The organism is Desulfovibrio desulfuricans (genome assembly GCF_024460775.1).
GTDB lineage: Bacteria > Desulfobacterota > Desulfovibrionia > Desulfovibrionales > Desulfovibrionaceae > Desulfovibrio > Desulfovibrio desulfuricans_E.
Window position 1 is genome coordinate 1 of the sequence record NZ_JANFYZ010000008.1, and the last position, 56,743, is coordinate 56,743.

At 59.2% G+C, this 56,743-nt stretch carries 54 protein-coding genes (1 of these 54 cut by a window edge); 32 read left to right on the forward strand and 22 right to left on the reverse strand.

Features of this window, described 5'->3' with window-relative positions; genetic code table 11:
* Window positions 1-136: 136 nt before the first annotated feature.
* From NE637_RS10535 to NE637_RS10555, 5 genes are all read right to left on the reverse strand, one after another.
* A complete protein-coding gene (locus NE637_RS10535) occupies window positions 137-907 on the reverse strand; it encodes a 4Fe-4S binding protein (protein WP_227118290.1) in 771 nt (256 codons plus the stop codon).
* A complete protein-coding gene (locus NE637_RS10540; RefSeq protein ID WP_256267731.1) occupies window positions 897-1,751 on the reverse strand; it encodes a substrate-binding domain-containing protein in 855 nt (284 codons plus the stop codon). Before NE637_RS10540 ends, NE637_RS10535 begins: the two co-directional genes overlap by 11 nt.
* Before the next feature lie 206 nt (window positions 1,752-1,957).
* Complete coding sequence (locus NE637_RS10545) at window positions 1,958-2,134, reverse strand: hypothetical protein (RefSeq protein ID WP_227118291.1); 177 nt, start codon at window positions 2,132-2,134, stop codon at window positions 1,958-1,960.
* Between the two features lie 99 nt (window positions 2,135-2,233).
* On the reverse strand, window positions 2,234-3,133 hold the full coding sequence (locus NE637_RS10550; protein WP_022657723.1) for a M23 family metallopeptidase: 900 nt from the start codon (window positions 3,131-3,133) through the stop codon (window positions 2,234-2,236).
* Window positions 3,134-3,168: 35 nt separating this feature from the next.
* Entirely contained in the window at window positions 3,169-3,972 is an 804-nt protein-coding gene (locus NE637_RS10555) for a tRNA lysidine(34) synthetase (protein WP_192112267.1), read from the reverse strand.
* Window positions 3,973-4,230: 258 nt separating this feature from the next.
* Here NE637_RS10555 and rpoZ point away from each other — a divergent pair, with 258 nt between their 5' ends.
* The 4 genes from rpoZ (at window position 4,231) to NE637_RS10575 (ending at window position 7,741) form a co-directional block, all read left to right on the forward strand.
* Window positions 4,231-4,467, forward strand: a complete 237-nt coding sequence (rpoZ, locus tag NE637_RS10560) for a DNA-directed RNA polymerase subunit omega (RefSeq protein ID WP_022657721.1) — start codon at window positions 4,231-4,233, stop codon at window positions 4,465-4,467.
* A gap of 106 nt (window positions 4,468-4,573) precedes the next feature.
* Window positions 4,574-5,680, forward strand: coding sequence for a molecular chaperone DnaJ (gene dnaJ, locus NE637_RS10565; protein WP_192112266.1), 1,107 nt, complete (start codon window positions 4,574-4,576; stop codon window positions 5,678-5,680).
* A gap of 324 nt (window positions 5,681-6,004) precedes the next feature.
* Window positions 6,005-7,381 (forward strand): ammonium transporter, encoded by a 1,377-nt coding sequence (locus NE637_RS10570; protein ID WP_192112265.1) that lies wholly within the window; start codon window positions 6,005-6,007, stop codon window positions 7,379-7,381.
* A gap of 33 nt (window positions 7,382-7,414) precedes the next feature.
* The gene (locus NE637_RS10575; protein WP_227118292.1) at window positions 7,415-7,741 is read left to right on the forward strand and encodes a P-II family nitrogen regulator; all 327 of its coding nucleotides are present in this window, start codon (window positions 7,415-7,417) and stop codon (window positions 7,739-7,741) included.
* A gap of 135 nt (window positions 7,742-7,876) precedes the next feature.
* Here the strand turns inward: NE637_RS10575 and NE637_RS10580 are convergent, their stop codons facing one another.
* The 12 genes from NE637_RS10580 to NE637_RS10635 all read right to left on the reverse strand — a co-directional run bounded on the left by NE637_RS10580 (window position 7,877) and on the right by NE637_RS10635 (window position 20,483).
* Window positions 7,877-8,209, reverse strand: a complete 333-nt coding sequence (locus NE637_RS10580) for a YnfA family protein (RefSeq protein WP_342803938.1) — start codon at window positions 8,207-8,209, stop codon at window positions 7,877-7,879.
* A 731-nt stretch (window positions 8,210-8,940) separates the two neighbouring features.
* Window positions 8,941-9,477 (reverse strand): flagellar assembly protein FliW, encoded by a 537-nt coding sequence (gene fliW, locus NE637_RS10585; protein WP_192112264.1) that lies wholly within the window; start codon window positions 9,475-9,477, stop codon window positions 8,941-8,943.
* Window positions 9,456-9,692, reverse strand: a complete 237-nt coding sequence (gene csrA, locus NE637_RS10590) for a carbon storage regulator CsrA (RefSeq protein WP_022657715.1) — start codon at window positions 9,690-9,692, stop codon at window positions 9,456-9,458. The genes fliW and csrA overlap by 22 nt, the downstream gene beginning before the upstream one ends.
* A gap of 95 nt (window positions 9,693-9,787) precedes the next feature.
* On the reverse strand, window positions 9,788-11,317 hold the full coding sequence (flgL, locus tag NE637_RS10595; RefSeq protein ID WP_192112263.1) for a flagellar hook-associated protein FlgL: 1,530 nt from the start codon (window positions 11,315-11,317) through the stop codon (window positions 9,788-9,790).
* Between the two features lie 9 nt (window positions 11,318-11,326).
* Window positions 11,327-13,441 (reverse strand): flagellar hook-associated protein FlgK, encoded by a 2,115-nt coding sequence (gene flgK / locus NE637_RS10600; protein ID WP_215646645.1) that lies wholly within the window; start codon window positions 13,439-13,441, stop codon window positions 11,327-11,329.
* A gap of 2 nt (window positions 13,442-13,443) precedes the next feature.
* The gene (locus tag NE637_RS10605) at window positions 13,444-13,911 is read right to left on the reverse strand and encodes a flagellar protein FlgN (protein WP_192112261.1); all 468 of its coding nucleotides are present in this window, start codon (window positions 13,909-13,911) and stop codon (window positions 13,444-13,446) included.
* 235 nt (window positions 13,912-14,146) lie between these two features.
* Window positions 14,147-15,724 (reverse strand): rod-binding protein, encoded by a 1,578-nt coding sequence (locus tag NE637_RS10610; protein WP_227118293.1) that lies wholly within the window; start codon window positions 15,722-15,724, stop codon window positions 14,147-14,149.
* On the reverse strand, window positions 15,725-16,837 hold the full coding sequence (locus NE637_RS10615) for a flagellar basal body P-ring protein FlgI (protein ID WP_192112259.1): 1,113 nt from the start codon (window positions 16,835-16,837) through the stop codon (window positions 15,725-15,727).
* Window positions 16,838-17,155: 318 nt separating this feature from the next.
* Window positions 17,156-17,470, reverse strand: a complete 315-nt coding sequence (flgM, locus tag NE637_RS10620; RefSeq protein WP_022657709.1) for a flagellar biosynthesis anti-sigma factor FlgM — start codon at window positions 17,468-17,470, stop codon at window positions 17,156-17,158.
* 32 nt (window positions 17,471-17,502) lie between these two features.
* The gene (locus NE637_RS10625; protein WP_192112258.1) at window positions 17,503-17,937 is read right to left on the reverse strand and encodes a DVU0524 family FlgM-associated protein; all 435 of its coding nucleotides are present in this window, start codon (window positions 17,935-17,937) and stop codon (window positions 17,503-17,505) included.
* A gap of 168 nt (window positions 17,938-18,105) precedes the next feature.
* Window positions 18,106-19,485 carry an MFS transporter gene (locus NE637_RS10630; protein WP_192112257.1) on the reverse strand — a complete coding sequence of 460 codons (1,380 nt, stop codon included), beginning with the start codon at window positions 19,483-19,485 and terminating at the stop codon, window positions 18,106-18,108.
* Window positions 19,486-19,610: 125 nt separating this feature from the next.
* Window positions 19,611-20,483, reverse strand: a complete 873-nt coding sequence (locus tag NE637_RS10635) for a methylenetetrahydrofolate reductase (protein ID WP_192112256.1) — start codon at window positions 20,481-20,483, stop codon at window positions 19,611-19,613.
* 172 nt (window positions 20,484-20,655) lie between these two features.
* Here NE637_RS10635 and NE637_RS10640 point away from each other — a divergent pair, with 172 nt between their 5' ends.
* From NE637_RS10640 to NE637_RS10655, 4 genes are all read left to right on the forward strand, one after another.
* Window positions 20,656-22,107, forward strand: coding sequence for a phosphodiester glycosidase family protein (locus tag NE637_RS10640; RefSeq protein WP_227118294.1), 1,452 nt, complete (start codon window positions 20,656-20,658; stop codon window positions 22,105-22,107).
* 223 nt (window positions 22,108-22,330) lie between these two features.
* Window positions 22,331-22,711, forward strand: coding sequence for a desulfoferrodoxin (locus NE637_RS10645; RefSeq protein ID WP_192112255.1), 381 nt, complete (start codon window positions 22,331-22,333; stop codon window positions 22,709-22,711).
* Window positions 22,712-22,790: 79 nt separating this feature from the next.
* The gene (locus NE637_RS10650) at window positions 22,791-22,928 is read left to right on the forward strand and encodes a rubredoxin (protein WP_022657703.1); all 138 of its coding nucleotides are present in this window, start codon (window positions 22,791-22,793) and stop codon (window positions 22,926-22,928) included.
* 98 nt (window positions 22,929-23,026) lie between these two features.
* A complete protein-coding gene (locus NE637_RS10655; RefSeq protein WP_227118295.1) occupies window positions 23,027-24,232 on the forward strand; it encodes an FprA family A-type flavoprotein in 1,206 nt (401 codons plus the stop codon).
* Between the two features lie 147 nt (window positions 24,233-24,379).
* Here NE637_RS10655 and NE637_RS10660 read toward each other — a convergent pair whose 3' ends face one another.
* The 3 genes from NE637_RS10660 to larC all read right to left on the reverse strand — a co-directional run bounded on the left by NE637_RS10660 (window position 24,380) and on the right by larC (window position 27,210).
* A complete protein-coding gene (locus NE637_RS10660) occupies window positions 24,380-25,186 on the reverse strand; it encodes a DJ-1/PfpI family protein (protein WP_227118296.1) in 807 nt (268 codons plus the stop codon).
* A gap of 275 nt (window positions 25,187-25,461) precedes the next feature.
* Entirely contained in the window at window positions 25,462-25,890 is a 429-nt protein-coding gene (locus NE637_RS10665; RefSeq protein ID WP_227118297.1) for a hypothetical protein, read from the reverse strand.
* 159 nt (window positions 25,891-26,049) lie between these two features.
* A complete protein-coding gene (larC, locus tag NE637_RS10670; protein ID WP_215646654.1) occupies window positions 26,050-27,210 on the reverse strand; it encodes a nickel pincer cofactor biosynthesis protein LarC in 1,161 nt (386 codons plus the stop codon).
* Window positions 27,211-27,352: 142 nt separating this feature from the next.
* Between larC and NE637_RS10675 the strand changes: the two genes are divergently transcribed.
* From NE637_RS10675 to NE637_RS10700, 6 genes are all read left to right on the forward strand, one after another.
* Window positions 27,353-28,003 carry a CBS and ACT domain-containing protein gene (locus NE637_RS10675; protein ID WP_227118298.1) on the forward strand — a complete coding sequence of 217 codons (651 nt, stop codon included), beginning with the start codon at window positions 27,353-27,355 and terminating at the stop codon, window positions 28,001-28,003.
* A 257-nt stretch (window positions 28,004-28,260) separates the two neighbouring features.
* On the forward strand, window positions 28,261-28,578 hold the full coding sequence (locus tag NE637_RS10680; protein ID WP_022657697.1) for a TusE/DsrC/DsvC family sulfur relay protein: 318 nt from the start codon (window positions 28,261-28,263) through the stop codon (window positions 28,576-28,578).
* A gap of 204 nt (window positions 28,579-28,782) precedes the next feature.
* Window positions 28,783-31,221 carry a penicillin-binding protein 1A gene (locus NE637_RS10685; protein ID WP_227118299.1) on the forward strand — a complete coding sequence of 813 codons (2,439 nt, stop codon included), beginning with the start codon at window positions 28,783-28,785 and terminating at the stop codon, window positions 31,219-31,221.
* A 180-nt stretch (window positions 31,222-31,401) separates the two neighbouring features.
* Complete coding sequence (ade, locus tag NE637_RS10690) at window positions 31,402-33,123, forward strand: adenine deaminase (RefSeq protein ID WP_227118300.1); 1,722 nt, start codon at window positions 31,402-31,404, stop codon at window positions 33,121-33,123.
* A 68-nt stretch (window positions 33,124-33,191) separates the two neighbouring features.
* Complete coding sequence (locus NE637_RS10695; protein WP_192112248.1) at window positions 33,192-34,076, forward strand: tRNA (adenine-N1)-methyltransferase; 885 nt, start codon at window positions 33,192-33,194, stop codon at window positions 34,074-34,076.
* On the forward strand, window positions 34,073-34,399 hold the full coding sequence (locus NE637_RS10700; RefSeq protein ID WP_192112247.1) for a DMT family transporter: 327 nt from the start codon (window positions 34,073-34,075) through the stop codon (window positions 34,397-34,399). The genes NE637_RS10695 and NE637_RS10700 overlap by 4 nt, the downstream gene beginning before the upstream one ends.
* Before the next feature lie 52 nt (window positions 34,400-34,451).
* On the opposite strand, the gene NE637_RS10705 is transcribed toward NE637_RS10700, so the two are convergent.
* On the reverse strand, window positions 34,452-35,648 hold the full coding sequence (locus tag NE637_RS10705) for an MFS transporter (RefSeq protein ID WP_215646662.1): 1,197 nt from the start codon (window positions 35,646-35,648) through the stop codon (window positions 34,452-34,454).
* Window positions 35,649-35,814: 166 nt separating this feature from the next.
* Window positions 35,815-38,148, reverse strand: coding sequence for a heavy metal translocating P-type ATPase (locus tag NE637_RS10710; protein WP_227118301.1), 2,334 nt, complete (start codon window positions 38,146-38,148; stop codon window positions 35,815-35,817).
* A gap of 80 nt (window positions 38,149-38,228) precedes the next feature.
* Here NE637_RS10710 and NE637_RS10715 point away from each other — a divergent pair, with 80 nt between their 5' ends.
* The 18 genes from NE637_RS10715 to NE637_RS10800 form a co-directional block, all read left to right on the forward strand.
* Window positions 38,229-38,426, forward strand: a complete 198-nt coding sequence (locus NE637_RS10715) for a heavy-metal-associated domain-containing protein (protein ID WP_227118302.1) — start codon at window positions 38,229-38,231, stop codon at window positions 38,424-38,426.
* Between the two features lie 391 nt (window positions 38,427-38,817).
* Window positions 38,818-40,290: a M99 family carboxypeptidase catalytic domain-containing protein gene (locus NE637_RS10720; RefSeq protein ID WP_227118303.1), complete on the forward strand. Its 1,473-nt coding sequence runs from the start codon at window positions 38,818-38,820 to the stop codon at window positions 40,288-40,290.
* 7 nt (window positions 40,291-40,297) lie between these two features.
* Window positions 40,298-41,293 (forward strand): NAD(P)H-dependent glycerol-3-phosphate dehydrogenase, encoded by a 996-nt coding sequence (locus NE637_RS10725; RefSeq protein WP_227118304.1) that lies wholly within the window; start codon window positions 40,298-40,300, stop codon window positions 41,291-41,293.
* A gap of 770 nt (window positions 41,294-42,063) precedes the next feature.
* Complete coding sequence (locus NE637_RS10730; protein ID WP_227118305.1) at window positions 42,064-45,777, forward strand: complex I subunit 5 family protein; 3,714 nt, start codon at window positions 42,064-42,066, stop codon at window positions 45,775-45,777.
* Window positions 45,777-46,748, forward strand: coding sequence for a respiratory chain complex I subunit 1 family protein (locus NE637_RS10735; protein ID WP_192112241.1), 972 nt, complete (start codon window positions 45,777-45,779; stop codon window positions 46,746-46,748). The genes NE637_RS10730 and NE637_RS10735 overlap by 1 nt, the downstream gene beginning before the upstream one ends.
* Before the next feature lie 25 nt (window positions 46,749-46,773).
* On the forward strand, window positions 46,774-47,208 hold the full coding sequence (locus NE637_RS10740) for an NADH-quinone oxidoreductase subunit B family protein (protein ID WP_034604940.1): 435 nt from the start codon (window positions 46,774-46,776) through the stop codon (window positions 47,206-47,208).
* A gap of 1 nt (window position 47,209) precedes the next feature.
* A complete protein-coding gene (locus NE637_RS10745; RefSeq protein ID WP_192112240.1) occupies window positions 47,210-47,788 on the forward strand; it encodes a 4Fe-4S binding protein in 579 nt (192 codons plus the stop codon).
* Window positions 47,789-47,811: 23 nt separating this feature from the next.
* Complete coding sequence (locus NE637_RS10750; RefSeq protein WP_022657683.1) at window positions 47,812-48,351, forward strand: NADH-quinone oxidoreductase subunit C; 540 nt, start codon at window positions 47,812-47,814, stop codon at window positions 48,349-48,351.
* Window positions 48,344-49,426, forward strand: a complete 1,083-nt coding sequence (locus NE637_RS10755; RefSeq protein ID WP_192112239.1) for a hydrogenase large subunit — start codon at window positions 48,344-48,346, stop codon at window positions 49,424-49,426. The genes NE637_RS10750 and NE637_RS10755 overlap by 8 nt, the downstream gene beginning before the upstream one ends.
* Before the next feature lie 27 nt (window positions 49,427-49,453).
* The gene (locus NE637_RS10760; RefSeq protein WP_022657681.1) at window positions 49,454-49,837 is read left to right on the forward strand and encodes a hydrogenase maturation nickel metallochaperone HypA/HybF; all 384 of its coding nucleotides are present in this window, start codon (window positions 49,454-49,456) and stop codon (window positions 49,835-49,837) included.
* Window positions 49,830-50,837, forward strand: coding sequence for a 4Fe-4S dicluster domain-containing protein (locus NE637_RS10765; RefSeq protein WP_225529887.1), 1,008 nt, complete (start codon window positions 49,830-49,832; stop codon window positions 50,835-50,837). Before NE637_RS10760 ends, NE637_RS10765 begins: the two co-directional genes overlap by 8 nt.
* A gap of 473 nt (window positions 50,838-51,310) precedes the next feature.
* Entirely contained in the window at window positions 51,311-51,997 is a 687-nt protein-coding gene (locus NE637_RS10770) for a Crp/Fnr family transcriptional regulator (protein WP_192112238.1), read from the forward strand.
* A 168-nt stretch (window positions 51,998-52,165) separates the two neighbouring features.
* Complete coding sequence (locus tag NE637_RS10775; RefSeq protein ID WP_227118306.1) at window positions 52,166-52,747, forward strand: flavodoxin family protein; 582 nt, start codon at window positions 52,166-52,168, stop codon at window positions 52,745-52,747.
* Between the two features lie 31 nt (window positions 52,748-52,778).
* Window positions 52,779-53,231, forward strand: coding sequence for a pyridoxamine 5'-phosphate oxidase family protein (locus tag NE637_RS10780; protein WP_227118307.1), 453 nt, complete (start codon window positions 52,779-52,781; stop codon window positions 53,229-53,231).
* Window positions 53,232-53,298: 67 nt separating this feature from the next.
* Window positions 53,299-54,687, forward strand: coding sequence for a 4Fe-4S binding protein (locus tag NE637_RS10785; RefSeq protein WP_227118308.1), 1,389 nt, complete (start codon window positions 53,299-53,301; stop codon window positions 54,685-54,687).
* Window positions 54,688-54,796: 109 nt separating this feature from the next.
* Window positions 54,797-55,336, forward strand: a complete 540-nt coding sequence (locus NE637_RS10790) for an HPP family protein (protein ID WP_022657675.1) — start codon at window positions 54,797-54,799, stop codon at window positions 55,334-55,336.
* 301 nt (window positions 55,337-55,637) lie between these two features.
* Window positions 55,638-56,438: an AzlC family ABC transporter permease gene (locus NE637_RS10795; protein ID WP_215646674.1), complete on the forward strand. Its 801-nt coding sequence runs from the start codon at window positions 55,638-55,640 to the stop codon at window positions 56,436-56,438.
* A protein-coding gene (locus NE637_RS10800; RefSeq protein WP_215646676.1) for an AzlD domain-containing protein crosses the window boundary here: on the forward strand, window positions 56,435-56,743 show its 5' portion. 42 nt of this gene lie beyond the right edge of the window; the window shows 309 of its 351 coding nt (coding positions 1-309); it begins with the start codon at window positions 56,435-56,437; its stop codon lies beyond the right edge, outside the window. Before NE637_RS10795 ends, NE637_RS10800 begins: the two co-directional genes overlap by 4 nt.

Sequence of the window (56,743 nt, forward strand, 5' to 3'; positions counted from 1 at the left end):
CGCCGGGATTTTGAGCGCAACGTACTCATGTACGTGAGCATCAAAATCCCGGCGCTGACGCATTCAGGGTACAAAAGTCGGGTTTGCGTAAATGCGCTCGACAGGCTCTACCCAAACCCCAATCAAAAATTTTTCTCTACTTTCGGCCCTTCAGCCCAAACCGGATGCAATCCGTGGGGCAACTCTCCGCGCAATCACCGCAATTGGTGCAATTCTCCTCGCCCGGCCTCGTCCGCATAACGCAAACCCGCCTGCACTTGTCGCAATCATTGCACTGCTCCGTTCTGTAAAAACGGAGCGGCGCAAACTTGCGCGCAACCTCCAGCGCCGCGCCAAAAGGACAAACAAACCGGCACCAGCACATCAGCACCACCAGCCCCAACGCCAGCCCGCCCAAGGTGATAAGCAGACGCAAATCCCACATGGGGAAAGCATGCTTCCACGTAAGCCATGCAGAAGGCCAAAATTCCCCCACACGGATAGGCACGTCCACGCGCGGCTGCCCCAGAACAAACCAGGCTGTCAGCCCCGTAGCCAGCACCAGATAGCGCGCCCAGCGAAAATTCGCCGCGCCCACAGGGTTGGGGCCAAAACGGAAAGGATTGAGCGCAAGCACCCGGTTCACAAGCTGGCCAGGACACAACCAGCCGCAAAAAGCCTTGCCGAACAGGGCCACCACAGCCAGCCACACGCCCCAGAATCCCCAGAACATGCGCGCCGCCTGACCGGGACAGGTGATGACCGGGCAGTTCTGGCAGCTCACAAAGGGCACAACAAAGGGGCAACGGAACACGCCAAACAAGGCCCACTCGCCCAAAAACAGCGTGGAGGCAAACAGTACCGCGCGGTTACACCACTGAAGTGCCCTCAACCGCAGGCTGGGACGGGCGACAATTTCATGCAACATCCTTTACCCCCAGCTTTTCCACAAGTTCCATGCCCTTGGACGAAATGGCAGGGATGAAGCCCGCCGTTTCAAAAAAAGCCTGCCCCAGCGCACTGGTAATCCAGTCCATATAGGCTGAGGCCTTTGCCGGATCAGTAGCGTTTGCCATTATGCCCACGGTAAAGGTCAACGGCCCGGCGGGGAAAAACCGCTCGGGAATTTCCACCAGATCCAGCCGATCAGCAAAACGCGTCATGCGGGTGATGCGCCGCTCCACGATCATGGCATCAGCCTTGCCATCGGCAACGCTTTCCACAGAACGCTGCACGCAACTGCCCTGTTCGGGCACGTTGGCAAGCACCTTGGGGGTTATGTCCGCAGCTTTGAGGATGCCCATAACGGCCTGCCCGCCGGGGGCAGAGGCATCCCGCGCCATGGAAACCCGCACGCCGGGACGGGTCAGATCTTCAATATCATTGATTTTTGCGGGATTGCCCTTGGGGACTGCAATGACGTAGCTGGTAAAACACAAAGGCCTGAAATTGAGCATCTTGCCAGCCTTGCGCAGATTCTGGGCCAGAGCCAGCACACGCCCGGCAAAAACCTCCGTCTGCCCGCCGCCAGTCAGCAGGGATTTGCCCAAGGCCGCGGCAAAGGCTCCTGTGTAGACAACTTTGACGCCCGATTGCTGCTGATAGGCCTCATGCGCAGGCATCATGGCCTCGGCAAGCCCGCCGCACGACCATACCTGCAAGGTGCCGCCTTCCGCCGCATTGGCGGCTTGCGGCGTCAGCATGGCAGTGCCTGCTGCCCCCAGCGCCAACGATTTGAGAAAATCGCGCCGTCCTTTTCCGGTAGTTTCCATATGCCTCTCCACAAAGAATAGTGATCTCGCAAAAGCGCAAAGCGCGCCATCAAACGCTCAAAAATAAAAAACGGTTCCGCATTCTGGATGCGAAACCTGGATTGTGAGGGGGAGCGCCTGAGCTTAATTGATCGGGAGAGGGGGAATCAGCGGAAAGCCCGACCAGCGGCACGTAGCGAGACAACCTGCCCCACAGAACCCGCACGTCAGGTCATGCCCGCGCCCATGACTGCAAACATGCCAGCAGTCAGCAGCCGCAGCCGCGAAAATGCCGCAAAAATATCAGACAGATTACGGCAGAAACCGCCACGCACCGCATGCCCCGGCGTGCTGGCGTGCGCGGCACTAAAAGGCCTGCCAGAAATTTTGTGATGCTTGCGCATGGTGCCGCATTTTCCCCATTGCTTGCGCCCGCCGCCGCAAACCGTTTATGGATGCGCGCCGGGGCATGATGCAAAAACGAACAATCGGAAATGGCCGGGCTACTCCAGAATATAGCGCATGGGGTCAACCGGCACACCGTTAAGGCGCACTTCGTAGTGCAGGTGCGGCCCTGTGGTGCGGCCACTCATGCCCACATAGCCCACAATTTCGCCGCGCTTGACCCACTGGCCTTCCTGCACGGCGCAACGTTGCATGTGCCCGTATTTGGTCACGATACCGCTGCCGTGGTTGATTTCAACACTGAAACCATACGCGCCATCACGCCCAGAGAGGGTCACCATACCCTGAGCTGGAGCCATAATGGGCGTGCCGATGCGGTTGGTGATGTCCAGGCCCTTGTGGAACTGCCCCCGCCCGCCAAAGGGTGCCGAGCGCCATCCAAAACTGGAAGAAACAAAACCCACCACAGGCCAGATGGTCGGCATGGAAGAAAGGGCATCGCGGTTTTCGCGCAGGGCCAGCAGCAAGTCCTGCTGGCGCACTTCTTCAAGTCGCACGGATTCAGAGAGACGGGTAAGGAATTCAAGCATCTTGCGGGCGGCAAGTTCCTGCCGGTGCAAGGGCAGATAGGTACGCGAAAAATCCCCCGGCCTGTCGCCGATGGAACCGGCCTCCGTGGGATCTTTCTCCATGTTCATCATGATGCGCAGCTTGGAGTCGAAGCTCTGCACCCGCTCCAGATCACGCCCCACAACAGAGATGCGCTCAACCAGATTCACAAGCTGGCGGCGCTGTTCTTCAATGGTTTTGTCTGCATTGCGCAGGTCGTCGCCCAAATGCCGGGTTTCAAGCCAACTGCGCAGCAGCCAGACATTGCAGGCCACAAGGGCCAGCACCAGCACGCAGGCAATAAAGCCAAACCAGCCGCGCATACGCAGGTTGCGGCTGCCGCTACGACCTTCAGTGAAGATGACTATGTGATATTTGCCGAACAGCATTGGGCTAACACTCTAGAGCCGGGATACGGCCCGTGTCAATCCGCAACGCCGTCACGCGCTTCTGCGTCCGGCAGGGGCTGCTCATCGCCCAAGGCCGCAGCCGTGCTGTTCTTTTCAAGCTGCCAGCGAGTCAAACCATTAAAAATGCACCGGCGCGAATCCTTGGATACCCTATACAGGTGTTCCAGCGTTTCCCCCATTGAACTGCGGGCGGTATTACCCGCCGAGGGGCAGGCATTGGCCCAGATGGGCAGTTCCCACTGTTTGGCAGCCTTGAGGATAAACTTTTTCTCCACAAGCAGCAGCGGGCGTATCAATTGCAGCCCGCCGCCAAAAAAGGACTCATTCATGCTCATGCCGTCCACGCGGCCATTGCGGCTCAGATTCATGAAGAACGTCTGCACCAGATCGTCCGCATTGTGTCCAAGGGCGAGGTGGGTCACGCCATACTGGGCGCACAGCTCAAACAGGCGCTTGCGGCGCAGCCAGGAGCAGCGGAAACAGGCCGACCTGCGAAGATTTTTTTCTGAATGCGCGTCTGGGCCGTAAGTTGTCATTTCAATATGGCCGGGTATGCCCCGCTTGGCCAGCCAGGGCAAAAGGGCCGCATGGCTCTGCTCGTCAAAACCAGGGTTGAGGTGAATCGCCATGATTTCAAAGTGAAAAGGTACGATTCCCTGGCGAATTTTAAGGCTTTGCAGCAGTACAAAGCTGTCCACGCCGCCAGAAACGGCAACAGCAACCCTGCAGCCAGGCCACAACATGCCTGTTTTCTGCATGGCCTTGCCCGCACTTTTAACACAGGTTTCCTGTGCGAATGATCTTTTTTCTCTGCTCATAATTTTCCTGTACACCCGTTGACGGCAAACCCGTAAAATTTCGGGATGCCTGTTGTTCCGCGCTGGCTGCCGCTTCAGCAGGCCTATTGACAGCACAGCGGACGACATATATCAATTCTTATTTCAGCAGGAGAATCCTGCGCCAAGGCGTATGCACACGCCCGGCCTTTACAAATGGTCGGGCGGTATTATTTATCAACCGGGTTGCCCGTGGCGGCCCGGAATGCGGCGTTTAAGCCGCGTACTTACGGAGGCAGCATGGCCCGTATTACCGTGGAAGATTGTCAGCAGCGCGTGGACAACCGTTTTCTGCTGGTGCAGATGGCTATCAAGCGTGTGCATCAGTACCGCGAAGGCTATGAACCGCTGGTAGAATCTCGCAACAAAGAGGCCGTGACCGCCCTGCGCGAAATTGCCGCCGGAAAGGTTCTGCCTGATGACGACAGTCTTTACAACCCCCTGCCCGGCCATAACGCGGCCGCCGCAGAGGAGTAGCCTTTTGGGGACAAATTGTCCGCGCGGCGGCTTCCCCAGGGGAGCCGCCGCGTTTATGTACAACCTTTAGCACAGGCGCACAAGCCGCACAGTGACCGGAACTACGATGGAGCTCGATTACTACGAAGTGCTGGGCGTAAGCCGCAGCGCCGAAGATGACGAAATTAAACGGGCCTACCGTAAGCTGGCCTTGAAGTATCACCCCGACCATAACCCCGACAATGCCGAGGCCGAACAGAAGTTCAAGGAAGCCGCCGAAGCGTATGACGTGCTGCGCGACCCTGAAAAACGCGCTCGCTATGATCGTTTTGGGCGCGCTGGCGTCCAGGGCGGCACGGGTGGTTTTGGCAGCAACGATGATATTTTTGCGCATTTCAGCGATATCTTCGGCGATCTTTTTGGCTTTTCTACCGCTACGCGCGGCCCCAGGCCCATGGCCGGGGCTGATCTGCGCTACAACCTGACCATCACCTTTGCTCAGGCCGCCAAGGGCGACGAGATCAGCATCTCCCTGCCCAAGCACGTTACCTGCTCCGAATGCAACGGCAGCGGCGCGGCCCCCGGCAGCAAGGCGGAAACATGCCGCCAGTGCGGCGGCAGCGGTCAGGTGCGCCGCTCGCAAGGATTTTTCCAGATATCCATGCCCTGCCCCTCCTGTCAGGGCACGGGGCGCGTTATCACCAAGCCCTGTCCCAAGTGCAAGGGCGAGGGCATCACCACAGATACCCGCGAACTTGTGGTGCGCGTGCCTGCCGGCGTGGACAGCGGCACCCGCCTGCGCGTGCGCGGCGAGGGTGAACCCGGCGTCCACGGCGGCCCGGCTGGCGATCTCTATGTTGTGCTCACCGTTGAGCAGGACAAGCGCTGGCAGCGTCAGGGACAAGACCTTATTTACTCCCTCGAGATCAGCTTTGTGCAGGCAGCCCTGGGGCACCGGGCGGAAGTTCCCGGCCTTGACGGCAATCTGCCGCTGGAAATCCCCAAGGGTATTCAGAGCGGCACCCTGCTGCGCGTTTCTGGAGAGGGCATGCCCTACCCCGGGCGTCGTTCGCGCGGCGATCTGCTGGTAGAGGTGAAAGTGCTCACGCCTACCCGCCTTTCTGCCAAGCAGGAAGAACTGCTGCGCGAATTTGAGGCCGCGGCGGAAAAAAGCCCGCTGGAAAAGGTCAAAAAGGCCGCAAAAAAAATCAGCAAGGCCATGGGCATCGACTAAACATTCCACGCAGTAGCATGAGCGTAGAAAAGCCGGGTTTACACCCGGCTTTTTGCGTTTTCAGCCATGAAGGCACCAATGAGGCTTCCAGTTGCTTTTTTTACTGGCGGGAGCCTTTCAGGCATCTATGAGTACCAATCAAACACACAAACATTGATACATATTTAACCTGAAAACTTCCGCACGATACGTTTTTGTATCAATAAAGTTTCAATAAAAAAACAACTAGCTGAAATTAAACATATTTTTATTAAAATCCCCTGGCACGCTCCCTGCAACCTCCTTATGCAAACAAGCCATACCTATTTCTTCGGGAGGATTGCTATGAAGGGTTCGCGCGACATTGGGCGGCTATTGGCGCTTTGCAGCATGGCCGGACTGTGCTTCATGCTGCCGGAATCGGCGCATGCAGCAGAGGAAGCAGCGGTCGAGTACATGCCTCAGGCGTATGGAAATACGCTGTGGACACTGCTGGGGGGCATTCTGGTCATGTTCATGCAGGCTGGCTTTGCGCTGGTCGAATGCGGACTCACCAGAGCCAAGAATGCTGGCAACATCATTATGAAGAATGTGCTGGACTTTGCCATGGGGGCGCCGCTGTTTTTTGCGGTGGGTTTTGGGCTCATGTTTGGCAGCTCCAGCGGCGGCCTGATCGGCAGTTCTCTGTTTTTTCTTGGCAGTGGCGATGCATCAACCCCTGACGGCATGTGGAATCTGACATTCTGGTTCTTTCAGGCCATGTTTTGCGCCACTTCTGCCACAATTGTATCCGGTTCCATTGCGGAACGCACAAAATTCAGCTCATATCTGTTGTGCAGCGCCCTTGTCTCGGCGGTTATCTATCCCATCAGCGGGCACTGGGCCTGGAATTCCCTGTTGAGCGGCAATGCCGGGGGCTGGCTGGGCAATATGGGTTTTATTGATTTTGCAGGATCTTCTGTTGTTCACTCTGTGGGCGGCTGGATCGCCCTTGCCGGAGCCATCGTGGTTGGCCCGCGCCTTGGTAAGTACGACAAAAATGGAGTGGCCCGCGCCATACCCGGCCACAACCTGCCGATGGCAGCTACGGGCGTGTTCATTTTGTGGTTCGCTTGGTTTGGTTTCAACTGCGGCTCCACCACTATTGCTGACGGCACCATTGGCTATATCGCGGTAAATACCTGCCTTGCGGCCTGCACCGGCACACTGGGCGCCATGTTCACCATCTGGGCCAAAACAGGCAAGCCTGATCCTTCCATGACGCTTAACGGCTGCCTTGGCGGACTTGTGGCCATCACCGCCGGTTGTTTTGAAGTGTCCCCCGTTGGCTCGCTAGTCATCGGCTTTCTGGCTGGTATCCTTGTAGTCTGCTCTGTGCTGTTTATCGACCAAAAGCTCAAGGTTGACGATCCTGTCGGCGCTGTGTCCGTGCACGGTGTGTGCGGTGCGTTCGGCACGCTCATGGTTGGCTTGTTTGCCGCGCCCGGCTACGGCACAACAACGGGTCTGCTTTATGGCGGCGACGTGAGCGTGCTCCTGGTGCAGGCCCTTGGCGTCGCGGTATTCTTCGCCTGGGCTTTTGGCATGGGATTCATCATGTTCAAGCTCATTTCGGTTGTCTTCGGCATGCGCGTCAGCCCCGAAGAAGAGATGAAAGGTCTTGATATCACAGAGCATAAGGCCGACGCCTATAGCGGCTTCCAGATTTTTTCCAACGAATAGCTCTAGCAAGCCCGCAAGCGGAGGATACCTATTATGAAGCTGATTATCGCATATACCCGCCCTGAAAGCCTCCAGCAGGTAAAACAGGAGCTGTATCAACGTAATATCTACGCCATGTCCATCACCAACATTCTTGGTGCAGGGCGGCAGAAAGGTTATGTAGAGATGTACCGAGGCATTGCTACCGAGGTAAATTTGCTCAAAAAAATTCGACTGGAGCTTGCTGTTCCTGATGAAACAGTAAAAACGGCAATTGAAGCCATTATGACAGGAGCCCGCACTGGCAAAGAAGGTGATGGCGTGGTTTTTGTTCTTGATGTTGCTGAAAATTACCGCATCAGGACAGGAGGAAGCATGTAGGCGTGCATGCGGACACATGGAGGCATCTCCCTGGTTGGAAGGTGCCTCCATGCTTCCAAAACAACACTGCCGCCGCCAATGCAAAAGCCGGGTTTTACACCTGGCTTTTGCATTGGCGGCGGATAGCCCGATCCTTTATGCGACAGTTCCCCATCCTGAGACAATAATACCCATACCCACCAGAGCCACAGCACCGCCCCAAATATCTGTGCTGGCCAGCGGTACACCATCTACAAGGCGCAGCCACAAGAGGGCTGTAACCACGTATACGCAGCCATAGGCGGCGTATACTCTGCCACTGGCTGCGGGGTGCAGGGTCAGCAACCATGCAAACACCGCAAGGCTCAGGCAGGCGGGTACCAGCAGCCAGACAGAACCGCCTTTGCGCAACCACAACCAGGGAAGGTAGCACCCCGTTATCTCCGCCAGAGCCGTTGCCACAAAAAGCGCGAACGTCTTGATCATCATGTACTATTCCTGTGGTGGTCGCGCGGTGGAATGCACCGCAATGCGATTTTGAGTACTTCGCTTAATGCCAATATTCCGGTAATCACTGTAAATCTGGGAAGTATCTTCTGCGAAGCAAAATAGCAAATACCCGCACCAATGTTTGCACAACAACACAACGGGCAGTGCTGCCCCACACGCTCACGCAAGGCTGGGCTTTTGGGGAGAAAGGGATAACTTTGGCTTTTGCGGAAAAAACATTTTGGCCCGGCGGCATCTGTGGTATGCCGCCGGGCCAACATTGTCCTGTTTACCGCTCCGCCAGGCGAGGAGAGAGCGGCACGGACGCAGAGGCAGGCAAAACAGTTCCGTTAAGGGGTACGGATTCGCAGAAGGGGTCTGCGGATTTTGCCGAGGGTTGCCATCTGTAATTTTTACGGCCAGTTATGAGGCAGATCAATTAACGCTTTCAAAACAGACTAGTTCTTTGCTTGACTGTTTGTGCGCTCAATCTAGCACCATGTTAAACCGCATGCAAGTTATTTATTTCACCACCACTGCTTTTTTCCACTAACAATTTCATCGCGATAGCGCAACACCAAACTCTTTAAATACACAATGTTACAAAATTATTTCGCATGGCAGAAGGCAAAGTCTGTGAACAAAGGCCAGCGCGCGCCAACCGAGTTCCACACGAAAAAACCCGGCTGTTTCACAACAGCCGGGTCAACGTGGCATAAAAAAGCAGCGCGTTATTCCGTGGGGGTGGCCTTGGCGCAGCAACATTCCTGCGGGTTGGCACCATCAGCAGGCGTAGTTCCTGCATCCTGTGTTTCTTCCACAGGTTTGAGCGAGTGCAGGTTCACCTGCTGCAATCCTTCGCCGCACTGCGGCACCTGCAAACCCACGCGGGCCTCATAGTTGATGACAATGGGGCCGGTGAGATTAAGCGCGGCCTGCTCGGGCGCGCCCGCAGGAATGGAAACCGTCACCAGCACGGCTGCCTGCTCAAGGCTCTCGATATGGAGCAACTGCCTTTCGGCATCTCCCACCTGGGGTGCGTAGGATTTGTCAAAAAAGCTGTATGGATCGGCCACCAGCAGGCCCACTACCGGGGTATTCACGCTTTGCAAAATAAGCAAGGGCGCTTCAGGTCGGATCTGAAGCAGGATAAAATCCCGTTCGTTTTCAAACCCGGCCAGCCCACGGGGAAAGTGCACAACCTTATCCGTATCGATACAACGGCGTCCAAGACGGGTGTCGATTTCTATTTCTTTGTTTCGTGCCATAGTTCAGCAGCCACCATGAGGTCGTTATTACTGGTTTCAAGGGCGCGCCGGTTTTCCTCAACAACCCGCTTGTACACTTCTTCGCGGTATATCGTGGTGTCATCGGGTACTTCCAGGCCCAGTTTGACCTGTTTACCCTGCATGCCCAGGATAGTTATGCGTATATTCTCGCCCAGATATAGGCTTTCTCCTGGGCGTCGCGTCAATATGAGCATAGGTGCTTCCGTTAATTATATCGTTGCATGAACCGCTCCCGGGCAGCGCTTATTTCTGCCCGGCATCAGGCGGCAAAATCCGCCGCTACTCGGCATCAGAGATAACTGGCCAGGCTCATCTGCATTATCTTTGAAGAAGACTGAAGCACTGTCTGATACGTCAACTGTTGCCGGGTCAGCTTTGTCAGCAACTCGGTCAGGTCTACGTCTTCAGTATAGCTCAATCGTTCCTGCTGGTCTAGCTTTTGAAAGCTGAGCACATCGCTGGCAGTTGACACCCGGTTTTCAAGCCCGCCAATGCGGGCTGTCTGGGTGAGCACATTCTGCTGCACAGTGGCAATTTTTGCGAGCGTCTGCTGGCAGCCTTCCTGATTGTTATTTTCGCAATAACTGATGAATTCGCCCACCATATCAAACAGGTTTGTCGAACCCGGCAGGGCTGGCTTGCCTTCGTAGTATCCGCCAAAGATATCCTTGCCCACGTTGTTTACCGAAATATACGAACCCTTCATTATTTCAAGATTCAGATCGGCGCGGTCAGGGTGCACAAGAATCTGCGTGCCAGCGTTTACTGTGTTGCCAGCTACCGTTGTGGCATCCATATCCACATATCCGCTTGGCACGAGCAGGCGAAGCTTGTTTGAACCATCCGTGGTGGCAGTTGCCGCTACCCAGGTTGATCCGCTGTCCGTGCTGTACGAATAGTTGACCGTGCTGCCCGTCAGGGAAAGGTTGGCGTTGTTGTCCATACGCAACAGCACGTTGCCGCCAAAAGATCCGGCGGCGGATGTCGTCAGATTGGCGGGGCCGCCCATAACAGTCATTGTCGGCGGCGGATCATTGTCGTCACCCTGATAGACGGCCGTAGGACGGATGTACACCAGCGTACCGTTCTTTGATCCAGCCCCAGCGCTTATATCAGCTGCAGTAACTGCCATATCGTTCTTCATGGTGACGGTTACACCGTTGGCAGTCAGTGTTCTGCCAGCCGTGGTGCCCGTGCTCCAGGTGGTGCCGCCATCGTTGGACCAGCGAAAAGTCTGCGGCCCTCCATCAAGCGTCCCGGTGCTGGTAAACTGAATCATCATGGATTTGCTGGACGCGCCCTGAATCGTGTAGTCCCCGGCCTGAATGGCCGTATCCCAGTTGGTGTCGGCACTGGTCAGGGCCAACCCCTCCTCAAAGGCGTTGCGGTCATAGCGCTGACCGGCAAAAATGCTGTTGCCCTCATACTGGGTGTTGGAGAGGTTGAGCATCTCGCCAAAAATCTGCCGGGCCTGATCCGCAATCTGTTTGCGGTTCTCTGCCGAATAGGTACCAGTCGAGGCTTGTTCAGCCAGAGCCTTGAGGCTTGTCAGAGAGTTGCTCAGCTGTGTGCCAAGCACGTTGTCGGCCAGCGACAACCAGCCCTTGGCCGTATCCACATTGCTCTGATACTGGGTAGTGGCGCTGATGTCGTTGCGGGTCACCAGCACGCGGTATGTGCCAGCAGGATCATCCGATGGCCTGTTGATCTTTTTTTGCGAAGAGCCTTGCTCGTTGCTTTCCATGTAGGCAGCCAGACTTTTCTGCATCTGGCTCGTCATTTTGTCATACATGGTGTTTTGCGTAACGCGTATAGCCATGTCAGGCTCCTATTGCTTAAGCCCAAGGAGGGTTTGCAGCATCTGGTCGGCGGTGGTTATCAATTTTGCCGCTGCCGTGTAGGAGTGCTGGTATTTGATCAGGTTGGCCATTTCTTCATCAAGGTTAACGCCAGAAGCAGAGCTTACCTGCTCGGAAAGGTCGCTGGTGAGTGCCTTGTGGTATTCCGAATTTGTTTTGGCAAAGCGGGTATCCGCACCCACTGTCGTAACCAGGCTAGCGTAGTACTGACCGATGGTCTGGTTGCTGGTGGTCTTCCACGCGGTTGAAATGGTCACGTTGGTGCTGGCCAGTTTGCCAATAGCTGTGGCCGTGGCGTTGTCGCCCTTATTTATCTGCTGCTGGCCGTTGACCTGCCCGGCGGCAATGTAGTTCTCATTGTCGTGCAACTGTCTGCTTGTGGCTATGTCGCTGGCAGTGGTGCCGGTAAAAAACGTATTCACGCCAAGGGCGGCCATCATGCCCGTGCTGTCAGTGCCCAGCGCAAACTGCAGGTTACTGCCCGCTGCAGTGTTGAGTACAAGCTTGCCGTCCTGGATGGTGGCTGTAAGCTCGCCGGGGAACGAAGAATTAATGGCGGAAACAACATCATCCAGCGAGTGCTTGCTGGGATCAAAGTTCGGCGTTCCGGGGGTAATGGCGCTGAAGTCAAGCTGACCCGACGAAACATAGTCGCCCGAAGTTTTGTTGTAAAAATAAAAATTGACGTTGCCGGCCTGGAGCCTGCTGGACTCCGGCAGCACGGCCTGGGCTGAGCCCAGAGGCACCGTTGTGTTGGAAACGCCCTGTTGCCCCTGTGCAAAATCGAACAGAGAGGTACCAGCACCCTGGCTGTGGATGCGGTTCACTTCCCAGATAAGCGACTTGGCGGTGGCATCCAGTTCATCCATATACCGGCCGCAGTTGTCGTCTCGAATATTGAAATAGGTGGTCAGCTTGCCGCCAGACACGCGACCGGCGGTGTCCGTTCCGTCAAAGCCCACCTGAGGCGTCACGTTTTGCGGGCCGCGCGTGGGTTCAATCCAGTAAAGCCCGGTCTTGGGTATTATGTCGAACTTGTCGCCAACGGTAAAATTACTGGTAGAATCGAAGGATATCTTCAGATTCTTCACCTGCACGGGATCGGTGGATGTGCCTGTGGAGCTTATTTCGTAGTGCTGTTCATTGCCGTTCTCGTCACGCAGCCAGGTTTTGCCGCCGTCCAGAGAAACGCGGAACGTGGGGTTGCCAGCAGTGCCCGCAGGGCCAGCATTTCCCCCGGAAACGATATCTATCGTATATTCGTGGCTGTCGGAGCCGTCATACTGGATACTGCCAGTATAAGGCGAGCCTACAGAAAGCCGATTTTCCGCGCGCGGTTCACGAATCTCTAAATCATTGGTGTTGACACCCTGCACCAGAGGCTGACCGGTGGTGAGCGCCACCGTAAAATTGCCGCCCCCAGAGTCCATGGTCTTCACATCGACATAGGTTGCCATTTCACGCACCAGCTGGTCGCGCTGGTCAAGCAGATCATTGGGATTGCTTACCCCATCAATGGTCGTGGCATTGATCTGCTTGTTAAGAGAAGCAATGCTCTTGGCAAGCTCATTGACGCGGCTGACGCTCTGATTGATGGAAACATCCATCTGGCTTTGCAGCGCCTTGACCGATGTGGCTGTATTGCCCAACATGTCGCAAAGGTTGTCGGCATATGAAAGCAGATCTTCGCGCGAGGCGGTGTCGCCAGGGCGCTGCGCAAGCTTCTGCCATGCCGTAAAAAATGCGTTCATGGAAGAGCTTATGCCCGCCCGATTGGATTCGTTGAAAAGGCTTTCCAACGTCCCCATGATGTTTTCCTGCTCTTCCCAGCGGGCAGAATTGGTGGACTGGCGCACATAGGAGCTTTCAAGAAAAGAGTTGAAATATCGCAATACCTGCTGCGCATTAACCCCCAGACCTTCACCGCCAGGTTTGGCGACAAGGGTGCCCGCGTCGCGCTGATCCACATAGCGCCGGGTGTAGCCTTCGGTATCGGCATTGGCGATATTGCTGCCAGTGACCGATATCCAGGCTTGGGCGGCGTTGAGGGCAGTTTTGCCCACATTCATAAGACCGCTGAGCATGACTACAGCCTCCCGGAGATCAACGCGGCCTGCGTCTGCCGCTGGGCACTCATGCCCCCACGGCGACCATAGGTTTCCGCCTTTGGCGGCATGGCCTGACTTGTGAGCGCCTGAAGTGCGCGGCTGCTCTGATCAAGCAGAGCCAGGGAAAGGTTGGTGTTGCGCGAGGCCTGGCGAGCAACAGACTGCTCCGTCGTATCTATCCGCTGCAGGATTTCCCGCAGGGCCGCGCCCATGTCGTCTGGCAGCGCCGTGGCGTATTCCATGGCCCGCATGCCGCCCAGACCTCTGATGACAGAAGTTTTTTCCACGGCCAGCTGACGGATCAGCTCCTGTATGGAGAACTCAAGAGACACCACGGCATCAGTATCGCGATCAAGAAGGCAGGTATATTCTTCCTCAAGAAGGTCGCGCAGCAGGCAAAGAGCCTTGTCCTGACGCGAAAGCGATTCGTAAATGGCGTTGTGCATGTGAACCTCCCGAGGGCCATTGATTTCAGCCGTAGTCAGGATATTGCCCGACAGAAAAAGGCAGAAACTGCCGCCCCGGCACAATTAAAGCAAAATCCGTGCCTGAAAATACTTCCGGCGCAGGCATACAGAGCGGTTAAACGAGAGATTGATCATGAGAAGCTGCCAAGCGCCGTAGAAGCGTACGGCATCGTCAGTTCAGCCCCCGCCGGAGCAATCCCACAATAAATATTAGTTAGGGTTTGCCGTACACGTCCGTAGCTGTCAGCGGCGGAATACCCGAGGCTGCCGCCCCCTTGGCTGCTCCGCCCTGACCGCCCTGGCGCACGAATATCTGCCCGCCCGTCAGCGGCACGGGACTGGTCACGCCTTGAGCAGATGCGGGCGAAGCCACTGGGGCAACACCGGGGCTTACAGGCTGATTGGGAGCCTGAACGCCGGGGCTTGCGGGCTGGCTTGCTGCCAGAACTGCGGGCTGACCCGCCGGGCCCATGGGCAGGGTGCTTACCTGGGCTGCGGGCTGTGCGCCCTGGGCAGGAGCCTGTTGCTGCATGCCTGCGCCCTGCGCCTGCTGGGCATGGTAGGCGGCAATACCGGCGCCTGCATTGCTGTTGGGGCCTGCGCCGTCAACATTGAGCGTACGGATCAATCCCTGCTTGCCCCCGCGCCCTGACGGCGGGATATTGGTAGTATAGCGAACTTTTTGCGGCTGCGGAGGCAGCACCTGACCAGCTTGAGCGTTTGAGCCGGGCTGCATATTCTGCCCCTGCATGGCCTGCCCCTGCATAGCCTGCTGATGCATGGCCGCCTGCATGGCTGACTGCATGCCTCCAGCGGAATTCAGGGACTGGGCATCCAGCACATTCCCCGTAAGCGGCGGAATACTCATGCCAGACATATCCATCTGCACACCGCCCTGACCCCAATTCTGCCCGTCCGCCTGGCTGCCCACGGGGCCGCCAGCCTGCGCGGCGCGGCTCTGCGGCTGGGCAAGGCCCAACATCTGCTGCATGGGCGGGCGCACCGCATTGGGCCCCAGCTTGCTGCCCGCTTCAAACTGCGCCTTGCGGGCAAGGTTGAGGCCGGAATTCATGTTGCCGACAACATTGGTGGTATGCACCACCCTGTGCCGCTCCGGCTGGGCCGAGGCCTGCATGGCCTGCTGGGCGAGACGCGCAGCTTCTTCTGGGTCCTGCCCTTCGGCCACGGCCTGTGCTCCGGTCAGCGTACGGGCCGCGGCGGAACCATTTTCCGCATGTCCGGCGTCCTGCATGGGGGCAACACCGCCGTACACGGATGCAGCAGCGCCTGATGTTCTGGACTTGTCCTTTGCAGCGTCCCTGCCGCTATCGTTGTGCGGGCTATCCGCATCCGGCGCAGGTGGAAGCATGGGAGCCGCCGCAGGCGTAAAAGGCCGCTGAATGGCGGAAGCATCCGTTGCCGTGGCGCGGCTTGCAGATGTCAGACTGCGCGAAAGCTGGGCGTACATCATGTCGGCCAGACCAATGCCGCCAGCCGATGTCATTTTTTTGGCCAGTTCCTGATCGTACATGCCCTGCCAGAACTGTTCTTCCTTGCCGTGCAGCAAGGTGGACTTGGGCAGGGTTTTGCGCATCTCTTCCCACATTTTCTGGATAAAGATGGACTCGAAGCCCTCGCAGGATTCGCGCAGCTTCTTTTCCTTTTGCGCAGGGTCAATATTTTTCCCGCCCAGGTTGCCAATGCCCGTCAGGCGCGACTGAACTTCCTTGCGGGCAACTTCGCCCGCTCCGGCTTCAGGAGGAATGAGAGCGGTTGACATGGGCGTGGTCATTTAAATTACCTCCAGATCCGCGTGCAAGGAGCCCGAGGCCTGCATTGTCCGTAAAATGGATATGAGGTCGCGGGGGGTTGCGCCAATGGCGTTGAGGCCGTCCACCAGTTCCTGAAGGGTCGCGCCTTCCACCATCATAAGATGGCGGTTTTCTTCGCGCACGTTGGTTTCCGTCTGCGGCGTCACCACTGTCTGGCCTTGCGAGAAGGGGCCGGGCTGCGAAACCTGTTCGCTTTCCTGCACAGTGATTTGCAGGTTGCCGTGGGCTACGGCAGCGCGAGAGATGCGCACATCGCGCCCAAGCACAACGGTGCCTGTCTTTTCGTCCACCACCACCTTGGCGGAGGTGTCGGGGCTGACATCCAGATTTTCCACCGAGGCCATGAGCGGCACAAGGTTGTTGCGGTACTGGGGCGGCACGTCCATGGTCACGCTGGTGGCGTCCACAGCGCGGGCATAGCGCCCACCCATGGCCCCATTGAGGCGTTCTGCAATCTGCTGCGCTGTAGAGAAATCGCCCACGCGCAGATTGAGCGTGAGTTTGTCCTGCTGGTTGAACTCAAAGGGAATGCCCCGCTCCACAATGCCGCCGCCGGGGATGATGCCCACGGTGGCGATATTCTTTGTGGTGCTGGCAGCTTTGCCCGAGGCCGAAAAACCGCCCACGGTCAACGCGCCCTGAGCCAGGGTGTATATCTTGCCGTCCACGCCCTTGAGGGCCGTTTGCAGCAGCACCCCGCCCATGAGGGAGGTTGCGTCGCCCACGGAAGACACCGTCACGTCCAGCCTGGTGCCGGGCTTGGCCGACACCGGCATGCGCGCCGTTACCATGACCGAGGCCACGTTTTTGATTTTAAGTGCGGAGGCGTCCACGCCCACGCCCATCCTGTCCATCATGTTTTTCATGGAACTGAGCGTAAAGACGGAGTCCTTCTTGTCGCCGGTCCCGGCCAGGCCAACCACCAGCCCGTAACCAATGAGCTGGTTGTCGCGCACGCCCGAAAACGTGGCTATGTCCTTGATGCGCACGGCATGCGCTGGCAAGGCCCAGCACACAAGCAGGGCGGCGGTGGTTATCCAGAAGGCCGGATGGCGCAGTATTGTCAATTTCATGGCGCAGACTCCTTGCCGGAATACCGGCACACAGGGAATTGCAGAAACCATGCCGAACATGCTGACGCACTGCTGACCGCACCGGGCGGCCTGACCCTGAGCGCCTGCCCACACCTTTCCCGCCCCATACCCTGCCGCGAAACAGTTTCCCGCCTGCCCCATTCGCCCAATAAAAAAGAGCGGTCAGGGGTTCTGCTCCCTTACCGCTCTTTTCGAGTATTTATTGGGTGATTACTTGCGACTGCTGCCCAAGCAGGTCAACATTGAAAATGGTTGTCTGCTCTGCGCGGATTCAAAAAAACCGCGTCATGGGCATGCCTACCTGAACAGACCCGGCTCCTCACGCACAAGATTGGCGGCAATAAGCTTGCTGTCAGGCTTGTAGGTGCCGTTGGAGACCTGAGTACGCAATGCTTCCACCTTTTCGGCGCGCACATCGGGCGTATTCTGGGCTGTACGCCGGGCTTCCGTCAGCAACTGGGCTTCCTGCGATACGCTGACAGTATCCCCCTGCGAACCTTCAGAAGGCGTGCCGCTGGCTCTGCCCTTCAGTCTGGCCTCGCCGCTCTTTTCAAGGTTGGCCGTGTTGCTGTAGGGATCGAGAAACGTATTGATCTTTCCCTGAATTTCCATAGTTCTCTCCGCTTGCTTAACCTGCTGCCGACCTAAATGGCAGGCGGTTCGTCAAGCATGCTTTCGTCAACTTTTTTTCGTGTGACGCGCCACAGGGCGTTACGGGTCGCACGCAGTTTTTCATCCGATAAAGGTTCCAGGCCTTCCGGCCCCTGCCCCACTATACGCAGTCTGCCGCCTGGCGGATAGGTAAACTGCACTTCCTGCCCCACTTCACGTCCAAGTTCCTGGCGGATTTCTTCCACCACGGGGTTGTCGCTTCCGGTATAGAGCAGGGTTTCGTAGAGTTCGCGGGCGACCTTCTCAACCATCATGCGACGGCTGGCAGAAGGATCAGGGTCGCTGGGGTCATCGCCTTCGGCAACTCTGCGCCGCATTCTGAGCCTTGCAAGACGCCGGGCTGCCAGCAGCTGCTGTTCATACCCCTGTAGCATCATGCGCAGTTGCGCGGAGGTTGCGTCGGCCATGGCGTTATCCGTCCTTCAACCCTTTTCGGCAGAAGCGATAAAAACTTTAGACTTGCCATGAGGCATTTTTCTCTGCGGCCTGCCGCTTTTTTTGCCAAAAGGCGCGGCATGGCAGCCCGCGAGGGCACAGGCGGTCAGCGGATGTTCCCCGGGAGATATAAAAGGCGGTCAACGGCGGTTGCGGGCCAGTGCGCAGCCCACAGCCAACAGGTTGAGCACGCCAAAGATTATCAGGTCAACGCGCATGGCTCCCATGAAGGCATCAATATTATGCGTTCCGGCTGGCTCGCTGCCAAGAAAAAGCCCAAGGGTCAGCGTTATGAGCGTCATATTGAAGAGTTGGCCGCCAGTGCGCACAGCGCCCGTGAGCCCTGCGGCCTGCCCCACACGATCGCGCCCCGCGCTCTCAAGAATAATGGTGGTATTGGGCAGCGCAAACAGACTGATGCCAACGCCGAGCAGGCATTGGGCCAGAACCAGCACGTACATGGGCGAATCCACCCGCAAAAGCCCGCACACAACAAGGCCCAGCCCGCACAGGGCAATGCCCGCCGCGCTGACCTTGCCCGGTTCAAACCTGCCGCACAACCGCGCGGCAACAGGGGTGGTCATGACCTGCATTACAGACTGGAGCGCAAGAAAAAGCCCGGCCTGCTGCACGGTCATACCGCGTCCGAACTGGAGATACAGGCTGAAAAAAAACACGATGCCAAAAAATGAACTGTAGTTGATGAAGGCCGCCAATGAAGACAGGGCAAATACCCTGTTGCGGGCAAGCAACCGCAGATCAAGCAAGGGATAGTCGCTCCTGAGTTCCTTGATGCAGAAAGCAGCCATCAGCCCCACAAAGGCCACCAGCAGGCCGCCAGCCAGGGCCGGAGCATCGGCCAGCTCGGACGAGCCAAATGTCAGGGCCGTCATGGCTCCCGCATAAATGCAGCACCCCTTCCAGTCAAAGGGCTTGCCCTTGGCCATGCGCCATTCAAGCTTGACGCGGTATTTCATCAGCAGCAGCACGCCCACGGACGCCAGAGCGCTGCCCCAGAACAGCCATTGCCAGCCAAGCCACCCGGCCACAAAGCCCGCAACAGGCGGCCCGCAGGCAATGCCCGCGTATACTGACGATCCGCTGTAACCAAGATAGGAGGCGCGCCGCCCCTCAGGAGCAGCCGAGGCCAGCAAGGCCAGACCGCAGGCGTTGAACATGGCCCCGCCCACCCCCTGCACAAAACGCAGCAGCAGAAACAGCGGCACAGAATTGACAAAACCCAGCAAGGCGCCGGCAAGGGCAAACAGGGCGATACCCCACAAAAATATGCGGCGGTAACCCCAGATGTCGCCCATGCTGCCGCTGGCCAGCTGAAACACAGCCAGTCCCATGGAATAAAAGGCCCCCATGAGGCCCAGCTCGCGCGCGCTGGCATGGAGGCTTTGCCCCAGCGGCGGCAGCACGGCGTTCACTCCGGCCATCATGAACGGCATAAAAAACAGGGAGGTACACACGGCCACAAGCAGCCAGCCGTGTCCTTTTTCAATGGATGAACTCATGGCGGCAGAGTAGCCTCGAGCATGCGGGGTGGTCAATACGCCCCGCATGCCGGTCAATTGCGCGGCTCAGAACCAGCGCGAACGCCCTGAACCTTTGAAAACGCACATCCTCAAAGGCAACAGGTCTAAAGCGTACCTACGGCTTCGGCCAGCCGCAGGCACATATCAGCCTTGTTCAATGTATACAGGTGAATGCCCGGCGCACCGGCATCAAGCAGGCTGCGTATCTGCCGCACCGCGTAGTCAAGGCCCACCTGCCGCACGGCTTCCGCCCCACCATCGTTATTGGCTTTCTCAAGGGCAAGGTAGAGCTTGCCCGGAATATTGGCCCCGCACAGCGAGAGCACCCGCCGCAGCGAGTCAAAACTCTGAATGGGCAGAATACCGGGGATGACCGGCGTAGTAATGCCCTGCCCGCGCAAATGGCTCACCAGGTCTTCATACTCGCGGGCGTCAAAAAACAGCTGGGTCAGGGCAAAATCCGCCCCGGCGCGCATTTTTTCAGCCGTGCAGCGCCTGTCGTCCGCAAAGGTGGGCGATTCGGGATGCGGGGCGGGATAGGCAGCTACGCCTATGCCCAGGTCAGGCTGCTGCTCGCGGGCAAAGGCCACCAGATCAGAGGCGTGGCGAAAGTGGGCTTTGTTCCAGTCCCACGGCTTGTCGGCGGGCGGGTCGCCGCGCAGGGCCAGTACATTGTTGACACCAGAAGCCTGCAAATCGTGCAAAAATGCGGCGATGGACTGAGGCTCCGCACCTACGCATGTGAGATGCGCCATGGCAGTAATGCCCCGCCGCGCCAACTCCGCCGTGACGGCAAGGGTATTCTGCTGCCGCGCGCCGCCCGCACCGTAGGTTACTGACGCAAACAGGGGGTTGAGCGCGCGCAGGCGATCCACCGTGGCATAAAAATCAGGCAACTGGGCCGTGTCAGAAGGAGGAAAAAACTCCAAAGAGTAAAAAGGGGCCGAAAGTTCCCTGATCATTTTGCCGATATGCATGGAAAGACTCCTTGGCGCGATATGCCCGCAGCCTGATAAATTACTGCGGCGTGATTGTTTATGTTTATATCAAGATAAATTGATATGTCAATAAAAATGTGCCATCGCACCTTGCCAAATGGCAAAAGCGGTCGTAATGCAGGTTACGGACAATAAAAATAGACGGCAAGACATGAATACCCGGCAGTTTTTCTTTATAGCAACGGACGCAATCCGGCCCGCTTGGCGGGTAATCCGCAGTCTGCCGACAACATGGCTGGCGGCCCTGATTGTCTGTTGCACCGTAGCCATGCCCCGGCCCGGCCTTGCCGCGCCAGACCAGCAGGGCAATCAGCCCCCCGGCGCTGTATTGCCCGACGAGGGCCACGCGCCTGCGTTGCCTGCCGCTGCCCCCCACGCCATGCAGCCCGCTGACGCCGCAGCCGCCAAAGGCGGCGTGGACGCTCAGGGCCGAGCCGACTGGCGGGAACTTGAACCGGGCCTCCTGTTTGGCGAATTTCAGCTCAACGAAGGCGATGCCCGCCTCACCGTCCTGCGTATTGACCCTGCATCATTTGACTTTACGCTCTGCTCCCGCTCTCAGGATGGCGGCCCCTCCCGCCAACTGAACCAGTGGGGCGAACAGTACAACCTTGTTGCGGCCATCAATGCCAGCATGTACCTGCCCGACGCTTCCACGAGCACAGGCTACATGCGCCAGGGTTCGCATGTGAACAACGGGCGCGTGGTGCAGCGGTTTGGCGCTTTTTTTGTGGCCGGGCCGGATGAACCGACCCTGCCCAAGGCAGCCATTCTTGACCGCGATAACCCCCTGTGGCGGCAACAGATGGATCATTATGATCTTGTGATTCAAAACTACCGCATGATCAATGCCGACAGGCGCATCCTCTGGTCGCCCGGCGGCCCGCACTACTCCATTTCGGCAGTGGCGCAGGACGGAGACGGGCAGATCCTCTTCATGCACTGCCGCCAGCCCGTGGAAGCCTATTCCTTTGCGCAGCAGGTCTTGCACCTGCCCCTCAACGTGCGCACCGTCATGTACGTGGAAGGCGGGGGCCAGGCTGGCCTGCTGGTTCGTTCCGCAGCGCTTACCCGCGAACTTGTGGGCCTGAGCCCCAGCGGCCTGCTGGTGACTGGCGACCTGCGGGCAGTGCTGCCTAATGTGCTTGGCGCGCGCCGCAAAAACGGTGAAGGAAATTCCGATGGCAACCCTGGCGGCGCTCCCGGCGGCGCGGACGCAAGGCCCGCAGCCCCTGTGGAAACACAGGCGCCACCCGTTTCTGCACCTGCACCCGCGGCAAATGCGGATCAAACCCAGCCCGTAACCGACACGCCTGCGCAACCGACACAGACCAATCCCTCCGGACAAGCCCCTTCGGACACTGCGCCCGACATGGTTGTGCCCACCAAGACAGAAGCCACCCCTGACGCTGAGGCTGCTCCGGCAAACGCAACTCCGCCTGCGCAAGCCCCGGGCACCGCAACAAGCGCGCCTGACGCACCCAAGGTTTCCCCGGCAGAATCGGCTCCTGCTGCCTCGCCGCTCACAGAACCGGGAACGTCCCTTGCCCATCCGGCATCCGGCCCGGAAAGCTCCAGTTTGCCCAAGGGTCCAAACAAGTAATTTACGGGCTAGTCTCTGCTTCTGAAAATTGGCTTTTCATGCGCTTCTCGTGGACTCACACCTCTCGCCTCTTTGTTGATAATAATTATCAATGCTAAAAAAAAGACTTTACATCGGGAGCCACTTCTTTCACAATATTTCTTGGTAAGGGGCTGAACGCGCTGATTGCGGCATGCTCAGCCGCCTCCCCCCAAGCTAACCTGTCAAAACAAGTGAGGGACTCATGCCCACGCAACTCGAAGTGTATAAGTGTACCCACTGCGGCAATATCGTTGAAGTTCTCCACGGCGGCGGCGCAGACATCGTCTGCTGTGGCGACCCCATGAAGCTGATGGTCGAAGGCGCAACCGACGGCGCGCTTGAAAAGCACGTGCCTGTTATCGAAAAGGTTGAAGGCGGCTACATGGTCAAGGTCGGCAGCGTTGCCCACCCCATGGAAGAAAAGCACTACATTGAATGGATCGAGCTGCTGGCCGACGGCAGGAGCTACACCAAGTTCCTGAAGCCTGGCGATGCGCCCGAAGCCTTCTTTGCCATTGACGCTGCCAAGGTTACCGCCCGCGAATACTGCAATCTGCACGGTCACTGGAAGGCCGAAAACTAGGTTTTCTGATGCAGGAACCGCACGGTTCCCATTTGTTACACCGGCATCAAGCCACAATTATATATTCAGGAGACATGCCATGCAAAAGTATGTTTGCGGCGTTTGCGGCTACGAATACGACCCCGCTGAAAACGACAACGTGCCTTTTGAAGATCTGCCCGATGACTGGACCTGCCCCGTTTGCGGCGTGGGTAAAGACCAGTTCACCCCTGCCTAATTTTTTTCTTTCCCCGTTCTTTCCCCCGCTTTGCCTTGCCCTAAGGCAGGGCGGGGATTTTTATAGAAGGGGATTCCCCAACACTGCGGAGACACATCATGCAGCCAGTAGAAATAAAAAAAGATATTTTCTGGGTCGGCTTTGTCGACTACGATCACAGGGATTTTCACGGTTATTCCCGTTCACCTGACGGTTCGACCTACAACGCCTACCTGATCAAGGACGAAAAAAACGTCCTGCTTGATACCGTCGCCTCGGGCTGCGAGGGCACCCTGCTGTGCCGCATGGCCCAGGTGCTTGAGCCGGAAAAGATCGACTACATCATCTGCAACCACATGGAACTGGATCACGCTGGCGCGCTGGAAGCCATTATTGAGCGTTGCAAGCCGGAAAAGATCTTTGTGTCGCAGACCGGCCTCAAGTCGATGGCTGGCTATTTTGACTGCAAAGACTGGCCCGTGCAGGCTGTGAAGAGCGGCGACAGCATCAACATCGGCAAACGCACCATCGTGTTTCAGGAAACCCGCATGCTGCATTGGCCCGACAGCATGGTTTCTTACATTCCCGAAGACAAGCTGCTGGTCAGCAACGACATCTTTGGTCAGAACATCGCCAGCTCCGCACGCTTTGTTGACGAATTCGGTGATGACGGCGAATACACTCGCCGCGTCAAGGAATACTACTTCAACATTGTGTTGCCCTACTCCCCCATGGTTCTCAAGACCCTGCCCGTGGTTGAAAAGCTCGATATCGACATGATCGCCCCTGACCACGGCCTCATTCAGAGGGGTGAAAAGGCCGTGCGCGGCATCATCGACTTGTACCGCGCCATGGCCGAGCAGAAGCCCCAGCAGCGCGCGCTCATTTTTTACGACACCATGTGGGAATCTACGGAAACAATGGCCTACGCCATTTGCAGCGGCCTGGAAGAAAACAACGTTCCCACGCGCATCATGAGCGTGAAGCAGAACCACCACAGCGCCGTCATGACCGAACTGGCAGACTGCGGCGCGGTCATTGCCGGTTCGCCCACCCACAACAATACCGTGCTGCCCCTCATGGCCGCCCAGCTTACCTATATGAAAGGTCTGCGCCCCCTGAACCGCATTGGCGGCGCGTTTGGCTCCTACGGCTGGTCGGGAGAAGGTCCCAAGTTCCTGCACGAGCAGCTTGCCTCCATGAATATGGAAATGCCTGCTGAACCCGTAAAGTGCAACTGGCGGCCCGATCACGAGGCCCTCAAGGCCTGCCACCAGATGGGCGTCACCATTGCTGAGGCTCTCAAAAAGAAATGCCAGGGCTAAGCCCGGACTGCCCCTGACTGAAAACAGCAGCGCCCGCATATGCGGGCGCTGCTGTTTTTTTTATGATGTGCGCACCTGTGCGGCGTGCTGTGCAATCAGGCCATGCCGCGCAATTGGCAGGCAGACGTGGCAGGCGGGCAGGCCATGCTACTCCGCCAGCCCGGCCTTTGCGGCAAAAGGATCCCAGGAAGGGTCACGGTGGGGTTCGTATTCCGTCACGAGAGCAAGCCAGTCGCTCATGGTCTGTCCGTACAGACGGGCTATAACCGCCAGGGTCATGTCCATACCGGCAGAAACTCCCGAAGATGTCACAACCGAACCGTCATCCACCCAGCGGGCCTTGGGCACCCAGTTCACCTTCGGGCCAGGGGCTGTGGACGCCTTAAAGGCCATCTTGTTTGTGGTGGCGGGCCTGCCGTCCAGAATGCCCGCAGCGGCAAGCAGTGACGCGCCGTTGCACACAGACATGACAAGCTTGGCGCTCTTGGCTTTTTTCTGCAGCCAGCCCAGAGTTGCCGGATTCTGAAGTTGCTGCGCAACATTGCCGCCTGGCACAAGCAGGTAATCCAGCTCTGGGGCATCCGCGTAGCTATAATCAGCCATGGTTTTGGGCCCCTGGTTGGATGGTACGGCTCCCTTCACAACAGCAACGGTAACCAGCCTCACATCCACACGCTTTGACGCATCCTCCCAAAAACGGGCCGGGGCGTGCCTGATGCTGCCCCACATTTCCATGGGGCCGTAGGCATCCAGCATTTCAAATCCGGGGAACAGCAACACGCCCAATGTTATCTGCCGGGCCCCTGGCGCGGGGTTTACATCGTACATGTTGTCAATCTCCACCTGTGCGGATATTTGCCCGGCTTGCGCCTGTACGCCAGTGGGCCAGAACGCTGCAAGCAGCGCCAGCAAAAGAGCCAGGGGTTGCAGACTGCGCTGAATATTCTGGTGCATACACGTCTCCTTGTTTGCCGGATAATGGAACACCCCGGCGTTGAAGTTATGCACCCATCCTAGGGCATGGCAGAGGCTGGCAACAATGACAATAAATCTGATCTTTCTGCCAATGCTGGCAGCATGCATGCCCATGCGGTAAGGAAGGATATAACGCGCACCAAAAGACGGGAGCGCAGACCAAACAAAAAAGCCCTCCGAAGCGGAAGGCTTTTATCATAATCGGGCGGCGTGCAGAGCGCACGCCCCATCATCAGCGGAGGAGCACCCCGCTGCTAATTGCGCACGTCGTCATCATTGTCGGCAGGACGCGCAGCAGGCCGCTGCCCTTTCTGGGAGTCGCGCTGCTGCATGTCGCGCGGGGGACGGCGGTCATCGCGCGGGCGGCCCATCTCGTCGCCACGGGAGCTGCGGCGGTCGCCCTTTTCGCTGTCGTAGCGGGGCTTGCCCATTTTTTCGCCCTGTTCGCTGCGGTTGTCGTGGCGTCCGTCCATGCGCCCATTGGGGTGGTTCTTGCTGTCCTTGCGGTCATACTGACGTCCGCCACGATCAGCGTCCTGGCGCCCGTTACGGTCGCCCTTCTGTTTGTACCCTTGCGGGGCATCTCCATTCTGGGCCGCCTGCACGGCAGGGGTGCCCACAAAGAGCAGGCCCACGGCAAGGGCGCTCAGCGCCAACGGTTTCAACACATATTTCATACGCATAAAGTTCCTCCTTGGGTGGGCATTTCGCCCATTGCCTCCTTACGCCAGCTCGAGCCTGTGCGCAAGATGGCAGCCATGCTATGGAACTTTATGTTAAAAAGCCGTTAGTGCGCCAACCAGCAGAATACAAGAAGCAGACCTTGTGCCGCAAAAAGGCCATCAGTTTTTGACGCGCGCATTGCGCAGGGCCGGGACGCCCACGCCGTCTCGCAAGGCTGCGGCCTTGAGCGCTTCTGCCTCGGGGCGCACATACGTTTGCCCTTCAATAGAATACTCCTTGGCGGCAAGAGGTTGCCCCGCCATGTCCACTGAAACGGCGCGACGCGGTGCAACCACGCGATCAAGCGTCTGTTCGCGCAGGCCCAGAGTGTGGGTGTGGCGCAGCACGGCATTTTCCACACAATCTCTCTGCCCGGGCAGGCATAGCACACGCAGCAATCCGGCAGGGCGGTTCTTCTTGCCCACACCCGGCAGCCACAGCACGTCAAGAACCTCCGGCATGGCGGAGAGCGCCTCCAGCGCCATACCCAGGTCTTCGCCGTTAAGGTGATCAATATGGCTCTCGAACTGCATGACCTTTTCACGCCCTCCAAGCACATGGTCAGCGCCGCCTGCGCCGTCTTCCACAAGCCACGCCCGCAGGCCAGCGGGCGCGGGACGGGAGCCGTAGCCTGTGCCAAGCGCAACGGCAACGCCCTCCGGGCCGGAAACAAACTGGTCTGTCAGGACATGCACCAGGGCTGCGCCCGTGGGCGTAACAAGCTCCTCGCGCGCATCTGTGGCAAAAACCGGCTTACCGCGCATAAGATACGCCGTTGCGGGCGCTGGCAGCGGGATGCGCCCGTGGGCGCACTCCACGGTTCCGGAAAACCACGGCAACGGCGAGGCGCATATCCGGCTCACGCCCAAGGCCTCCACGGCATATGCCGCGCCCAGAATATCCACGAGGGTATCGATGGCCCCCACCTCGTGAAAGTGCACCTCAGCCGGGGCAATCTGGTGCGCGTGCGCTTCGGCTTCAGTCAATGCATTTAGGGCTGCCAGAGCGCGGCTGCGCACGCCGGGCGAGACTTCAACCCTTTCAAATATGGCGGCGATATCCGCCGGATGCCGCAGGGGCTGCCCCTCGGCATTCCAGCTTACGGCAACCATCTGACCCGGCCCGCCGGGCCGTGTTTCGCCCCTGGCGTCAATGCGGCAATCCACTCCGGCGCGGGCCAGAGCAGCAGCCAGCGGGGCATAATCCACCCCAAGGTGCGCAAGGGCCGCAAGGGTCATATCCCCGCTGATGCCGCCAGAGCAATCAAGATATAAAAACATATCGGCCCCTTCCAAATTTGTCTGCGCGCGCAAACTGAGCACGCGCACTTGTGCAGCCTCGGCACATTGGTGTATAAAAGGATTGTGCGGGTCGCTGCGACCACGCCGTTATAACCTGAAACATATCCCCCCGGAGGGAAGCATGCCTGTACAGAATTGGATGACCACCGATGTTGTCAGCGTTGGCCCCGATACATCGCTGCTCAAAGTGGGCAAGCTCATGAAGGATCACCACATCCGCCGCATCCCGGTTGTTGATGATAACGGTCAGGTCGTTGGCATTATCTCTGACCGCGACGTGCGCGACGCCTCCCCCTCCAAGGCCACCACGCTCGACATGTACGAAATGCACTACCTGCTGGCCGAGCTGAAGGCCAAAAACATTATGACGGCCAAGCCCATCACCGTCAAACCGACCGACACTGTCGAGCAGGCAGCCCTGATCATGCTGGACAACAAGGTTGGCGGCCTGCCTGTAGTGGACGACAACGGCAGGCTTGTGGGCATCATTTCTGACCATGATGTTTTCAAGGCTCTGGTCGACATCACCGGCGCACGCATGGGTGGTTTGCAATTTGCCATAGAATTGCCCGACCAGCCCGGCACGGCGCGCCCCCTGTTTGACCTGCTGCGCGCGCACAATGCCCGTTTGCTCTCGGTGCTGACCGTCTCCAATGCCGATGGCAACCGCCAACTGTTCATCCGTGTGCGAGACCTTGAAAATTCCAAGGCCGAGCAGGAGCTTATGGACGGAGTCGGCAAGCTCGGCAAAGTGCTCTATTGCCAGCACTAAATCCCTACAATTAAATCATATTTATCCTATCGCATCTGAATTACTCAACAAAAGCCGCAACAAAAAAAGTGGGGCAAGAGCAAAAAAGATGCACAGGACTTGCCATCAAAAATTATTTGTGTCATAAGGACTCTCGTTGTGATTGCGGTATGCTTTCGCGCCCAACGGAGGAATTCGGCCGGAAATATCCGGTTGTGCAACGCCTGGGCGTCCGCCCCGGCGAGGTTGAGCAATAGCTGTCCAAGGAGGACACACGCATGGCTGAGATCACCTATAAAGGTAAAAGCTTTGAAGTTGACGAAGACGGTTTCCTTCTGCGTTTTGACGACTGGTGCCCCGAATGGATGGACTATGTGAAGGAATCCGAAGGCATCTCTGAGATCAACGCTGATCACCAGAAGATCCTTGACTTCCTGCAGGACTACTACAAGAAGAACGGCATTGCCCCCATGGTCCGTATTCTTTCCAAGAACACCGGCTACAAGCTGAAGGAAGTGTACGAACTCTTCCCCTCCGGCCCCGGCAAAGGCGCCTGCAAAATGGCCGGCCTGCCTAAGCCCACTGGCTGCGTGTAGTCCAGCCGCAACATTTTGGAAAAAAGCGGAAGGGAAACCTTCCGCTTTTTTTTGCCCATACCGCCCTGCTCGGGCATGCGCCGCCCATACCGTGCGGCGCGCCCGCCGGGGCTTGCCTTTCTGGCAACATTTCATATCTTCTCATCAGCCCGCGCTACGCTCCCCTCCCTTTACGCCGGGCCAAAAAAACGGTATCGCCCTGCCATGAAAATTCGTCTGTCCCTGAAAAAATGCGCCCTCTGGTTTATGGGCATCGTTATAGTCTGCGGCCTGCTGGGCGGCGGCGCGGTGGCCATGCTTTTTTACTGGGCCTCGCGCGACCTGCCCGACCTGAACCGTATCGCCGAATACAAGCAGCCGCAGGCTACTGTCATTCTGGCGCGCGACGGTTCAACCCTTGGCACCCTCTATCACGAAAAGCGCTTTGTCATTGGGCTCAAGGACATGTCGCGCTATCTGCCCATGGCCTTTCTGGCTGCGGAAGACGACGCCTTCTACAGGCACATGGGCATTGACCCCGTGGCCATCGCACGCGCCGCCATCAACAACTTCCGCAAGGGACGCCAGGGCGAGGGCGGCAGCACCATTACCCAGCAGCTCATCAAGCAATTGCTGCTCACATCCGAGCGCAGCTATACCCGCAAGATGAAAGAGGCCATTTTGGCCTATCAACTTGAAAGAAACTTCACCAAGGATCAGATCCTTACCATATATCTGAACCAGATATATCTGGGTGAACACGCCTTTGGCGTGGAATCGGCTGCCCGCACCTATTTTGGCAAGCATGCCGCTGATATCACCCTGGCCGAAAGCGCCGTCATTGCGGGCCTGCCCAAGGCCCCCAGTTCTTACAATCCCTTCCGCAGGCCGGAGGAAGCCAAGAACCGGCAGATGTACGTGCTTGGCCGACTGCGCGACCTCAAGTGGATCACTCAGGCCGAGTATGATCAGGCTGTGGCCGAACCGCTGGTCTACTGGAGCATGCCCGAGGGCATGGGCGGTGCGGCGCAGTGGTATCTTGAAGAAGCCCGTCGCCTGCTGGTGGAATTTTTTACGGAATCAAACCTCCGCGCACTGGGGGTGGAAACCACCAAGTACGGCGCGGATTACGTGTACGAAGCAGGCCTGACAGTGCAAACCGCCATGGATCCTGCACATCAGACTGCGGCTGGCGCGGCCCTGCGCCGTGGGCTGGAAGAACTGGACAAGCGCCAGGGCTGGCGCGGCCCTGTGGAGCAGCTTGACCCGGCAAAACAGAAGGAATTTCTGGCGAAAAACCAGTTTTCTCCCCTTGATCTGGCAGGCGGTGACTGGGTGAAGGCCCTTGTGACCACCGTGGATACCAAGGAAGTCAAAGTGGCGCTGGGCCAGGGATATACGGGCATTGTGCCTGTTTCGGCCATGTCCTGGGCGCGCAAGCCCAACCCCAAGGTTGCGGCTGCCAACGCGCCAGCCATCAAAGACCCCCGCCAGGTGGTGGCGGTTGGCAATGTTATCTGGGTTTCCGCAGAAGAAATCACGGTTACGGAAACCAACGCCAAGGGCCGCAAAGAGCAGAAAACCATTCCTTTTGATCCCACTGCGGTCAAAAAGAATACCCCTATCCATCTGCGCTTGCAGCAGGATCCGCTGGTGCAGGGGGCCATTGCCTCCGTGGAACCGCAGAGCGGCGACGTTGTGGCCCTTATCGGCGGCTACCAGTTTGGCGACAGCCACTTTAACCGCGCAACGCAGGCTCGCCGTCAGCCCGGCTCCAGCTTCAAGCCTGTGGTCTATTCCACGGCCATGGACTTTGGCTTTACGCCCGCCTCCACGGTGCTGGACGCGCCCTTTGTGTATGTGAACCCCTACACCAATGAAGTGTGGAGGCCCTCAAACTACGAACACAACTACAAGGGCGAACTGCCCCTGCACACGGCTCTGGCCCTTTCCCGCAATACCTGCACCGTGCGCGTGGCGCAGCAGGTGGGCATAGCCAATGTGGTGCAGCGCGCCAAGGCTCTGGGGCTTGAACCGCATTTTCCGCAGGAACTGGCTATCAGCCTCGGCGCTGTGGCCGTGTCTCCGCTTAATCTTACGCAGGCCTACGCTGCCTTTGCCAATCAGGGGCTTGGGGTGCGCCCGCGCATCATCACCTCCATCAGCGACCCGCAGGGCCGTGTGCTCTACAGGCAGGAAGTGGAACACTGGCAGGCTGTCAGCCCCCAGAACGCCTACATTATGGACACTTTGCTCAAGGAAGTTGTCAATTCCGGCACTGGCGGGCGCGCCAGGATTGATGGGCGCATCATAGCGGGTAAAACCGGCACCACCAATGATGAACGCGACGCGTGGTTCATGGGCTTTTCGCCCTACCTCGTGACCGGCGTCTACGTGGGTTACGATCAGGTGCAGAGCCTTGGCCGCCTTGAACAGGGCGGGCGTACTGCCGCCCCCATCTTCCGTTACTACCGCAGTGAAGTGGAAGACCGCTACCCCAAGGACGACTTTGTGATGCCCGAGGGCATTGTGATGGCCGATGGCCTGGCTTTCAAGGCCGACCAGCCCATGCAGGGCGCATCTGCGACCTCCCCCACCACTGCCGATGGAACGGCAGTGGATACCTCGGAAGGCGGCGAAGACCTGATGCGCCAGATGTTCTAAGCGCAGGCCCCAGAAGCCAGACGTTTAAAGCCACAGTCACGCACGGAATTGCACCAGCCGAAAGACTATGCAGCTTCCGTGCGTGACGCGGCGTAGACAAGACCGCCCGGCAAAAGCCGAATTTCCCATCCTGCAAGCGCTCCGGCGTGGTGCAGCCTGCCCTGCGGGGCGGAGACCTCCATGAAACATCGCATCAACATGGCCGCCGGAACCGAACCGGCGGATATCCTCATCACAAACGCCAGAGTCGTTGATGTTTTTTCCGGTCTGGTGCGGCAGGATTCCGTGGCCATCGGCGACGGCGTTTTTCTGGGTTTTGGCCAGCGCGAGGCCCGCGAAGTGGTGGACGCACAAGGGGCCTATCTGCTGCCCGGCTTCATCGATGCCCACATCCATCTGGAATCCAGCATGGTCACTCCAGCGCGCTTTGCCGAGATGGCCCTGCCCCACGGCACCACATCCGTTGTGGCAGACCCGCACGAGCTGGCCAACGTATGCGGCACTGCCGCCTTGCGCTTCTTGCTTGCCAGCGCCCAGACCCTGCCCTTGAGCATTTTTCTGGCCCTGCCTTCATGCGTTCCGGCCACGCCATTTGAAGACAGCGGCGCGGTGTTGAAAGCCGAAGACCTGGCTCCCTTCATGGACGACCCGTACGTGGCCTCGCTGGGCGAAATGATGAACTACCCCGGCGTGCTCAGCGGCGATCCTGAAGTGCTGGAAAAGCTTGCCCTGAGCCGTTCACGGCGCAAGCCCGTTGACGGACACGCCCCGGCCCTGCTGGGCAGGGAACTTGACGCCTACCTGTGCACGGGCATTGCCAATACGCACGAGTGCACCACAGCTGAAGAATTTCACCAGAACCTCATGCGCGGCTGCCGCATCTTTTTGCGAGACGGCTCCGCAGCGCGCAACCTGCCCGCGCTGGCCCCGCTGGTCACGCCCGGCAACTGCCACCGCTGCGCCTTTTGCTGCGATGACCGCCACGCCTCCGAACTCCTTACTGCGGGCCATATGGACGAAGTGCTGCGCAAGGCCGTGGCCCTGGGCATGGACCCCGTCACGGCAGTGCGTCTATGTACCCTCAACGCCGCCGAGGCCGAGGGACTGCCAGGCAAGGGGGCCATTGCCCCCGGCTATGACGCCGACTGCGTGCTGGTTGACGATCTGGCATCCTTCAACGTGCGCATGACCTTTGCGGGGGGGAGGCAGATCGCCGCAGAAGGCCGCATGCTCGTCCTGCTGGCGGATCCGCCCCTGAACGACCTGACCAATACGGTGCGGCTTGCGCCCCTGCCGGATGACGTGCTTGCTCTGCCCCTGCCGTCGGGCCGCGCACGGGTTATCCGCCTGCACCCCGGTTCGCTGGTGACGGATGCCGAAGAGCATGACGTCGCCTGCACCAATGGACTTTTTGACGCCCGCCAGAACGACGGTCTGTGCAAGCTGGCAGTTGTGGAGCGCCACAAGGCCACTGGCAAGGTGGGCGTGGGCATTCTGGCAGGATACGGCCTGCGCAACGCGGCTGTGGCAACCTCAGTGAGCCACGACTCGCACAATATTGTGGTCTGCGGGGACAACGATGCAGACATGCTGGCCGCCGTGCGCCGGGTTGCCGCCATGGGCGGCGGCATCGCCGTTGCGGGCGAAGGCCGGATTCTTGAGGAGCTGCCCCTGCCCGTGGCCGGGCTGATGACCCACGAAGCCCCGGAAACCGTGGTGCGTGCGCTGGATGCCATCCACGGCCTGCTGCACGGGCACGGCATTCCGGCCAATGTGGCTCCGCTCATGGCTCTGAGCTTCATGGCCCTGCCCGTGATTCCCTCGCTCAAGCTGACCGCGCGCGGTCTTTTTTCCGTTGCCGACTGGCGCTTTGTTTCGGTAGACGCGGCAGCGCGGCTCTGAGGCATTTTTTCTGACACCTGAGGGTAGCGTCCATTGCGCAGCCCTGAAGCAGCTAATAAAGGAACCTCATGATTCCCTTCGGTACGCTTGTCGTCTATGTAACCCCCAAGGGCCGCCGCTATGTCAAACGCCTCGTTGAAGGCCAGGACTGGCACAGCAATGATGGCACCCTTGTTTCCACCGAGGTGGCGCAGGCTGACCTTGGCTCTGTGGTCTACACCAACCAGAATGTGCCCATTCAGGTGATGGAAGCCACCCTGTATGACCGCCTCAAGGGCCTCAAGCGTCAGACGCAGATCATCTACCCCAAGGATATCGCCTATATCTGCCTGCGCCTCGGCGCTGGCCCGGGGCGTACCATCATCGAGGCGGGCTGCGGTTCCGGCGGCCTGACCACTGGCCTTTCGTGGTTCTGCGGCCCCACCGGGCGCGTGGTGAGCCATGAGGCCCGTGAGGAATTCATGAAGCTGGCGCGCCGCAACCTTGAGTGGGCTGGCGTGGGCGAAAATGTGGAACTGCACAACCGCGATGTGGCCGAAGGCTTTGCCGTGACCGGTGCGGACGCGCTCTTCCTTGATGTGCGCACCCCGTGGGAATACCTCGACCATGCTCTGGCCGCAGTGCGCCCTGGTGCGAGCTTCGGCTTTTTGCTGCCCACCGTTGACCAGGTGAGCAAGCTGCTGCTGGGCCTTGAGCGCGGCCCCTTTGCCGATGTGGAAGTGTGCGAGATTCTCATCCGCCGCTGGAAGCCAGTGGCTGACCGCCTGCGCCCCGAAGACCGCATGACAGCCCACACGGGTTTTCTGGTCTTTGCCCGTCAGCAGGATCGCAGCGCGGATTTTGACTCGCGCAAGCCCATGGGCACGCGTGAACGCAAGCAGGAAGCCGCCCGTCAGGCCCGCCTTGGCCTCACAGACGAAGCCCCAGAAGCTCTCGAAGGTGATATGGAGTGAATCCCTGGGTAGCGCTCATTGCAGCAGGATTATGTGAAATAGGCTGGCCCCTCGGATTCAAGGTGGCGCAAACAGCGCCCGCCTGGCGAATGGCGGCGATCTCGCTTTCCGTTGCCAGCATGGCCCTGAGCGGCTGGCTGCTCTTTCTGGCTCAAAAGCAGATTCCCATGGGCACGGCCTACGCCGTGTGGACGGGGATTGGCGCAGCAGGCACGTTCATTCTTGGCGTTGCCGTGTTTGGCGATGCCCTCAACTGGGGCCGAGCGCTGGGCGTTGCCATGATTATCGGCGGCGTTGTTGTGCTGAAAGCAATGACGCCCTGATCCCGCAAGTATTGCATAAAACGAAGGCCCGCCATTTGGCGGGCCTTCGTTTTTACTCTTCCCGGCATTTCCAGTTGATGGAGCGACCCCACAAAAGCAGGAGCAGCACGCACACGCTGCTAAGCGCCAGCGCCGGAGCAAAGCCGCCCAAGTATTCGCGCACCACGCCCAGCAGCAGAATCAGGCCCACATTCACGCAGTTGGCAAGCATGGACATGAAGCCGATGCCTGTTGCCGTATGGCTGGCCCCAGCGGCCTCAATGGTCAGGGTAAAAACAGAAGCATAGGTGCCGCCGCAGCACACGGCCAAGGCAAAGGCGCAGGCCAGCAACATCCATGTGCTGCCAGCCAGAGCAAGAAGCAGATAAAAAAGCCCGATGCCGAGCACAAGGGCCACAAGAAGTTTCTGCTTGGGCAGGGCGCGGCCAAGTTCGCCGCCTGCAATCCGCGCCATTGTGCCTGCCAGCAGAACAAGACTTGTGGGCAAGGCCCAGGCTTCTGCGTTGCTGCTGCCTGCAACGGCCCCAGAACTGGCGCTGTCCGCCAGCATCACGGAAAGCCAGTTGCCCAGAGCCGTTATGGTGCCGAAAGAAAATCCGTGGCAGCAACCGATAAACCACAGCCGCCTGTTGCGCGCCACCTGCCCCAGCACGCGCAGCACATTGCCCGCAGAGGTCGGTTCTGTTCTGGTTTCCCGGCGCAGCGGCGCAAGGGGCGGGCACAGGAGCGAAGCCAGCAAGGCCACGGACATAAGGCCCCCCAGAATATAGGCTGCCGCCCAGCCGCTTTCGCCAAAATATGGCAGCACGATAAAGGGAACCATTGTTCCCAGGCTGAATGCAGCGCCCTGCAAACCTTGCGCTCGGCTCATGAATGCCGGGGGGCACAGGGTCTTGACGGCGGAAACCATTGAAAGAAACAGCAATCCCGTAGCCAGCCCGATGAGCATGCGCATACACACGGCCAGAACCATGTTGTGCGGCAGGAGCAATGGCACAAAGCCGCCAGCGGCGCACAAAAGAGCCGAGAGCGCCAGTGTGCGCAGCGTACCCAACCTGTCCACCACAAGGCCCGCAGGAACCTGCACCAGCGTGTGCGCCCAAAAGGGCGCGCTGAGAAAAACACCAAGGCCTGCGTAATTGAGGCTGAAAAGACTCCTGAACTGCTCCGCCACGGCGGATACGTTCAGAAACATAAAGCCCATGCCCATACAGCCCAGAGCAGGAAGCCAGTAATAAACGGGAACCATGCAGCGTCCTTGCCGCGAAACAGACGCGGGCGGGTTTGCCCTCGGTCAAACAGCTATTTCAGGCGGTAACAGTTCTAAAAAAAAACGGTTGCGCCCCAATGGAACGCAACCGTGTGGATGTATACCTCTCAACGCTGATCCGCAATGCCTGAAACAGGGGCCTCGCCTAGCGCATGATCTTGAAGAAACGCAGCCGCAGAGCGTTGGTGACTACGGAAACGGAAGAAAGCGCCATGGCCGTGCCCGCCAGCATGGGCGAAAGCATGGGGCCGCCAAAAGCATGCAACAGGCCTGCCGCCACAGGCAGGCCGAGCACGTTGTAGCCGAATGCCCAAAAGAGATTCTGGCGGATGTTGCGCATGGTCGCGCGCGAGAGCGCCAGAGCCGTGAGCACGGCCTCCATGCCGTCCCGCATGAGCACGATATCGCCCGCCTCGGCGCTCACGTCCACGCCCGTGCCCACTGCCATGCCCACATTGGCGGCAGCCAGAGCCGGGGCATCGTTGATGCCGTCGCCCACCATGCCCACCACATGGCCTTCATCCTGCATTCGCCGCACATAGGCGGCCTTGTCTGCGGGCAGCAGGCCAGCGGCAATTTCCTCCACGCCTGCCAGCGCTGCCACGGCTTTTGCCGTGCGCTCGTTGTCGCCTGTCAGCATGACCACGCGCACGCCCATGCCGCGCAGGGCTGCTACCACTGAGGCTGATTCGGGCCGCAGGGCATCCGCAAGGGCCAGAATACCCGCAAGGCTGGTGCTGCCATTCTTTTCAAGAGCCAGCAGCAAGGGAGTCTGCCCCGCCTCGGCCAACAGGGCCAGCTTTTGCTGCGCTTCTTCCGACACGACGAGCCCGCGCTCAGTCATGAATGTTCTGTTGCCCACGGCAAGGCCGTAGTCCACGCCATCCAGCTTCACCCGGCCCGAAATACCCATGCCGGGCGCTACCTGCACATCATCCACGGGCAGTGATGCGAGATTGCGCTCCCTTGCTGCGCCCATAATGGCCAGTGCCAGCGGATGCTCGGAGCGCGCCTCCAGCGAGGCTGCCATGCCCAGCAACGTTTTTTCGTCCATGCCCTCCGGAGCATCCAGCAGTGTCACGCCTGTCAGCACGGGTTTGCCCGTGGTGAGGGTGCCTGTTTTGTCCACGGCCAGCACGCTGATATGCCCGGCCTGCTCCAGGGCAGCGCCGTTCTTGATGAGCACGCCAAGCTGCGCGCCCCGCCCCGTGCCCACCATGATGGACATGGGCGTGGCAAGACCCATGGCGCAAGGGCAGGCCATGACCAGCACAGCCACAAAAATCGTCAGCGGCGTTGTTATGGGTTCAGAGCTGAACACAAGCCATGCAAGGGCCGCCACAAGGGCAATGACCATGACGGCGGGCACAAAATAAAAGCTTACCCTGTCGGCCAGCCGGGCGATGGGGGCCTTGCTGCCCTGAGCCTCGCGCACCAGTCGTATGATGCGGGCAAGACGGGTGTTGCCGCCCACGGCGTCAGCCACAAATGTCAGCGAGCCTTCGCCGTTTACGCTGCCCGCCGCCAGCTTGTCCCCCGGCCCGATGGGTACCGGGATGGATTCACCCGTGAGCAGCGACAGATCAACAGCGCTTTTGCCGGTCAGCACGGTACCGTCAACGGGCACACGCCCGCCAGGACGCAGCAAAAGATGATCTCCCACGCGCACCTGTGCCAGAGGAGTTTCTTCCGGCGCTGCGGCGGCATCGTCAGGGTTGAGCCGCAGGGCCGTTTCCGGCGTCAGGCTCATGAGCGCGCCCATGGCATCGCCAGCGCGACGCTTGGCAACGGCCTCCAGATACTGGCCGAATTCGATCATGGTCAGCAGCACCGCGCAGGATTCATAATAGAGGTTCATGGCGCGGGTCATGGGTTCGCTGCCGGCAAGCCCCAGCAGGGTGTTGCCAAGGCTGAACAAAAAGGCCGCGCCCGTGCCCACGGCCACAAGGCTGTCCATGGCCGGGGCCTTGCGCAGGAGGGCCTTGATGCCGTCCACATAGAAATGGCGGCCCAGCCACACCACGGGCAAGGTGAGTACAAGCTGCGCCAGCATGAAGGCGCGTGGCGAAAGGTGCGGATCAAGCGCCTGCGGCAATGGCAGGCCGAGCATATGCCCCATGGAGATAACAAGCAGAGGTACGGCAAAGGCAACCATGGGCAGCAGACGACGCAAACGGGCCTGAATGTCAGCCGCAGCCCTGGCCTTACCTTCTTCAAACTGGCGCGCGGCGTCATCGTCCGCAGCGGGAGCCGCACTGAACCCAAGGGAGGCCACGCGCTCCATTATCCTTTGCTGCAAGTCGCTGTCCTGCCCGTCGCCGGGCCACACTTCCGCACTGGCGGCAGCAAGGTTCACGCTGATTTTTTCCACCCCTTCCATGCGGCCCACTACCCGCTCAATGCGCGAGGAGCAGGCGGCGCAGTGCATGCCGCTGATGTCAAAACGCAAAGGGCAGGCTTTATCCGTAGTTGTACTCATGGGTTCTCCACTTGTCATTCCGTATGGCGGCGAGTAAGCTGTAGATGAAAATGAAAACTCATTCCTGCATGGAGGATATGATGAAAACCCTGAAAGTCAATGGCATGCGTTGCGACCACTGCAAGGCCGCTGTAGAAGAAGCTGCGGCAAAGATATCTGGCGTTGCCAATCCCCAGGTCAGCCTTGAGGATAAAGAACTGCGCTTTGAAGAAAGCGGGCCGGTGGATTTGCAGGCCTTGAAGACAGCCATCAGCAACATTGGTTTTGACCCGGAATAAGCTCATGAATCTGTGACAACCATCACAGAACTACACCTTCATGGCGCGCTGCCCGATTGCAGGTTTTCAGACCATGCACGGCAGCGCGCCTTTGTTTCATGCTGCCACCAGTGGTGTTTTTTACAGACGCCGTTCAGGCAAGGGCGCACAAGACTTCTCATGACATCACGCTGCCAGGTGACCCTGCCTTGCGCGTCCAGAGTCCGTTCATCTTGCCGTTTTCTGCCGAATAGCGTAGTTCTTGGCAGGTAAATACGGTCACTGATCCACTGCACCTTCAGCGCGAAACACCACAGGCATGCTAATACAAACCACTCGCATCATCGGCATATTTTGCGCGGGCAAGGGCTGTTTTCAAGCCCTTCTGTTCTTTTTCCTGTGCTGTTTTTTCGTGGCTGCTCCCTCAGTGGCGGCACCCGGCAACTTTGCGCTGGACTTTACAACTATCCGGCTGGGCGACGATGCGCAGGGGCTGACGCAGGCCATCCCCGCAATTGTACGCCCTGACAGAAGTGATACTGTAACCGCCAGTGCAGATGCAGCCGCTCAGCTGGCGGCTCCGGCTTCGCCAGTGGTGCTGGTGGTTGGCGGCATTCAGGGTGATGAACCTGGCGGATTTTCTGCCGCGACTCTGCTGACCACACACTACACCATTCGCAAAGGCGTGTTGTGGGTTGTGCCAAACCTCAATTTCCCAAGTATTATCAAAAGGTCACGCGGGCTGCACGGCGACATGAACCGCAAGTTTGCCAAACTTGACGACCACGACCCAGAATTTGGCACCGTGCGCCGCATTCAGGAACTCATAAGCCACCCCCGCGTGGGGCTGGTGCTCAACCTGCACGATGGCAGCGGGTATTACCGCCCCACCTTTGAGGACAAGCTGCGCAATCCCAACCGTTGGGGGCAGTCTGTGATCATTGACCAGGAAGCGCTTGACGGCGTGTTCATGGGGGCACTGGGAAATGAAGCCCGGCAGGCCGCAGAATCGGCCAACAGCAAGCTGCTCTCCCCGCAGCATGCCTTGCACGTGCACAATACCAGAACTGCCGAGGGCGATCACGAGATGGACAGAAGCCTCTCGTACTACGCTGTACGGCAGGGAAAGGCAGCCTTTGGGCTTGAAGCAAGCAAGGAATTTCCTGTTGAAGTGCGGGCATATTACCACCTGCTGATGGTGGAATCGTTTCTTGCGCAGGCTGGGGTGGAATTTACACGCGGCTTTGCGCTTACCCCCGAGGGAGTGCGCGAAGCCCTGCTGGACAAGCTTGACGTCACCTTTGCCGACAACAAGGTTTTTTTGCCGCTGGAAGATGTGCGCCCGGCCATCAACCTGCTGCCGCTTTCCAAGGATGCTCCAGCACAGGCGGTCACATCCAAGCCCATCATGGCAGTGCTGCCCTGCGCCAAGGGCGAGGAAGGCCAGTACTGCGTGCACTATGGCAACCGCATGATCACTCTTATCCGCCCCGACTGGCGCGAAATGGACCATAGCATCACAGGCATGCGGGTATTGGCTGACGGGCGCGAAACCGAGGCCCCCTTCGGGCAGGTGCTGGAAGTGAGCAAGAGCCTGCTCGTGCAGCCAACAGAAGGCTACAGAGTCAACGCCATCGGTTTTGACAGCGGCCGCAAGGACGAAAGCGGCGAGGTCATGGCTCTCAAAGATTTTCAGTCCCGCTTTTCCGTTGACCGCCAGGGCAGGCTGTATCGCGTTGAAGTATACAAAGACCAGCGTTTCAGCGGCATGTTTCTGGTGCGTTTTGGTTCAGGCAGCAACCGCCTGACAAGCAAGGAAACTCCGTCCATTCCCAAGGACAGACTGCCCGACAAACCGGGGCAGGAATCAAATCTGGGGTTCTGAGCCTACCATGTCCAATCCTGAAATCTGCGTTGCTGGCGGCGGGAGCTGGGGCACGGCCCTGGCGCACCTGCTGGCGGGAAACGGCTACAAGACCTGCCTCTGGCTGCGCGATGCCGCAGTGGCCGAGGCTGTGCGCAACCGGCACGAAAACCCGCGCTATCTGCCGGGCTTTGCCCTGCATCCCAGCCTTGACGCTACCACTGACCCTGCCGCCATGGGGCGGGAAATCGTTGTGCTGGCGGTTCCCTGCCAGCAGTTGCGTGGCTGGCTTGCCGCCAACGCTGCCTTCTTTCGCAAAAACGTGGTGCTGGTAAATGCCGCCAAGGGCATTGAAACCACAAATCTCGCCACGTGCGCGGAGGTGACGGAACAGAGCCTTGGGCATCTTGCACCCCGCTACGCGACACTTTCCGGGCCATCTTTTGCTGCGGACGTTCTGCGCGGTCTGCCCACGGCCGTGGTTCTGGCTACGGCGGACGAGGCTCTGGGGCACCTGCTGCGACAGATATTTTCCGGCAGCGCTTTTCGCTGCTACTCCAGCACTGATGTGATGGGCGTTGAAATGGGCGGCGCGGTCAAAAATGTCATGGCCATAGCTGCTGGCGTTTGCGACGGCCTCGGCCTTGGGCACAACAGCCGCGCGGCGCTCATTACCCGTGGCCTTGCCGAAATGAGCCGTCTGGGAGTTGCCCGAGGGGCACAGCCGCATACCTTCATGGGGCTTTCCGGCCTTGGCGACCTTACCCTCACCTGCACGGGCGACCTTTCGCGTAACCGCCAGGTAGGCCTGCGGCTAGGGCGCGGTGAAAAGCTTGAACATATCACGACCAGCCTTGGCATGGTGGCCGAAGGTGTTAAAACCACAGCCGCCATTCACGAGCTTGCCCGCAGGCTTGAAGTTGACGCGCCTCTTACAGACGCTGTGTACAGCATCCTGTATGAAGACAACGATCCTCAAGAGGTGCTACACAATCTTATGTCCCGCCGCCTGCGTGACGAATAGCGCAGTACACTCCACATCAGCATTGCACCATTCCATATAACATGCATTTTGCAGTGCAAAATGCTGTTTTCCTTTTCTCTGATGCAGCAAGTTCTGGAGCTTTTCGGCAGCCGCAAGCCCGGCCCGAAGAGCGCTGCTTTTGCCCGCTCTACCCCCTCTTTTTTCCCCTTCAGAAAATTTTTTTCTTTTTTTTCACGGGTTCAAAATTTTATTTCACATTTCTTGTGCTGCGCACACACTGGTAAAATAAATCACAAAAAAGGTGACTGCGCGCAATGGAATTGTTATCAATTTCGGCGCAATTTTAACACGTTTTTTTAAATTTGTATTACTTCATTTTTTGCGCGATCACCCCCTTTTATCGATAGTTCAAAAAATCACATTTTAACGTGGCGTTGTCATTGAATTTCACAACGTTGCACAATGCATTAGCGCTTTTTTGCACAATTTGTTTGTGTAATCAGTTAAATCAAGACTAACATACCGATTTCACAGCCTCTCAAAATCGCGCAAATAGCAAACCGTTTATTGCTCCCACCCTCACATTACCCATTTTGATACCATTTTTTGCAATCTACCTGTTCTTCTTGGAAGAGTTGTTGCTTGCAACGGTTTGCAAAGTGGGCTAAGCCAAAAAAACTTTTTAAGATCATTTTTTCACGACATGGTATTGTGGTGATACCACGATGCCATTTAGGAAGTGCGGCCCGGACTTGACCGGGTTGATCCGCCGGGTACATCCGAGAGACCCGCAAACCACGGGGCAAACTATGACGGAATCACTGTTTTCGGCAGGCGGCTTTCTTGTGCCGCTTCTCGTGGGCATGGCCCTTATGCTGTATGGCGCGGCGCAGTCCGTGCGACAGCGCAACAATCCCCGCAGCCTGATCCTATGGGGTTCGCTGCATGATGCAGGCATTTTCTGCCTGGGTCTTGGAGCAAGCGGCGGCATCAACAGCACGGGCCTGTGGCTTTTTGTGCTGTTCCAGGCAGCCGCACGGCTGCTGGCCTGGGCCGCTCTTTCACGGCTGACCCCCCCGGCGCTTAATGCACCGGTGCAACTGCAGGATTTGCGCGCCACTGGCAAACGTCAACCCTGGACAGCAGCCTGCTTCGGCCTTGGCATGCTGGCTGCTGTGGGCGGCTCGCCCTTCCTGGTGCCTGAAGCCCGCATGTTCATCAGTTCTGGCATTCTGGGCAGCATGCCCGGCGCCATGGCGGCGCTCATGTGCATGGCCATTGCCACCACAGTTCTTATCTGGCTGCATGTGGAAGCAGTGCGGATTGCCGTGCTGGACACCACAGGCGAAGAAACCCCGGCTTCATGGGCAGCGCCTTCCGGCAATGTTTTTGTGATGCTGGGCCTCGCGGTAGTTGTGGCTCTGTTGGGCCTGTTCAGAGGCCCCATCACCGAACTGTTCGCTTCTTCCTACAATGTGGCTGTACCGCATTCGGCAACGCACCCGGCATACTGGTGTTATTACGCCGGTGCGTTCCTGACCGGCATCGCATTCCTGGCAAAGTTCGACCGCGCGCCCCTGGTGGGCGTGGCCTTCTCCGCTCTGGCGCTGGCGACCACCATCGCCACGCCTGCGGGTCCCACGGCCAAACTCTTCCTGGTTATGATCGCCGTTGTGGGTCTGGTCGTCAGCATATACTCGCTGAGCTACATCCACGAACGTCAGGGCCGCTACTGGTTCTTCCTGCTGCTGACATTCGCATCGCTGGCGGGCATCGTCTCCGCCGCCGACTCGGCGGCCATGTACGGCTACTGGGAACTCATGACCTTCGCCTCCTACTTTCTGGTGGTGCATGAGAACAACCGCAGCGCCTACAATGCTGGCCTCAAATATTATGTAATGTGCGCGGGCGGCGCGCTGTTCATGCTGCCTGGCCTTCTGTTGCTGGGCGATCCTTCGCTTTCGTTCGGGCTGATGCAGGGCGCATTTGTGCTCTGCCTGGCTGGCTTCGGCGTGAAAATGGGTCTTGTGCCCCTGCACTCCTGGCTGCCTGACGCCCACCCAGCCGCGCCTTCCTCGGTGTCTGGTCCCCTTTCGGGTATCATCACCAAGATGGGCGTGTTCGGCATAGTGGCAGTGCTGCTCATGCGGCCCATGATCATGGGCATGCCCGGCCTGTTCGGCCTTTCCTGGCTGGGCACCGGCCTTGTGGCCATGGGCGCGGCAACCCTGATCTTTGGCGAGATCATGGCTCTGCGCCAGGACGACATCAAACGCATGCTGGCCTATTCGACCCTCGGGCAGATTGGCGAAATCGCCCTGGTGCTCGGCGTAGGCACGTGGCTTTCGACCACAGGCGCGCTGTGGCACATGCTCAACCACGCCATTATGAAGGACCTGCTCTTCCTTGGAGCTGGCGCTCTCATCATGCGCGCGGGCAGCCGCAAGCTTGCAGACCTGCGCGGCCTTGGCCGCCAGATGCCGGTGACCGTTGCCTGCATGGGCATCGGCCTTGTGAGCATCATGGGGCTGCCGCCTTTTGGCGCTTTCTACAGCAAGTTCCTGATGATTCAGGCGGCCGCCGCCGCCGGGCACATCTGGCTGGCGGCCCTGATTCTGGGCGGCTCGCTGGTGGGCCTGATCTACTACACGCGCATTCTGAAAACCCTTGTGTTTGAAGAGCGCCCCGCCGACCTGCCCGCCGTGACCGAAGCGCCGCGCAGCATGCAGATCGGCCTGATCATTCTGGCGGGCATTTGCGTTATCATGGGCCTTGCCCCGCAGCTCGCCATGAACCTTGTGGTGCCGGTGGCCTCCATGTGCTTTACGCCCAACCTCAACGACCCCGATGTGCTCCTGGCCATGAATGTGTCCTGGCCCATCTTCGTGGTTGTTCCTGTGTTTGGCGCAGTGCTGCCCGCCCTGTTCTACCGTGACCGCAAAAAGGCCGGATGGGCCAGCGTGGGCGTGTTGCTGTTCACCGCGCTGCTGGTCATCCTGTTTGGCCGCGATCTGGATACGCTTTCCTTCTGCTTTGCCCTGCTGGTTCCTGTGCTTGGCGCGGTCAACATGGCCTACGCCCTTGGCTACATGGAACACAGCCACCGCCAGTGGCGCTTCTACTGCGCCTTTACCGCCATGTGCGGCGGCCTGGTGGGTATGGCCGCCAGCCAGTACATGCTGAGCTTCTTCCTGTTCTGGGAAATAATGAGCTCGTGGACGCTGTATCTGGCCATTGCCCATGAGGGCGACAAGGACTCGCTGCGCGAGGCCTTCAAGTACTTTATCTTCAACGTGTTCGGCGCGGGCTTCATCTTCCTGGGCCTGTGCGTTGTGGGGCCGTTCACGCCTTTCAACGCCACCCTGCTCACGGGTGCCGCACCTTACATTCCCCACGGCGCGGCATGGCTTGGCATGGCCCTGCTGGCCGCCGGTTTCCTGATGAAGGCGGCCCAGCTGCCCTTCCGCATTGACTGGCAGATGCACCCGGCCCTGGCCCCCACGCCTGTTTCCGGCTACATCTCGTCCGTGCTGCTTAAGAGCGCCATCTTAGGCCTCATCAAGCTGTTCATGCTCATGGGCGGCGGCTTTATGCTGGCCGGCGTGCTCGGCGGCATGGAGCAGAACATCATCAGCACCGTTGCCATGTGGATCGGCGGCATCACCATCATCATGGCTGCCGTGCAGGCCCTGCGCACCAACGTCATCAAGCTTGTGTTCATCTATTCCACTGTGAGCCAGCTTGGGTACATGGTGCTGGCGGTTGCCGCTGGCGGCGCGCTGGGTTACGCGGGCGGCATGCTGCACGTGATCAACCACGTGTTCTTCAAGGATCTGCTGTTCCTTGTGTGCGGCGCAGTCATGTTTGCCACCCACAGGGAAACGCTGGAAGACCTCGGCGGCATTGGCCGCCACATGCCCTTTACCCTTGCCATGTTCGCCATTGCCGGGCTTTCGGTTGTGGGCGTGCCGCCCACCAGCGGATTCTCGTCCAAATGGCTTATCTACCATGCCCTCATGGAAGCGGGCCAGCCCTTCCTGGCGCTGCTCTCCCTGATCGGCAGCGTGCTGACCATGGCCTACATCGCCAAATTCCTGCATGCGGCCTTCCTGGGCCAGCCCTCGCCCAACCTGCACGAAGTGCATGAGGCCCCGCTGATCATGCGCGTGCCCATGGGCATTCTGGCTGCCGGTTGCGTGATCACGGGCGTGTTCCCCGGCCTGGCCCTTGGCCCCATCAACAACGTATTGGCTGAATACGGCTTTATGCCGCTCAACGTGGGCCTGTCCGGCGTGCTTTCCGGCCCCGGCGCATGGAACGCCACAGGCATGTTCGTCATGATGGCCCTTGCATTTGCTGGCGGACGCTGGTTCGTGCTGCGCTTTACCCGCCTGCGCGAAATCGACGTCCACACCTGCGGTCTGCCGGTCGAAACGTCCACCAGCCGCATGAAGCCCTCCAGCATTTTCGGGGAAATCCTCGGCCTTATGGGCGGCAATAAGCCCGCCAAGGAGAACCGCTGATGAGCGACACCCTGCTTGCCATACTGCACATGTGCATCTTCCCCGGCGGGGCCTTTGCCCTGCTGGTGGCGATGTTCTTCAAAGGACTTGACCGCCGGGTCGAGGCGCGGCTGCAGCGCCGCGTCGGCCCCCCGCTGATCCAGCCCTGGCTCGACATCGCCAAGCTGCTGACCAAGGAAACCCTTATCCCCAAAACCGCCTGCCGTTCGGCCTTTTTGATGGCCCCGGTGTTCGGTTTCACGGGTATGGCCGTGTGCGCGGCCTTTATCCCGATCCCCGGCGTGTTCAACGGCCTGTTCAACATGGGCGACCTGCTGGTGATCTTCTACCTGCTGCCCATCCCGGCCATGGCCATCATGCTGGGCGGCTCGGCCTCCAGTTCGCCCTACGGCGCTGTGGGCTTCTCGCGCGAAATGATGCTGATGCTGGCCTATGAAACGCCGCTGCTCATGATTCTGCTCTCTGTCGCCATGCTTACGGGCAAGGTGCTGAGCGGCGGTGCCTGGGGCGCGGAGTTCTCGCTGCTCAAGATCGTCGCCATGCAGCAGCAGGTGGGTTCCTTCGGGTTCAACCCGACCATGATCCCAGCTCTGCTGGCCTATCTGATCTTCCTGCCCGGCACCATGGGCGTTGTGCCCTTTGATATCCCCGAGGCGGAAACTGAACTGATTGAAGGTCCCCTGCTGGAATACGGCGGCCCCTTGCTGGCCCTGTTCCAGATCACGTCCGCGCTCAAGACCTTTGTAGTTTTGGGCCTGGGGGTTGCGCTTTTCTTCCCCGGCACCATATCTGACATATGGCTGGTGAATCTGGTCTGGTTCCTGCTCAAGTGCCTTGGGCTCATGCTGGTTTCGCTCACGCTGGTCAAATCGGCCACCGGGCGCTTCCGCATTGACCAGGCCTTCCGTTTCTACATAACTGTGCCCACGGCGCTTGCGCTGTGCAGCCTTATACTGGTCTGGGTGATGTAAGGAGGCCGACGTGTCGCTGGATAACATGCTTAAAAAACTCTCCGTGCGGTCGCCGTGGCTTTTCCGCATCAACGCAGGCTCGTGCAACGGTTGCGACGTGGAACTGGCAACAACCGCCTGTATTCCGCGCTATGACGTGGAACGCCTGGGTTGCCGCTATTGCGGCAGCCCCCGCCATGCCGATATTGTGCTTGTGACAGGCCCTCTGACCACCAGGGTGCGTGACCGCGTGCTTAAAGTGTGGAACGAAATTCCCGAACCCAAGGTCACTGTGGCGGTGGGCATCTGCCCCATCTCGGGTGGCGTGTTCCGCGAAGGCTATTCCATTGAAGGCCCGCTTGACCGCTACATCCCGGTAGACGTCAACGTGCCCGGTTGCCCGCCTCGCCCGCAGGCCATTCTTGAGGCTGTGGTGCTGGCGCGTTCCATCTGGCTGAAAAAACTGGGCGTGGAGGAGTGATATGGCGGGCTTTCTGAAAGTTCTGTTCCGCAATTTGCTGGAAGGTCCAAGTACCGACCCCTTCCCCTTGGGCGAAACCTTCACCCCCGAAAGGCTGCGCGGCAAGGCTGTTGTGGATCCCGACCTGTGCATGGGCTGCGGCATCTGCCGTCACTCGTGCGCGGCAGGGGCCATCAACATCTCGCCGCTGCCCGACCGCAAGGGTTTTACCATCACCATATGGCAAAACTCCTGCTGCCTGTGCGCCTCGTGCCGCCATTACTGCCCCACCGGGGCCATGAGCATCACGACCGACTGGCACACCGCGCATCCGGAATCGGAAAAATTCAACCGCATCGAACAGCAGACAGTTCGCTACGAGCCCTGCGCCGGTTGCGGCGAGCTTATGCGCCCCCTGCCCAAAAAGCTGGCCGAAAAGCTCTATGCCTATAATGACGAAATCGACAGGGATCTGACGCGCAGGCTCTGCCCCAAGTGCCGCCAGCTTGAGGACGCCAAGCGCAATGCCTGCGTACTGCCCGCCGCCAGCGGCGAGGCAGCGGCGACCAGCGTCACTTCTGCCGCTCCCACCAAGGATTAGCGGTTCATACCCGCGGAGAACATATGCAAGAGACAATTAACGGCAACGCCAAAGTCATCGAGGGGCTTTCAGCCCTGTGTACCGAAGACGACGCCGTACATCACAGCACGGACAGCTTCGGCAACGCTTTTCACTGGTTCAGGCTGGGTACGCCCCGCATGTTGCAGGATGCCGCCGCCATCATGAGCGAAGCCAAGGCGCGCCTGTGCATGACCACTGCTTACAACCGCCGCCAGCTCAGCGAACCCATGCAGGAAGTTTGCTACCACTTTGAGCTGGACGGCGTGGTTTACAACATGACCGTGACCCTTAACGGCGAGTGGCCCACCGTGCCCTCCATCACCCCCCTGTTCGCCAATGCCGACTGGCACGAACGGGAAATGATGGAACTATACGGCATTCAGGTTACAGGCCACCCCAATCCCACGCGCCTGTTTCTGGATGAAGAGCTTGACGCAGGCATTCTCAACGAGGCCGTGCCCCTGTCCATCATGATGAACGGGGCCTGCACCACCGACCTCTGGGAACGCATTCTCAATGACAAGGAGCGCAACCATGAGTAACACCTTCACCATGCCTCTGGGCCCCGTACACGTGGCCCTTGAGGAGCCGGTATATTTCCACCTCACGGTGGAGGGTGAAACGGTTCGCCACGTGGAACTGACCTCCGGTCACGTGCACCGCGGCATGGAAGCCATGGCTACCCAGCGCAACCTCGTCAAGAACGTCACCCTTACCGAACGCGTGTGCTCGCTCTGTTCCAACAGCCACTCCTTCACTTACAGCATGGTGGTGGAAAACGTGCTCGGCATCACCATTCCCGAGCGCGCCTGCTACCTGCGCGTGGTGGCCGAAGAAATCAAGCGCATTGCCTCACACCTGTTCAACACGGCCATTCAGGCGCATATCATCGGCTTCAAGTCGCTGTTCATGCACGTGATGGAAGTGCGTGAAATGATGCAGGACCTCAAGGAAACCGTTTACGGCAACCGCATGAACCTGGCGGCCAACTGCATCGGCGGCGTTAAGTACAACGTCACGCCCGAGCTTTTGGACTACATGCTCAAGACCCTTGCCAAGGTTGAACCGCAGGTGGATGAAATCCGCGAGATCTACGCCACCAACGGCATGGTTCTTGGCCGCACCAAGGGCCTTGGCCTGCTGCCCAAGGAAGACGCCGTGCATCTTGGCGTGGTTGGCCCTGTGGCCCGCGGTTCCGGCGTTGCCATCGACGTGCGCAAGGATTCGCCCTACGCCGCCTACGGCAAGCTGAACTTCAACCCGGTTCTTGAGCACGGCTGCTGCGTGAACTCACGCACCATGGTGCGGCTGCACGAGATATTTGAATCGTTCAGCCTCATCCGCCAGTGCATCGAAAGGATGCCCGAAGGCGAGGTCACGGCGCCCATGCGTCAGATCCGCACGGCAGAGGCCTGCGCCCGCACCGAGGCCCCGCGCGGCGAAGTGTTCTACTACATCCGCACCAACGGCACGGATATGCCCTCGCGCCTCAAATGGCGTGTGCCTTCCTACATGAACTGGAAGGCCCTGGGCGTCATGATGCGTGACTGCAAGGTGGCCGATGTGGCGCTGATAACCAACAGCATCGACCCCTGCGTTTCCTGCACCGAACGCTAGGCGTAAAAGGTTTGGAGAGTTTGATCCATGCATGAGGCAACGCTGGTTCAGGGACTGCTGAACATGGCCATCAAGGCCGTGGAAGACCACAATAAGGCGCATCCGGAATCTCCGGTCAGCCGTATTGCGGAATTTCAGTGCGAACTGGGCCTGCTTGCCTGCGTGGAAGCGCAAACGCTCACCGCCTGCTTTGAACTGCTGGCGGAAGGAACCCTTGCCGAGGGCGCAAAGCTTACGCTTGCATGCGCGCCCCTGGCCTGTACCTGCAATCAGTGCGGACATGAATTCAGCCTGACGCAACGGCATTTCGTCTGCCCAAGTTGCGGCGGCGAAAACATCCACTTCAACGGGGGTCATGGGATGACGCTTATGGCCCTGCACGTTGCATCCGAGGAAACGGACCATGACTGAACATATCCAGGTCGTACCCGACAAATGCCGCGCCTGCCGCCGCTGTGAAGTGGCCTGCATTGCCGCCCACCACGGCATGAGCTTTAAAGAGGCCATGAAACACCGCGACGAACTGGTTTCGCGCGTACAGGTGGTCAAGGCCGAAGGCTTCAAGACCACCGTGCGTTGCCACCAGTGCGACCACGCGCCCTGCGCCAACGTGTGCCCCACCGGCGCATTGCAGCAGGATGCCGATGGCCGCATCATCATGCGCGTACAATACTGTGTTGCCTGTAAGATGTGCATCGCTGCATGCCCCTACGGCACCATCACCCTTGACACCATCGGCATGCCCTCCGTGGACGGCGACGATGGTGAAACCCTGGCCCAGCGCGCCCGCCGCGAAGTGGCCGTGCGCTGCGACATGTGCCGCGCATGGCGCATGGAAAACGGCAAGCGCATCACCGCCTGCATGGAAGCCTGCCCGGCCCACGCCCTCTCGCTGGTGCTGGCAGACGGTTCTGTGGTGGAAGCCCCTGCGCCGGAAAAGAAGCCCGCCATGGAAGGCGCGCCGGAAAAACCCGCCGCTCCAGTGGCAGAACCCGGCCCCCGTGCATCCGTGACCGCTGCTGGCCGCGCCTCTGAAGAGCCTAAGGCTGAGGAAACCAAAGCTGAAGAAGCCAAGGCTGAAGCCCCTGCCGCCCCAGTGGCGGAAGCGGCGGCTCCGGCCCCAGTTGCGGAGGCTCCCGTAGCGCCCAAAGCCGAGGAACCCAAGGTCGAAGCGCCTGTGGAAACTCCCGCAGAAGCCCCTGCCGAAGCCAAAGCCGCTCCGGTAGTGGAAGAAGCCCCCGCGCCTGAAGTCAAGGCGGAGCCTGCGGCAGAAGCCCCGGCAACGGAGCCCGCAACGGCGGCAACACCTGTTGAAACCAAGCCCGTGGCTGCCCCTGCAGCACCCACGGCTGCGGCCTCCAAGCCTGCCAAGAGCAACAAAAAGGCCACCAAGAAGGGCGGCAAGAAGTAAGCGCTTCTGCCCACTCTGCACATTCAGGCCTCGGCGCGGCAGTCGGAATATTCCGGCTTCTGCGCCGAGGCTTTGCGCTTTATGCAAAGGCCGCACGTTTCCCGCATGCAGCCTCTATAATCATTAGCGCTTGAAATGCTCGCTTACACCAGCCAAAAACCTGCCTGCTCGCATTTCGTGGCAAGGATTTTCGGGAACATCCTTGCAGAACAGTTAATTCATTTCATTTGCACCCTGTTATAAAATCACCTTAACATACAGCATGTTGCTTTGATTTAGCCTGAAATGCGGCTCTGAATTGCAAGTTTTTGTGATCTCGGTCACAGAACATCCCGGGCATTTCTGGTGTATTGCCAGTGTTGCTGACAACAGGCCTTGCTGTCAGCCATGGCACTGAGGCGTTCCGTACAGACGTAAGCGAAACTGCAATACCAGACCGTCCGCACGCATGCTGAGGTCTGAGGGGAGACAAGATGGAAAACAGCGACCTGCAAACCATCCATGCTGCCTTGCAAACCGGCCCCTTTGCGGCCATGTCGGATACTGAACGCCAAAAGCTGGCCCTGCACGCCCGTGTGCAGCCATTCAGCCAGGGCGCGACGCTTTTTCGCGAAGGCGAAGCCACTACCGATGCCATGCTGCTGCTCTCGGGCATGGTCAAACTGTGCCGCCACTCGGCTCAGGGCAAGGAATGTGTGCTGCACCTCGTGCGTTGCGGCAGAATGCTGGACGCAGGGGTGCTTTTTTATGAAGAAGGCCTGCCCGCAACGGCTATCGGAGTGCAGAACGGCGTAGTTTTGCGGCTCGAACGCAAGGCCCTGCTTGAAGCCCTGCGCAACGACGCGGCCCTTGGGGTAGCCATGCTGGCGGCCATGAGCCTGCGCCAACGCCTGTTCATCAACAAGATTGCGGGGTCGCAGGGTCGCATTTCCGTTTCGGGCCGGGTAGCGGCGTGGCTGCTGCACCGTGCAAAAATGGAAAAAAGCGCTACCCTGAGCATGGGCGTTACCCAGGAAACCCTGGCCCGACAGATGGGGATAAGCCGGGAGAGTTTGAGCCGGGAGCTTAGCGCCCTGACATCAGCCGGACTCATTGACCGCGACCGACGCCGCATTATTCTGCTTGATGCCAACGCCCTGCGCGAAAGGGCAGAAGCATAGATTCATTTCATATCGATACCACTCTGTCGGCTGCAGGCGCAGCTTTGACCGTTATACAGTGAAGATGCCGCCACTCAGGCAGCACCGCCTTTATGAGTGCGCGCTCGCCAAGGAGCGCTCCAAACGCGATGAGAATGCAAACTCTCAAAACAGATTTTCAGGATCAGCATGAACGCTTGCATTGTTTATTCTTCCTGCACGGGCAATACCCGCAAAGTGGCTGAGGCTCTGGCCGACACCTCGGGTCTTCCCTGCTTTCCCGTGCGCATCGCCCCTGAGCCGGATGACTTTGATATACTGGCCCTGGGCTTCTGGGTGCGCAAAGGCCTGCCTGATGCCCGCGCCCTGCGCTACATGGAGCGTATACGCGGCAAGCACGTATTTTTTTTCGGCACGCTGGGCGCGTGGCCCCATTCAGACCACGCCCGCCGCTGCATGGCGGCAACGCACAAAATTTTACAGGCTGGCGGCAATGCGGTAGTTGATGGATTCTTGTGCCAGGGCCGGGTCAATCCGCAGGTGGTTGCCGCATCCCAACGCAAGGGCGGCCATCCCCTGAGTCCAGAGCGTCTGGCCCGCCTGCGCGAGGCTGAGCGCCATCCGGACGCGGCAGATCTTGCTGCGGCGCGCCTGCACTGGCAACGCAGCCTGCAAAAATACACTGCCAATGCCCCAGCCCCGCAACCCCCTTGTCTTGCCGCAGGCATCTTATCCACGCCGGAACCCATCGGCAGCAATACCTCGCTGTAACCAGACAGCAGGCCAGTATCAGGAGCCGCAAATGCGCAAACATAACCGCGAATGCCTTGATCCGGCATTTTTTGACGAAGTTTTTTCCACCGCCGAAGACCTCTGCCTTGCCATGCACGACGGGGAATTTCCCTATGTCATTCCGCTCAACTTTGTGCGCCAGGGCAACTGCATCTACGTCCACTGCGCCCTTGAAGGTCACAAGCTGGACTGTATCCGCCGCAACCCCAATGTGGCCTTTACCTTGTATGCGGATGTGACCATCCATAGGGAAAAGTCCACGACCTATTACAAATCGCTGTGCGGCACCGGACGCGCCGTGATTGTGGATGATCCGGCGGAAAAGGGCCTCGCCCTTGATGCCCTGGCAGTGCGCTACGCCGCCCTTTGCCCCACGCCCACGCCGGATGCGGCCCTTGCCCGCACGGGCGTGGTACGCATTGACATTGTGGATCTGGTGGGCAAGCGCAAACTGCCCAAGTAAACGCCTCACCCCATGCACGGCGGCGCGTAACAACGCCATAACATGCCGAATGTAAAGGAAGTCTGACATGCGCGGAGCTTCCCGCCTTATCCCCTTGCCTTCTTTTCTGGCCCTGCTGCCTGCTGGAGCGCACTTCTGGCGCAGCGGTCAGCCCGGCCTCGCCGCCGCCTGCCTTGCTCTGGCCCTGCTTGCCTGGGGCCGCGCCGCGTGGGTGCGCCTGCTGCTCCTGCTGGTGCTGCCCCTGCTGGCCGCCCGCTGGATATGGGCTGCGGCCCAGTTTGTGCAAATGCGCATGTTCATGGGCGAACCGTGGCACAGGCTGGCTGTTATCCTGCTGAGCGTTGCCCTGTTGACGGCGCTTGCCGCCCTGCCCCTGCTGCGCGAATCCGCGCGACAACGCTACCACAAGGGGGACACGAGCGTGCGCACCCAACTGGCCGCCCTGTTCCTTTGCCTTGTCCTGTTGCTGCCAGTCTGGCTTATGAAGCCGCAGATGCTGGTTATAGAACGGTTTTTCCCCCAATGGGGATCACTGCAACTTGCGCTGGCGAGCATCTGGGCGGCCTGCGCAGCCGGATGGCTGAGCGGCAAAAAGGTTCCGCAGGTCAGAATGCGCCTGTGGCGGCTTTTTTCACTGGTCTTTTTCGCCCAGCTTGTCCTTGGGCTCGCTCTGGAAAGCCGCTTTCTTCTCAGCGGGCAACTGCATCTGCCCGTTCCGGGGCTGATCGCCGCCGCGCCCATCTATCGTGGCGGCGGCTGGTTCATGCTGGGCCTGTTCACTTTTTCCACCCTGATTGCGGGCGCGGCCTGGTGCAGCCATCTTTGCTACTTTGGCGTGTGGGATGCCAGCGCCGCAAAGTCCTGCGCCGGAGGCCCGCACGGATTATCTGCGATAAAAAATTCCGGCTCTGCAAACACCGATTCCGGTAATGTTGCTCCGCCCGTTCCCCGCCGCGCTCCCAGGTGGTTGCCATATCTGCGGCTCGCCATGCTGGGCCTGACCCTTGCCGTTCCCCTGCTCTTGCGTTTTTCGGGTGCGCCGCTGGAGGCGGCTCTTGCCTGCGGCCTATTGCTTGGACTGCTGGCTGTACCGGCATCCCTGCTGGTCAGCCGCAAAGCCGGATATGCCGCCTACTGCCGGGGCCTCTGCCCCTTGGGGCTGCTGGCAAAGTGGATTGGGCGCATTACCCCCTGGCGCGTGCGCCGCACAGGCCCCTGCCGCCGCTGCATGGCCTGCGTACGGGTATGCCGTCAGGACGCCATGGGTGACCCCATGACGACATCAGGCCCCAATGCGGACTGCAATCTGTGCCGCGACTGCATAGCTGTATGCCCGCAAAAGGCGCTCTCCATAACCTGCTACGGCATGCACGGCACGCAAGCCTGGGCAGGCCCAACACTCATTGCCCTGCTTGCTGCCCTGCACGCGGCATTTCTTGCCATGGCCCGTATCTAGACCAGATTAGCTTTGAAATGCTCCAACGCAGCCACAAACAGTTCATTCAACCAGGGAAGCACGGCTTCACAACCCGCGATTCTCGCAACATCTAGTAACGAGGATGCCAATGATGCGTGTTTTGCGCCGCCTGCGGGCAGGCACAATGGCCCCGCCCAGGGCCGACTGGAATGAAATATTCTGGGCATGGGCAGGCAGTTGCCTGTCCATAATCAGCCTTGCGCTGCTTGAAAAGCTCTGCTCGCAAGAGTGGAATCTGCCCCTGCTCATCGGCTCGTTCGGCGCTTCCGCCGTGCTGGCCTTTGGCGCGCCCCACAGCCCGCTGGCCCAGCCCCGCAATCTTGTGGGCGGGCACGTGCTTTCCGCGCTTGTGGGCGTGAGCTGCCAGCTCCTGTTCAGCGATAATCCGGTGCTGGCCTCGGGCCTTGCTGTTTCCACGGCCATCGCCCTCATGCACGCAACGCAGACCCTGCATCCTCCGGGCGGCGCAACGGCTCTTATCGCCGTCATCGGCGGCCCCGGCATCCACAGTCTCGGCTACTGGTACGTACTCCTGCCCTGCGCAGCGGGGGCCATCTGCATGCTGGCCCTGGCCTATGCGGCCAACAATCTCGCCGCCCGCAAGAGGTATCCCCTTTTCTGGTGGTAAGGGTCTTACAAAAAACGCGGTGCTGACGATCCATATTTGCAGCACAGAGTCATAACAGTTTGCCTGCCTTCGTGGAGTCTGCCCTTGCGGCCCTTCACGAAGGCAGGCAAATTTCGCTTCATGGATGGAGGCAGCAAACGAAACACCTTGCTTTCTCCATTGCATCTGCTTGGCTCATGCTAGAAGGGCAGCCCGCCGAACTCCAGCCAGCCGCCGAACCTGGAACCAATCCCTGGCTCTGGCTTGCCAGCCAGGAGCAAAGGGCGTAGCCTCATTGTCTTACTTTTATCGAGGTTATGACATGTCCGGCATATCTTCCGCTTCCCCCCTGGCGGAGGGCCTGCGGCGCGCACTGCCCATTGTGCTGGGCTACCTGCCCGTAGGCTTCGCTTTTGGGGTTCTTGCAGTCAAGAACAACATCCCGCCCTCTCTGGCTGTCGCCATGTCCGTGCTCATGTTTTCCGGCTCCGGCCAGTTCGTGTTCGCGGGCATGTGGGGCGCTGGCGCAAGCGCGCTCTCCATCATGGCGGCAGTGTTTATTGTAAACCTGCGCTATCTGCTGCAATCCGCCGCAGAATCTCCCTGGCTGGCTGGCCTGCCGCGCGGGCAACGCTTTCTGCTGGGCCTCGGCCTTACGGACGAAACCTTTGCCGTCCATGTTACGGCTTTTCAGAACGGTTGGCAGCGCAGCCTCACCACGCTCTTTGTCTGCAACCAGACCGCGCAGCTGGGCTGGGTTTCCGGTGCGGCCATCGGCGCGTTCTGCGGCGAGCTTGTGAGCGATGTCAAGCCGCTGGGCCTTGATTATGCCCTCACCGCCATGTTTCTGGCCCTGTTGGTGCCGCAGTGCGTCAGCCGCCTGCATGTGCTGGTGGCGCTCTTTACCACCACGCTTTCCATCAGCCTCAAGGCAGCGGGCATGACCCAGTGGAACATTGCCGTTGCCACGGTGCTTGGCGCAAGCCTTGGCACATGGCTCTTGGTGCGCAAGGCGCGGCACGAGGGCGCACCCCTTGACCTTGCCGACCGGCAAAGCAAGGATGCAGACAGCCGCGATATCAGCAACATGGCGACACCGCGCACAGAGGAGGCCGAATCATGAACGAAAGCGGATGGTTCAGCACCCATGCGGCCCTGCTGCTCTGCCTGCTTGGCAGTGTTCTGGTTACTGTTCTGCCCAAGATCCTGCCTGTCACTTTTTTGAAGGGCGACAGCCTGCCTCCGCTGCTGCGGCACTGGCTGTCCTTTGTGCCCGTCGCCGTCATGGCGGCTCTGGTGGGGCCGGACGTGTTTTTTTACGAAGGTCATTTTAACGCTGGCCCCTCCAACCTGTTCCTGATGGTGGCCCTGCCCTCTCTGCTGGTTGCGTGGTGGTCAAAGAACTACTTTCTCACCATCGCTTTCGGC

Excerpts from the sequence above, each read along its gene's own strand:
- larC (WP_215646654.1), bottom strand. The coding sequence starts at position 27,210 with ATGTTTTTATATCTTGATTGCTCTGGCGGCATCAGCGGGGATATGACC.
- NE637_RS10795 (WP_215646674.1), top strand. The coding sequence starts at position 55,638 with ATGTCCGGCATATCTTCCGCTTCCCCCCTGGCGGAGGGCCTGCGGCGC.
- NE637_RS10685 (WP_227118299.1), top strand. The coding sequence starts at position 28,783 with ATGAAAATTCGTCTGTCCCTGAAAAAATGCGCCCTCTGGTTTATGGGC.
- fliW (WP_192112264.1), bottom strand. The coding sequence starts at position 9,477 with ATGGCACGAAACAAAGAAATAGAAATCGACACCCGTCTTGGACGCCGT.
- NE637_RS10765 (WP_225529887.1), top strand. The coding sequence starts at position 49,830 with ATGACTGAACATATCCAGGTCGTACCCGACAAATGCCGCGCCTGCCGC.
- NE637_RS10750 (WP_022657683.1), top strand. The coding sequence starts at position 47,812 with ATGCAAGAGACAATTAACGGCAACGCCAAAGTCATCGAGGGGCTTTCA.
- NE637_RS10545 (WP_227118291.1), bottom strand. The coding sequence starts at position 2,134 with ATGCGCAAGCATCACAAAATTTCTGGCAGGCCTTTTAGTGCCGCGCAC.
- NE637_RS10725 (WP_227118304.1), top strand. The coding sequence starts at position 40,298 with ATGTCCAATCCTGAAATCTGCGTTGCTGGCGGCGGGAGCTGGGGCACG.
- NE637_RS10760 (WP_022657681.1), top strand. The coding sequence starts at position 49,454 with ATGCATGAGGCAACGCTGGTTCAGGGACTGCTGAACATGGCCATCAAG.
- NE637_RS10665 (WP_227118297.1), bottom strand. The coding sequence starts at position 25,890 with ATGCGTATGAAATATGTGTTGAAACCGTTGGCGCTGAGCGCCCTTGCC.
- NE637_RS10645 (WP_192112255.1), top strand. The coding sequence starts at position 22,331 with ATGCCCACGCAACTCGAAGTGTATAAGTGTACCCACTGCGGCAATATC.
- flgM (WP_022657709.1), bottom strand. The coding sequence starts at position 17,470 with ATGGAAATTCAGGGAAAGATCAATACGTTTCTCGATCCCTACAGCAAC.
- NE637_RS10785 (WP_227118308.1), top strand. The coding sequence starts at position 53,299 with ATGCGCGGAGCTTCCCGCCTTATCCCCTTGCCTTCTTTTCTGGCCCTG.
- NE637_RS10660 (WP_227118296.1), bottom strand. The coding sequence starts at position 25,186 with ATGCACCAGAATATTCAGCGCAGTCTGCAACCCCTGGCTCTTTTGCTG.
- NE637_RS10745 (WP_192112240.1), top strand. The coding sequence starts at position 47,210 with ATGGCGGGCTTTCTGAAAGTTCTGTTCCGCAATTTGCTGGAAGGTCCA.
- rpoZ (WP_022657721.1), top strand. The coding sequence starts at position 4,231 with ATGGCCCGTATTACCGTGGAAGATTGTCAGCAGCGCGTGGACAACCGT.
- NE637_RS10680 (WP_022657697.1), top strand. The coding sequence starts at position 28,261 with ATGGCTGAGATCACCTATAAAGGTAAAAGCTTTGAAGTTGACGAAGAC.
- csrA (WP_022657715.1), bottom strand. The coding sequence starts at position 9,692 with ATGCTCATATTGACGCGACGCCCAGGAGAAAGCCTATATCTGGGCGAG.
- NE637_RS10540 (WP_256267731.1), bottom strand. The coding sequence starts at position 1,751 with ATGGAAACTACCGGAAAAGGACGGCGCGATTTTCTCAAATCGTTGGCG.
- NE637_RS10790 (WP_022657675.1), top strand. The coding sequence starts at position 54,797 with ATGATGCGTGTTTTGCGCCGCCTGCGGGCAGGCACAATGGCCCCGCCC.
- flgK (WP_215646645.1), bottom strand. The coding sequence starts at position 13,441 with ATGCTCAGCGGTCTTATGAATGTGGGCAAAACTGCCCTCAACGCCGCC.
- NE637_RS10615 (WP_192112259.1), bottom strand. The coding sequence starts at position 16,837 with ATGAAATTGACAATACTGCGCCATCCGGCCTTCTGGATAACCACCGCC.
- NE637_RS10630 (WP_192112257.1), bottom strand. The coding sequence starts at position 19,485 with ATGAGTTCATCCATTGAAAAAGGACACGGCTGGCTGCTTGTGGCCGTG.
- dnaJ (WP_192112266.1), top strand. The coding sequence starts at position 4,574 with ATGGAGCTCGATTACTACGAAGTGCTGGGCGTAAGCCGCAGCGCCGAA.
- NE637_RS10715 (WP_227118302.1), top strand. The coding sequence starts at position 38,229 with ATGAAAACCCTGAAAGTCAATGGCATGCGTTGCGACCACTGCAAGGCC.
- NE637_RS10570 (WP_192112265.1), top strand. The coding sequence starts at position 6,005 with ATGAAGGGTTCGCGCGACATTGGGCGGCTATTGGCGCTTTGCAGCATG.
- NE637_RS10740 (WP_034604940.1), top strand. The coding sequence starts at position 46,774 with ATGCTTAAAAAACTCTCCGTGCGGTCGCCGTGGCTTTTCCGCATCAAC.
- NE637_RS10695 (WP_192112248.1), top strand. The coding sequence starts at position 33,192 with ATGATTCCCTTCGGTACGCTTGTCGTCTATGTAACCCCCAAGGGCCGC.
- NE637_RS10710 (WP_227118301.1), bottom strand. The coding sequence starts at position 38,148 with ATGAGTACAACTACGGATAAAGCCTGCCCTTTGCGTTTTGACATCAGC.
- NE637_RS10535 (WP_227118290.1), bottom strand. The coding sequence starts at position 907 with ATGTTGCATGAAATTGTCGCCCGTCCCAGCCTGCGGTTGAGGGCACTT.
- NE637_RS10755 (WP_192112239.1), top strand. The coding sequence starts at position 48,344 with ATGAGTAACACCTTCACCATGCCTCTGGGCCCCGTACACGTGGCCCTT.
- NE637_RS10610 (WP_227118293.1), bottom strand. The coding sequence starts at position 15,724 with ATGACCACGCCCATGTCAACCGCTCTCATTCCTCCTGAAGCCGGAGCG.
- NE637_RS10655 (WP_227118295.1), top strand. The coding sequence starts at position 23,027 with ATGCAGCCAGTAGAAATAAAAAAAGATATTTTCTGGGTCGGCTTTGTC.
- NE637_RS10580 (WP_342803938.1), bottom strand. The coding sequence starts at position 8,209 with ATGATGATCAAGACGTTCGCGCTTTTTGTGGCAACGGCTCTGGCGGAG.
- NE637_RS10605 (WP_192112261.1), bottom strand. The coding sequence starts at position 13,911 with ATGCACAACGCCATTTACGAATCGCTTTCGCGTCAGGACAAGGCTCTT.
- NE637_RS10575 (WP_227118292.1), top strand. The coding sequence starts at position 7,415 with ATGAAGCTGATTATCGCATATACCCGCCCTGAAAGCCTCCAGCAGGTA.
- NE637_RS10640 (WP_227118294.1), top strand. The coding sequence starts at position 20,656 with ATGAATACCCGGCAGTTTTTCTTTATAGCAACGGACGCAATCCGGCCC.
- NE637_RS10730 (WP_227118305.1), top strand. The coding sequence starts at position 42,064 with ATGACGGAATCACTGTTTTCGGCAGGCGGCTTTCTTGTGCCGCTTCTC.
- NE637_RS10770 (WP_192112238.1), top strand. The coding sequence starts at position 51,311 with ATGGAAAACAGCGACCTGCAAACCATCCATGCTGCCTTGCAAACCGGC.
- NE637_RS10650 (WP_022657703.1), top strand. The coding sequence starts at position 22,791 with ATGCAAAAGTATGTTTGCGGCGTTTGCGGCTACGAATACGACCCCGCT.
- NE637_RS10735 (WP_192112241.1), top strand. The coding sequence starts at position 45,777 with ATGAGCGACACCCTGCTTGCCATACTGCACATGTGCATCTTCCCCGGC.
- NE637_RS10705 (WP_215646662.1), bottom strand. The coding sequence starts at position 35,648 with ATGGTTCCCGTTTATTACTGGCTTCCTGCTCTGGGCTGTATGGGCATG.
- NE637_RS10550 (WP_022657723.1), bottom strand. The coding sequence starts at position 3,133 with ATGCTGTTCGGCAAATATCACATAGTCATCTTCACTGAAGGTCGTAGC.
- NE637_RS10625 (WP_192112258.1), bottom strand. The coding sequence starts at position 17,937 with ATGGCCGACGCAACCTCCGCGCAACTGCGCATGATGCTACAGGGGTAT.
- NE637_RS10635 (WP_192112256.1), bottom strand. The coding sequence starts at position 20,483 with ATGCATATCGGCAAAATGATCAGGGAACTTTCGGCCCCTTTTTACTCT.
- NE637_RS10555 (WP_192112267.1), bottom strand. The coding sequence starts at position 3,972 with ATGAGCAGAGAAAAAAGATCATTCGCACAGGAAACCTGTGTTAAAAGT.
- flgL (WP_192112263.1), bottom strand. The coding sequence starts at position 11,317 with ATGGCTATACGCGTTACGCAAAACACCATGTATGACAAAATGACGAGC.
- NE637_RS10675 (WP_227118298.1), top strand. The coding sequence starts at position 27,353 with ATGCCTGTACAGAATTGGATGACCACCGATGTTGTCAGCGTTGGCCCC.
- NE637_RS10775 (WP_227118306.1), top strand. The coding sequence starts at position 52,166 with ATGAACGCTTGCATTGTTTATTCTTCCTGCACGGGCAATACCCGCAAA.
- NE637_RS10780 (WP_227118307.1), top strand. The coding sequence starts at position 52,779 with ATGCGCAAACATAACCGCGAATGCCTTGATCCGGCATTTTTTGACGAA.
- ade (WP_227118300.1), top strand. The coding sequence starts at position 31,402 with ATGAAACATCGCATCAACATGGCCGCCGGAACCGAACCGGCGGATATC.